Below are 52,342 nucleotides of genomic sequence, written 5' to 3'. Positions count from 1 at the left end.
TCGAGGAAATCGACGAAGACGACGACAAGAAGAAGTCGGCCTGAGCCGGCTGACGGCGGATAGGTGCAAAAGCCCGGCGCAAAGCCGGGCTTTTTTGCAACCTTCGTTGAAAAAGTACGGGCCCGTTCGAAAAAGTGACGGAAAAACCCGGAGCGAGCCCCGCTTAGTACTAGCATCCGGGAAACATCGCTCCTAAATCCAAGAACGTGCCGGCAAACGTCGCCAACAATGCTTGAAGACATTGAGCATCCGGACAGCGGGAAAAAATGAAAGCTGATTTCTACGAAACGCTGGGCGTGCAAAAAGGCGCCGACGAAAAGGAACTCAAGAGCGCTTTCCGTAAGCTCGCCATGCAGTTCCATCCCGACCGCAATCCCGGCGACCATGCCTGCGAGCACAAGTTCAAGGAAATCAACGAAGCCTACGAGACGCTGAAGGACCCGCAGAAGCGCGCCGCCTATGACCGTTTCGGCCACGCTGCCTTCGAGCAGGGCGGCATGAACGGCGCCGCGCACGGCTTTGGCGCCGGCGGCTTCGCCGACATCTTCGAGGATATCTTCGGCGACATGATGGGCGGCCGGCAGCGCCGTTCCTCCGGCGGCCGCGAGCGCGGCGCCGATCTGCGATACAACATGGAAATCACGCTGGAAGAAGCCTTCTCCGGCAAGACGGCGCAGATCCGCGTGCCGGCCTCGATCTCCTGCTCGGAATGTTCCGGCAGCGGCGCCAAGCCCGGCACGCAGCCGGTGACCTGCTCGATGTGCCATGGCCACGGCAAAGTGCGCGCCACGCAAGGCTTCTTCTCCATCGAGCGCACCTGCCCGCAATGCCAGGGCCGTGGCCAGACGATCAAGGACCCTTGCCCGAAATGCGCCGGCCAGGGCCGCGTCACCGAGGAGCGCTCGCTGTCGGTCAACATTCCGGCCGGCATCGAGGACGGTACCCGCATCCGGCTGGCCAATGAGGGCGAGGCCGGCCTGCGCGGCGGGCCTTCCGGCGACCTCTACATCTTCCTGGCGGTGAAGCCGCATGAATTCTTCCAGCGCGACGGCGCCGATCTCTATTGCAAGGTGCCGATCTCGATGACGACGGCCGCCCTTGGCGGCTCGTTCGAGGTCACCACGCTCGACGGCACCCAGACCAAGGTGAAGGTCACCGAAGGAACGCAGAACGGCCGCCAGTTCCGGCTGAAGGGCAAGGGCATGCCGGTGCTGCGCCAGCCCAATGTCGGGGACCTCTACATCCAGACCGCGGTCGAGACGCCGCAGAACCTTTCGCGTCGCCAGCGCGAGCTGCTGGAAGAGTTCGAGCAGCTGTCCTCGAAGGACAACTCGCCCCAGTCGAGCGGCTTTTTCGCCCGCATGAAGGACTTCTTCGAGTCGTTCGGCGAAGGCTGATGATCGTGTCCGTATTTGGCACCGGCATCGGGAGATGCGGGCGCTTCCCAAGCGTCATCAACACCTTATGCCAGAACGATGCCTTGCCTTGTCCCACCCAACTGCTAAGTAGCGGATCGGGGGCTGAGCATTGAGGAGAGCTCGCATGGCACGTAGTCCCGGATTGCGCAAAGCGCTGGCGGAAAAATTCGACGACGAGCTGAAGTTCTTCAAAGGCTGGATCGACAAACCGAAAACGGTCGGCTCGATCGTCCCCACGAGTTCAATCACCGCCCGCAAGATGGCCTCGATCGTCAATCCGAGATCGGGCCTGCCGGTCCTGGAGGTCGGGCCCGGCACCGGCGTCATCACCCGCGCCATCCTCGCCCTGGGCGTGAAGCCCGAAAACCTCTACGCGGTCGAATACTCGACCGACTTCGTGCGCCATCTGCGCGGGCTCTATCCGGGCGTCAACGTCATCGAGGGCGACGCCTTCAACCTCGACGCCACGCTCGGCGACAAGCGCGACACGGTGTTCGATTCGGTCGTCTCCGGCGTGCCATTGCTCAATTTCCCGGTCGCCCAGCGCATTGCCTATATCGAAAGCCTGCTCGACCGCATTCCGCATGGAAGGCCGATCGTGCAGCTGACCTACGGTCCGCTGTCGCCGATCCCGGCCGGGCGCGGCGACTACACGGTCGAGCATTTCGATTTCATCTTCCGCAACATTCCGCCGACGCAGCTTTGGATCTACCGGCGCCCGTCGCATTAGGGCGCGCCGATATTCAGGTGAGGCCGGCCTGCAAATGGCGGATTCCTGCGCTTCCGGTGCTCACGTACAAAAAGTACGCTCCGCTCCGGTTCTCGGACCCACCATTTTCGGCTCGGCCTGACCTGAATCTCGACGCACCCTGCAGGCGCATGTCGCCAAAATCGGCTTTGATTTCTGCCACCCGCTCGTTGATTTGAATGCCTCTTGGCGATACCTGTCCTGGAACAAGGGTGGCCGATGGCAGTAATCCCAAGAATCCTCGTCTTCGCCGGCTCGGTCCGGACCGGCGCTTTTAGCGGCCGGACCGCCGATGTGGCGCAAAAGGAGCTCGCCATGCAGGGCGCGGAGGTGACCCGCATCTCGCTCGGCGACTATCCGCTGCCGATCATGGACGAGGACCTCGAAAAGGAAGAAGGCATCCCCGAGAATGCCGCCAAGCTCGGCCGCCAGATCGCCGCGCATGACGGGCTGCTGATCGCGACGCCCGAATATAACGGCTCGATCCCGCCGCTGCTGAAGAACTCGATCGACTGGGTGAGCCGGATACGGCGCGACGGCAGCCATACGTTCCGGCCGCTCGCCGGCAAGCCGGCGGGGCTCTGCTCATCCTCGGAAGGCAAGTTTGCCGGCATACGCTGCATCAACCATCTGCGCGCGGTGCTGGTGCGCTGCCAGATGGAGGTGATCACGCCGGAATGCTCGGTCTCCGAGGCCCGTGAAGCTTTCGCCGAGGACGGACAATTCAGGGACGACAGACTACACCAATCGATGGAGCGCGTATGCCGTACACTGATCGAAACCTCGCGCATGCTGTCGACCCGGATCGAGGCGTGATGCATTTCGCGGAGGCCGACACGATGCGGGACAGGCTGATCGTCGGGCTCGACCTGCCGACGCTGAAGGACGCCGAGAGAGCGGTGCGCGAGCTCGAAGGCAGCATTTCCTTCTACAAGATCGGCTACCAGCTCGCCTTCGCCGGCGGACTGGACTTCGCCCGGGAATTGGCGAGCGGCGGCACGAAAGTGTTCCTCGACATGAAGCTGCTCGACATCGACAACACGGTGGCCAAGGGTGTCGAAAACATCGTCAAGATGGGTGTCTCGATGCTGACGCTCCATGCCTACCCCAAAGCCATGAAGGCAGCGGTCGCGGCGGCCAAGGGCAGCGATCTGTGCCTGCTCGGGGTGACGGTGCTGACCTCGATGGACGAGCAGGACATGATCGACGCCGGCTATGAATACGACCCACACACGCTGGTGCTCAGGCGCTCCGAGCAGGCGCTGCATGCCGGCATGGGCGGCATCGTCTGCTCGGCGGAGGAGGCGGAAGCGGTGCGCCGGATCGTCGGCCCCGACATGGCGGTGGTGACGCCGGGCATCCGGCCGTCGGGCAGCGACCATGGCGACCAGAAACGCGTGGTGTCGCCGGCGCAGGCGATCCGCAACGGCTCCAGCCACCTCGTCGTCGGCCGGCCCATCGTCTCCGCGCCGGACAGGCGGGCGGCGGCCGAGGCGATCCTCGCCGAAATGCAATCCGCGTAGCGCCGGCCCTCATTCGGACAACACAACCAGGAGAAAAAGAATGCCAAAGGGATATTGGATCGCCCGGGTCGATGTGCGTGATCCGGAGGGCTACAAGGACTATGTCGCGGCCGCCAAGCTCGCCTTCGACCGCTTCGGCGTGAAGTTTCTAGCGCGCGGCGGCGAGCACGAGAAGGTCGAAGGGCCTGGGCGCGCCCGCAACGTCATCATCGAGTTCGAGTCGCTTGCGGCGGCGCATGACTGCTACCACTCGCCGGAATACCAGCGGGCCGTCGCCATCCGCCAGAAAGTGGCCGATGGCGAGATCGTGCTGGTAGAAGGACTCTAAAGCGTTTCACCGTTTCACGGAAACGGCGAACCGCTCTATCTCTTTGTTTTGACGCAATTCCGGACGGAAAACCGCTCACACTTTTCCTGGAATTGCTCTAACGGAGCAACCTGTTGGCGGCCGTCTCGGCCATCGCGTCGGCAAGGCTCATGCCCCATTGCCTGCGGCAATAGTCGCGGAAATCGAAGCAGGGCAGACCAGGACAGACTTCGAACTCGATGAGGTGGACGGTATCGTCGGGCTCGACCCGGAAATCGACGGAAAAGACGTCCCGCAGGCCGAGGCCGTCGATCAGCCTTTGCGCGATGGCGCGGATTTTCCGGTCGGCGGCCGGCTGGCTTGCGCCGACCGGCTCGAGCTCCGGCTCGGCATAGGTTCCGGCATCCTTGGCGGCCTGACCGGTCTCGCCGTACAGCGCCATCGAGTCGGCCATGGTCTGGAAATCGCCGCCGGAATCGACAAAGAAGATACCGAGCGCCTCGACGCCGGTTTCGGGCCTCACTCCCAGGAAGCTCGCGCGCACGTTGCGGCCGGCAACATAGGGCTGCACGACGACGTCGTCGCGATAGTGGGCAAAGACACGCCGGCTAAGCTCCAGCGCATGGCCGAGATCGGCGATGCGCGAATCCGGCCAGATGCCGATCTTGGCGCCGAGCCGGTTCGGCTTGACGAACCAGCCGGCGGACGAGGCGGGCGGCTCGACCAGCCATTCGCCGTTGCGCGCTCGGCCCGCCTGCGGCGCCGGCAGGCCGAGCGCGCCGAGCACCGCGCCGGAGCGAAGCTTGTCCTGGCAGAGCGCGAACAGCGAATCGTCGGCGCCGATGGTGCGCAGGCCATTCAGCCGCGCCATTGCCGGTGCCGCGCCACCGCGGAAATAGGCAATGCCGTCGGTCAGCGTCCAGACCAGGGAGACGTTCGGGTTGGTCTCAGCGAAGGCGCTTGCAGCATCATCCAATTGGACCGGCGCGAAGGCGACGCCGCGTTTGTCGCAGGCGGCTGCCAACGCGTCGAATTCTGGGGCCAGGTCGGTCGACTGCGCCAGATAAGACGAGATTTCCAAAGCACGCTCCGGCGCATGGCCGCTGGCGACCAGCCGGTCGAAGCAGGCTTTTTCGGGCTCGTAGACGAGGATCAGCTTCGGATAGCGGCGCGGCATGGATGGCCCGGGATCAAAATCAGGCGCTACCATCGCATGACCGTTGCAATCGGCTTGCGGGAAACCGACCGGCGCGGGCGGTTGCGTGACAACGATCAGGCGATTAGCACGCGCGGATCGAAGCGGCCGTTGACCGGGATATCGAGCAGGAAGGTCATGCCGGCCTGCGGGTCGAGCTTGCGCTGCATCTCATCCTTGCCTTTCCAGGCAGAGGTCACCGCCATGCGGTCGGCCTTTTGGCCGATGAAGGCCGGACAGGACGCTTGCGTTGCCGGCATCGCAATCTCGCGCAGCAGCTTGCCGTCCGGAGCATAAGCCTTCACCGCGCTGCCGCCCCAGACGGCGTTCCACAGCACACCGTCGCGGTCGACGACCGAGCCGTCGACATAGCCTTTCGAAGAACGATGGTCGACGAAGACTTTCGGCTCGCCTGTCGGCAGGCCAGTAGCCGGATCGCAGGCGACGCGCATCAGAAAGCCGGTCGCGGTGTCGGTGTAATAGGCGGTCGCGCCGTCTTGCGAAAAACAGATCGAGTTCGAGACGGTGATGTCGGAAAACAGCCGGCGCAATTCGCCCTTGAAGAACCAGTAGATCGAGCCGGCACCCTTTTCCTCGCCTTTGCCCATCGTGCCGGTCCAGAAGGCGCCGCAGGGATGGACGCGGGAATCGTTGGAGCGGGTGAGCGGATTGTCGGCCTCGATCGGCGTGTGCAGCGTCAGCTTGCCGGTTTTCACGTCCCGGACCTGCAGGCCTATCTCGGTGGCGATGAGCTGGCGGTCGTCATCGATGACGGCGATGGCGCTGGCCATGACGCCGAGATCATGCACCTTCAACGCCCCGGCGAGCGGCTTTTCCAAGAGCTTGCCGTTGACGATGTCGAACCAGAACAGCGTGTCGGTGGCGGGATCGTAGCTCGGGCCTTCGCCGAGCTCGCAGATATGGTCGGAAAAAACCGAAACGCCGTTCATTGCTATCCTCCGAAGGCTTCATCCCAGGCGGCGACCGCTGCGCGGGCGCGGCACGCCACGTCGTCGACGCTCATCCCAGGCTTGAACAGGCTGGATCCCAGGCCGAAAACAGTGACGCCGACCGCCTTGTAGCCGGCAAAATCCTTGTCGGAAACGCCGCCGACGGCGCCGATCAGGGTGGTTGCCGGCAGCACCGCGCGGATTGCGGCAATGCCGCTCGCGCCCAGCACACTTGCAGGGAAGAATTTCAGCGCCGAGGCGCCGAGTTTTATGGCCTGAAAAGCCTCGGTCGGCGTGAACACGCCGGGCATGGTCACCATGCCGTGATGCATGGCGCGGCCCATGACCCCGGCATCGATGTTGGGGCTGACCAGCAGGCGCCCGCCGGCCTTGTGCAAGGCATCGACATCAGCGGCGGTCAGCACCGTGCCGGCGCCGATGAGCGCCGTTTGCGGCAGCGTCTTGACCAGATCGGCGATGGAGACGAACGGCTCCGGCGAATTGAGCGGCACCTCTATTGCCTCTATGCCGGCATCATGGATTGCTCGGCCGATCGCCACGGCCTCGGAGGGTTTCAAACCGCGCAGGATGGCGACGAGGCCACGCTTGAGTTTCGGGAAGACTGCGGTCTGTGTCACTGGGCGTCTCCAATCATGCCGTTCTCGCGAGCGGCCTCGACAAGGCCGGCGCGCACCGCTTCATCGGCGTCGACGGTGCGGAAGGCAAGGCCGGCGAGGTCGAGCGCCGCGCCGTAAAGCGTCGCCAGCGCGCCGGAGGCGACCAGCACCATCGGCGTTTCGCCGGCGCCATAGCGACGCCTTGCCGAGGCGATCTCGCCGCCGAGCAAAAGTCCGGACAGGCAGGCCGCCGCTTCATCCGGCTTCAAATCCTGCAGGAGCCCGGCCGCGCGGATGGCGAACAGTTTCGAGGTGACGTCGCCGCCCTCGCGCAGAGCTTGGCCGCACCATTGGCGGAAAAACGGGCTGTCGGCGGCGACCGGCGCCGGATGCTCGCCCAGCGAATGTTTTAGGATCGAATGCGCGGCGAGCACCGAAAACAGCTCGCCGGTCGGCCAGGTGCCGAAGCCCGCGACCGCGCCGTCCTCGACCGCGACCCATTTCGAATGCGTGCCGGGCATGCAGACGAGGTGGCGCCCCTTTGCCGGCAAACCGGCGCCGGCAAGTTGGGTTTCCTCGCCGCGCATCACATCGGGCGCATCGGCCAGGCGCTGGGCGAGACCAGGCACGATGCGGATGTCGCGGCTCGAGTGCTCGATGCGGGCGGCGCCGCGCAAAATGGCGCCGATCGGCGCCGGCACGGTGACATAAGGCGCCTCGATCCAGCCTTGCCGGGAGCCGGCCATGCCGCAGATGATCACCGGCAGCGTTTCCGGCGCGCCCATGGCGGCAAGATGGCCTTCCAGCACCTTGGCAAAACCTATTTCGCGGGCGGTGATCAGCCCGTCGTCGCCGCGCCGCTCGGCGAGCACCTTGCCCGCTCCGTCGAGCAGCCAGGCCCGGAGCCGCGTCGTGCCCCAGTCGAGCGCGGCAACCGCGGGTGCCGCGCTCACAGGAAACCTCCGTCGACGATCAGCATCTGGGCGGTGAGCATGCGCGAGGCATCCGATGCCAGGAACAGCACCGTGCCGACCATGTCGTCGGGCTGCATGACGTCCTTGATGCACTGCTTGGCGACATGGGCGGCGAGGCCGGCATCGGTGACCCAGAGCTCGCGCTGCCGTTCGGTGATGACCCAGCCGGGCGCCACCGCGTTGACGCGGATGCGGTCGGCGCCGAGCTTGCCGGCAAGGCCCTTGGTCAGGCCGAATATGCCCGCCTTGGCCGCGGTGTAGGCCGGCATGTCGGGGTGGTTGATCAGGTAGGAGGTCGAGGTGAAATTGATGATCGAGCCGCCGCCGGCGCGCTTCATGCCGGGCGCCACCGCCTGCGCGGTGAAGAAATGCGGCCGCAGGTTGATGGCGAGGTTGTTGTCCCAGAATTCAACCGTCACTTCTTCGACCGCGTGGCGGTCGTCGAGCGCGGCGTTGTTGACCAGCGTGGTGACATCGCCATGCTCTTCCGCCGCCTTTGCCACGGCGTCGCGCAGCGCCTCGATGTCGCGCAGGTCGGCCTCGAGATAGAGCGGGCGATGGCCAAGCTCCTTTTCCAGCCGGTCGGCCAAGGCCGTGCTCACCTTCTCGGCGATGTCGATGAAAGCGACCCTGGCGCCCTGGCGCATAAAGCCTTCGGTCAGCGCCGCGCCGATGCCGGAACCGCCGCCGGTGATCAGCACCGAGGCGCCGTCGAGGTCGGCGAACCGCGCCGATGGCATCATGATTTCCTTCTCCCTTTGGACGGCGCGCATCCTAGCCAGACAAAGCGCGGGGGCAAGGGAGAAACGTCGGATTTCCGGCCAAATGTCAGACAAATGACGGACGCATCGCCCACGGGGCTGCCGCCGGTCTTCAGAACAGGTGGAAAAGCCTGGTCAGATCGCCTTGGCGTGCAGCGCGCCGCGATAGGAATCGCGCAGATAGCCGAGCGTGGCGTCGGCGTCGGCCGGCCTGCCGAACAGGTAGCCCTGCCCGCCGGCGCAACCGAACTGAACGAGGCGGTCGGCCTGCGCCTCGTCCTCGATGCCTTCGGCGACGACATCCATGCCGAGCCCTTCGCACATGGCGAGGATGGCGCGGATGATGTGTTCCGACGGCCGGTCGTCGAGGATGGAGGAGACGAAGGCGCGGTCGATCTTGAGCTTGTCGAAATGGAATTCGCGCAGGCGGCCGAGCGACGACTGGCCGGTGCCGAAATCGTCGAGCGAGACGCGGATGCCGACGCGGCGCAGATCCTCGACGATCTTCTCGGCCGAGGCCGGATCGTTCATCAGGCCGGTCTCGGTGATCTCGATCTCCAGCCGGCGCGGATCGAAGCCGGTGCGGTCGAGGATGGCCAGGATGTGCAGGCCGGTGTTCTGGTCGACGAGCTGCGACGGCGACAGGTTGAAGGACAGGAACAGCTCCTTCGGCCAGCTGCGCGCCGCCTCGGCCGCCTTGCGCAGCACCAGCTGCGACAGCGGGCCGATGATGCCGCGCTCCTCGGCGATCGGAATGAAGACGGATGGGGGCACGACGCCGAGGTCGCGGTCGGTCCAGCGCGCCAGCGTCTCGAAGCCGATGGTGCGGCGGCTGTTCAAGTCGACGATGGGCTGGAAATGCGGCTCGACCTCACCGGCCGAGACGGCGCGGCGCAGCGCCTGCTCGATGCGGGTGACCCGCTTGGCCGCCTCTTCCATCTCGCGGGTGTAGACGACGACGCGGCCGCGGCCGGAACGCTTGGCGTGGTAGAGCGCGGTCTCTGCCTTGTTGACGAGGATCTCGGTGGTCTCGTCGCCGGAATAGAACAGCGAGCAGCCGACCGAGGCCGACAATCGCGCGGTGCGCTCGCCGACATCATAGGGCGCCGACAGGATCTCGATCAGCATGCGCGACTTCTCGGCCGCCTGCTCCTCCGAGAATACCATCGGGTAGAGATAGGCGAATTCGTCGGCGCCGATGCGGCAGACGGTGGAATAGCCGTCCATCGAGGCGCGCAGCCGCATCGCCACCTGGATCAGGATATCGTCGCCGGCCTTGTGGCCGAACAGGTCGTTGATCGGCTTGAAGCCGTCGAGGTCGAGGATGCCGACGGTGAAGGGCGCGGGATCGTCGGCGCGGTCGCTGATCAGGCGATCGACCTTGTCGAAGAAGCGACGATGGTTGCCGAGCCCGGTCAACGAATCCGTGAGAGCCAGATCCGTGTTTTCCTTGCCTGGCTGACCGGTGCCAAACGTCGTTTGCATCATGCCTCTGTTCTTATGTCGGTATTTTCGGCCAGACTGGCAGCAAAGCGTTTAGGAAAAGTATCGGGAAAACGATTTTCCCACGGCCGGAACCGCCGCTTGCATCACCGGCGCCGGTTCAGCTTCGATTGATATCTCAGATCTACTCCAAATATTCGTTTATGCGTAAGCTCTAATGGAAATATCGGACGACTTTTCCTGAGTTTGGCTTCTCTCTTGCGCAATTGCGCAAGAAAGCCGCGTCGCGCTCTTCTTCGCACTGCTTTTAGCCGGCTTGCCTGACGCGGTAGAGCTCGATCGGGCTGCCCTTGGTCTCGCTGACCGGCTCGAGCCAATCCGGCACACTGCCGCGCAACAGGCCGGCAAGGAAGCCCTGCGGCGCCTTCCGGGTCAGGATTTGGCTCTCGACATTGCCGGGGCAGATGGCGACGAGGCCGACGCGATGCGCCGCGACGATTGCGTGGGCGTCATCGGCCGAGCCGAGAAAGGCGTCGAGCGCCAGGAGATTGCCGTCGACGTTGCGGTGATAGGGCCCGGCAAAGACGCGATGGCCGCTATAGACGAGGACCGGCGGGCCGAGATTGGAGATCGTCAGCACGGTGGTGTCGGCCATGGCGCCGAGCGGCGCAAAGGTTGCCGCCTTCTCGCAAGTCTTATCCGCCGTGCCGCCGTCGGCGACAGGCGCGCCCTTTTCGAAGGCCACCGAGGCGGCCGCGGCGACGCCTGTCCAGACCGGGTTGATCGAGACCAGCCAGACGGCCGCCAGGCGCAGCGCCACGCCGAGCGACGAGCTGGTCTGGGCGCGGGCGCGCCATTTCGCGATCCACGCCGCGAGCGGGATGACCGCGAAGGCGATCGAGAAGGTGGTGCCGCGCACCTGCCAGGCGCCGACCACGAAGGCAACGGCAAGCAACGCCGCGACGAGGCCGTCCTGCCGCCGCCAGCCGCCGCGGCGGAAACGCAGCGCCATCAGGATCATCGCCACCAGTGGCGTCGCGTATCGCGCCGCCACGCGCGCCGGATCGCGCACCAGCAGCGTGAACAGCGACTGGGCCTCGTCGATATGATCGAGCCACAATTCCTTGAGGCGCGGGTCGAGATCGGCATAGGGCGCGGCGAGGCATTGCGGGAACAGTGCCACCACAACGACGCCGAGGACGGCGCCCAGCACGGCCAACGCCGCCAACCTGCGCTGCCAGCTGCCAGCGGCAGGCTCGATCGAAGCGATCGCCGCCAGCCCGACGCCGGCAATGGCGGCGACGGCGAACTGCGCGACCGAGAAGGCATCGCATTGCGCGGCGCCCCATGCGGAAGGCGGAATGGTGGCGACGAAGACAAGTGCCGAGACCCCGGCGAAGCCGAGGCCGAAATCGCGGGCGATCGCCCGCTCGCCCTTCGCATCGGCAACGAACAGCAGCGCCACGCAAACGCCGATGGTGGCGACATAAGGAACGGTTTCCATGCCGACGGCGAGCGTCAGCGCGGCGCAGAGGCCGGAAAACAGCGCGGCCCAGCGCCGTGCGGGCGCCTCGAGCAGCAAGGCGAGGCTCGCCATGGTGAGCATCAGCTGGACATTGTGGTGATCGAGCGCGCCGGGATCGTAGATGCCGATGAAATAATAGCCGGCGCCCCCGATCAGAATGGCGGGCAGCACAGCGCCGCCGCCGCCGAAGCTGCGCGCGGCACGGGCGGTGAAGAACAGGGTCGACCAAAGCAGCAGCGCCGGCCAAAGCACCTGCGCCACGTCCTCGCCAAGCGGCCTGCTGCCAGTGAGCGCCGAGGCGACAAGCACGATCGCGGCGATCGGCGCGTCGACCAGCCTCGACCAATGTATGACGAAGCCGCCTTCCAGCCCCATGCGGTACTGGTGCAGGTCGAACCAGCCCTGGCCGGCAAGCAGGTCGCGGACCTGGACGAGGCGCAGCATATTGTCGTTGTCGCCGCCGGGATCGGTCAGTTGGCCAAAACCGGTCCACGCGTCGAAGGCGAGCGCCAGCAAGGCGGCCAGCAGCGCCAGCATGAGATCGGACTTCCAGGTGGCGACGCCGTTCTCAGCTGTGCCCATTGCCGTAGCCTTCGAAGGGAGAGGATCGGCTTAAACCTAGCCTTAACGGCTTCAATAAATAGTAAAACGGCTCGACGGGGCCGGCATAAGAACGGCCGGAGGCTGGTCGGGCGTCCGGAGACACACATGCCGCATGCAGTCCGCCACGAGCCGGTCATCGCCGTGCTCCTGCCTTGCTACAATGAAGAACTGACGATCGGCGAGGTCGTGCGGCGCTTCCGCGAGACGCTGCCGTCGGCCGCGATCTATGTCTACGACAACAATTCCAAGGACCTCACGGCGCTGAAAGCCCGCGCCGGCGGCGCCATCGTCGTGCGCGAGCCGCGCCAGGGCAAGGGCAACGTGGTGCGGCGCATGTTCGCCGACATCGACGCCGACATCTATGTGATGGCCGACGGCGACGGCACCTATGCGCCGGAGGATGCACCGCTGCTGATCAACATCCTGCAGACCGAACGCTCGGACATGGTGGTCGGCACCAGGCGCGGCGTCACCGACGATGCCGGCCGCAACGGCCACGCCTTCGGCAACCGCGTCTTCAACCGGCTCTACAAAGGCCTGTTCGGGACCGATTTCACCGATATTTTCTCCGGCTATCGGGTCTTTTCCCGCCGCTTCGTCAAGAGCTTCCCGGCCGTGTCCGGCGGCTTCGAGATCGAGACCGAGATGTCGGTGCATGCCTCGCAGCTCAAGCTTCCGGTGAGCGAGATGGCGCTCGATTACGGCCGCCGACCGGAGGGCTCGTCGTCGAAGCTGTCGACCTTCCGCGACGGCGCCAGGATTCTGTGGATGTTCGCCATGCTGGTGAAGGAGACGCAGCCGCTGCGCTTCTTCGGCACGTTCGCGCTGTTCTTCCTGGCGGCGAGCATCGGCCTGATGATCCCGGTGCTGGTGGAATTCGCCGAGACGGGACTGGTGCCGCGCATGCCGACCTGGGTGCTGTCGATCGGCATGCTGCTTCTGTCCATGCTCGCCATGATGACCGGGTTCATCCTCGATTCGGTGTCGCGCGGCCGGGCCGAGCAGAAGCGCATCTTCTACCTGTCGATCTCGTCCGGCCGGGCAGAGCGCGTCGCGTCCGGGCAGGCCCAGCCGAAGAGCGAGCCTGGCAAGGCCCCAAGGGCGGCATAGGGGACCGCATAGTGAACCGGCTCGTGCGCTTCGCCCTTACCGGCGGCGTCGGCTTCGTCGCCGACGCGGCGGCACTGTGGCTGCTCATTTCCACCACGCCGCTCGGTGCGCTCTCGGCGCGGGTGCTGTCGATCGGCTTCGCGCTCTGCGTCACCTGGCAGATCAACCGCAATCTGACCTTCGCGCCGTCGAGCCGGGGCATGGCGCGGGAAGGCGCGCGCTATGGTGGCGTCGGCATCGCCACCAGCATCGTCAACTACCTGGTCTATTGCGCGCTGCTGTTCGCGCTGCCGGCCCTGCCGCCGCTCCTGGCGCTTGCCGCGGCCTCGATCGTCGCCATGGCGCTCTCCTTCCTCGGGTATTCGCGCCTGGTCTTCGACCGGTAAGCTCTGGCCGATTGGCAGAAGCCGCCGAGTTCCGTATATCGGCGCTTCCTGGAAATGCTCGACCGCCCTGGAGACCCGAGATGCCGCTGAAAATCGCCGTCCAGATGGACCATGTCTCCTCCGTGTCGATCGCCGGCGACACCAGCTTCGCGCTGTCGCTGGAGGCGCAGCGGCGCGGCCACAAGCTTTTCCACTACACGCCCGACCGGCTGTCGATGCGCGACGGCAAGGTGTTCGCGCGCCTCGAGGAGATGCAGGTCCGCGACGAGAAGGGCAACCATTACTCGCTTGGCGAGAAGGTGCGCACCGACCTCTCCGAGATGGATGTGGTGCTGCTCAGGCAGGACCCGCCCTTCGACATGAACTACATCACCACCACGCACATCCTCGAGCGCATCCATCCGAAGACGCTGGTGGTCAACGACCCGGCCTGGGTGCGCAACAGCCCGGAAAAGATCTTCGTCACCGAATTTCCGGACCTGATGCCGGAGACGCTGATCACCAAGGACCCGCTGGAAGTCGCGGCCTTCCGCAAGGAGTTCGGCGACATCATCGTCAAGCCGCTCTACGGCAATGGCGGCGCCGGCATTTTCCATCTGCACGAGGCGGACCGCAACCTCGCCTCGCTGCTCGAAATGTTCGGCCAGCTGTTCCGCGAGCCGTATATCGTGCAGCGTTATCTCAAGGACGTGCGCAAGGGCGACAAGCGCATCATCCTGATCGACGGCGAACCGGTGGGCGCCATCAACCGCGTGCCGGCCGAGCACGATTCCCGCTCCAACATGCATGTCGGCGGCCGCGCCGAAAAGACCGAACTGACCGAGCGCGAGCGCGAGATCTGCGCCCGCATCGGACCGGCACTGAGAGAACGCGGCTTCATCCTGGTCGGCATCGACGTGATCGGCGACTACATGACCGAGATCAACGTCACCTCGCCGACCGGCGTGCGCGAAGTGCGGCGTTTCGGCGGCGCGGATATTGCGAGCCTGTTCTGGGATTGCGTGGAAGGGAAGAGGAAATAGGCACCACACGACAATTGGCGTGTTGATGAGCGCGAGCGGTGGGTTACCAAATGAGAGCAGCCTTCCTTGCTATCGTTCTGGTTATCTTGCAGTGCCAGATTGTCGGTGCGTGCGTAATGCAACACTCGTTGAGCGCCGATCAACGCAACCGTGCTGACAGCATCTTCTTTGGACGAGTTGTCCGCATTCAATATGCACCGATAGAAGGGACGAACAGCAAGGTCGCTGATCGATCGGCTACCATTACTTTCAATATCCAACGAACGGTTCGCGGAAGGGCGATAGAAGGCATCGTCCAGGTCTATGGCTTCTCCAACACAGGCAAATACCGCGTTTCGATAGAAGATTTCGTCGCTCGCTACGGACGCGACGTCTATGTCGGCATTGTCTGGCCAGAGACGATCAAGTCTCATACGACCTGCCGCGATGAACAATGGACGACGGGGTCGGGGCGTAAGCTGACAATGCCCTATTGCAGGGTCGACCTGCCGATTGTCCCATTCGGTTACAAACCCGAAGACGCGCCACGCATGGACCGGCCGCGGGTCATCGAGGAACTTTGTGGCGACCAATTCATAAGCAAATCGCTCCCTCGCGATGTCCACTAGGCCAGAGACAGCCGGTCTGACGCGGACTGGACATTTACCAATCACGCCACGCAAGCGCTTGGCAGTTCGCGGTAGGAATGCGGTTCTAGCTGCTTTCGCCAGCGATATATCCCGCCGCTAAGCCGTCTTACGCTCAACCACGCTGGGCTTCATCACGATCGCCGCGCGGCGGCGGTCCAGGCTTTCGAGGAAGTCGATCGGCGCGTCGATGGCGATCTTGCCGGATTCGAGGATGCGGCGGTCGACCGTCGACAACGGCCGCTCCAGGAACAGGCATCCTTATCCAGCCTTACGGGCGCTCGCTGTTGACCCATTCGGTGGCGGCGGTGAAGGACAACCCGGCCCATCCCAACTTCGAGTAGAATTTCGAGAATGTGTGGCTGCACCGATAGGCAGGAGAGCCTACGGCGCACCGGTTCCCGGATGCGCCAGCTCACCCGACACGGATCATCCGTTCACTCGGGTACATCGGGTACCTTCCAACGCGGCGTCCCCGAAATTCGCCCATGCTTTGCGACCTCGAAATAGGTCGCGGCGAGATCCTCGTCACACATCGACGACAGGTATATCTGGATCGACCCGCCCAGCTCGGTGACAGGATAGCGCTCGCTGCATGCTCCGAGGCGCTTTTCGTACAGGCGTCGTTGCTTGCGGGTCAGTTGGTCGAAAAATCCCGCCTTGCATTTGTCGATGACCGCCTCCGACATCAATTCGTCGCCACTCGATCCCCAGGCGCAGGCCTGATGCAGCTTGTGCGCCGCCAGGCAACCGGGCGCGGCCTCGATGTCCTCCAATTGTATGGGCGCGGGTCCTTTCGTGCATCGGGCATCCTCGGCGGCAGATGGCGTGACAAGTGCAAACCCGATCAAGATTGCGCAGCCGGTCCGCATGCGAATTTCCCCGTGGCCTCTTAAGGTTCGATTTTGCGTCCGCCGCACCTTAGCCGAATGGCTGCCAACCGGAAAACCGTATTCAAGAGCACGCCGCCAAGGGCGGCACATCGGCCTCCAGAAGAAGCTTTAGCCGAGATCCATCGTCTTCGCCGATAGATGTTCCTGTAATGTTCTTGCGCGTCTCGAAAATCTATGGTTGTCTGGATTGTATGCGCTCGCGGCCCGATGGTGGATGACGAGCGCGCTGACGCCGGGGGTTCTGGACAAATGGTGGCGCGGGTTCGCACGGTGGCTTTCCAAGGCATCGAGGCCTTGCCGGTCGATGTCCAGGTGATGGTCGGGCCGGGCAAGGTCGGCATGCAGATCGTCGGCCTGCCGGACAAGGCGGTGGCCGAAAGCCGCGAGCGCGTGCAGGCGGCGCTGCACGCGTCGGGCCTGTCGATGCCGTCGAAGAAGGTGACGGTGAACCTCGCGCCGGCCGACCTCCCCAAGGAAGGCAGCCATTCGGCGCAGATTGCATCGTGAAATCAGCGCGGTATGCCGCTGCACCTCACGCCACTCACCTGATGCTCACCAGTCTCGGTGACCCAGATCACCCGGTCTTCGTAATCTCGGGCGTTGGGGAGCCGGCCCAAGTCAATTGCCAGGTTGCGCCTTTCTGAAAGTCTTGGACGAGGGCGGGCCAAAACGCCACGACGTTCGTTCCGTTTTCGCACCTGCAAGACGGATAAATAATCCCGTTCATGCCCTTGGCGCGAAGGTCGTTAGCGAGGGACTGCCCCTTCGGATAGGCCAATTCGGTGTTCGGATGTAGGCATTCCGGCCGAGGATCAACCTCTCGGAGATCAAAGAACTCGGCATTGAAAGTAGCAAGAAGCTCCACATAGTGAGTGGTGTTGTCGTAGTCTGCGCCGGCGTTTTCGAGCGCGCGGGTGAGGTGGAAAGCGACCTCATGAAGCGCTGTTTCAGCGGCAAAGGCTGAATACCAAGCTCCCCACTCCTTCGGGTTGAAGCGGTTGCCCTGCGGCCGCGTGTAGGCAAAAGCGGCGTTGATGTAGGTGTATCCGTACCCTTGCGCCAACCCAGCCGCACTCACCCCAGGAATCCCGACCTGCTGCGCAACCTGCCGCCCGCTTGTCACGCTCTCAAGATCCTCCAGAAGCGTTCTCGCTCCGAATGAAGCGGCGAGCGGTTCTAAGACAGGCGGCTTGTGGTGTGCAGATGAAATGAGCCGAACTGTACGCTGGCTTAGGGTGGTCAATTTTGGGCTCAAAGACCACCCCGAAGTGCGTCGACGTAACCTCTCGTCTCGAGCATAGCCGGGATCCCGCCCTTGATCATGAAATCGATTGGCGTGAGGCCATTGAACAATGGGTCCGCATTAGGGCGCCGGACCCACTCATCAGCAAGAGGATCCGAGAAGAGTAAGTGCAAACCCTTGTACACGCCGACAAGTGCGCTAACCCGGGTCAATGCATCTTGCGACAGGGTGCCCTTCCATTCCCTGGCCTTGATCCGGAACCATGTGCGGTCGGGTTCTCCGAGGAGGGAGCTCGCTTGGCGACTTGTGATCCGCCAAATATCAGAGAGACGGACAAAAGCCTCAAGCGCCGCCTCGGTAAGTCCGGCTCGGGTGGCCTCCAGGCTCAAGTCGGGAATGTGCCGGGGGCTCGCTGATGGAGCCGGCGTTGGTGTGGCAATGTGCACTGCGACCTCCCTGTCCCTAGTGCGACTCACTTAGAAATGCTGCCATTTGGCAGAAGTTGCAACCCTAAAGGTGACCATTTGGTTAAAATTGAGGCCCGGCCACCTGAGCAGCCGGGCCAATTGTCCTTGCGCAAGGACAAAACTTTCAGCCAGCGATCAGCCGCTGTGCAATGATGCCGGCGAGGATCGTCCCGATGAACATGACGTCGAGCACGCTCATGATTGCCCGCCCTCGATATGGCCGGGCTGATCATGTTCAGCGTCATCGGCCTCCCGCTCGTCATCGTCTTGCGGCTCGTCGTTGATGTCGCCGCCGTGTTCGTTTTCTTCCTCGCGATCGTCATGAGGGCTGCCGCGCCCGTCCTGCCATGGCACGGTGCTTACTGGCCCGCGCTCTCCCCAGCCAAGCCAGGGCTCGGCGTCGGCGCCGTCCTCGAGGTCGCAATCGGCTTCCATGAGGTCGAGCGCGGTGATCAGGGCCAACGACTGGTCAAGCAGGTCATTGACGCGCTTCTCGATCGCCTGCCGCCATGTGCGGGGATCTACGCCAGCCGGGATGCCGAAGGGCTTGAGGCTTCCCACGGGCGCGTTCATACCCGGTACCGCCGCTCAAGATAGGCCAACGCCGACTTCACGACGCGCTCGGCCGCAATGTCGATAAAGGCCCGCTGATCGATGGCGTAGCGGATTGCCTCTGCTACGCCCCGGAGGCTGGTTGCCGGCGGCGTCGCATAGCATAGCCTGTCAGAGGCAGGCCCATAGGTCGCCATCACGATGTCTTCCTCGACCTCGCTCGATACGAACTGCTCAACAGGGATGGCCGAGAACTCGGCAAGCTTGGCGTTGTATTCGGCGATGGTGTCGGCGAGCGGGTCGGTAGCCGAGCCTGCATCCTGTGAGAACCAGACTGGATCGGGGTGCATTGATGGCCCGATGTGAGCAACCCAATGGGGTGTGCCGCCGGCCGGCGTCATGAAGCCGTTCATCGCTTCCGACAGTTCGTTTGCGAGGCGAACGGCGCGTTCGTCGGACGTCTCGGCGGCTGTGGTCGCAAGAGCCCTTTCTGCGCCTGCTACGGCCGGTAGCGAGGCTATTGCGCCGACGAGCATGGCGCGGCGGGAAAAGCGTCCAGTGATGACCGCAGGCAAAGCTTCGCCGGCGGCCGGAACAGGGGTGTTCGGCATTGGTTGCTCCTGTAGCTATCTAAGTGTACAACGTACCAACAGATAGCGACGAAACGACTTTCCGTCAACTTGCATAGGTACAATGTACAAATGACGCCGGTTCAAATGCGGATGGCTAGGGCAGCTCTAGGCTGGGGAGTAAGGGATCTTGCCGAAAAGGCTGGAGTGACCGCGAACACGGTAACGCGCATCGAAAACGGATCAGACGCGAAGCAATCCACTGTCGCCGCGTTGCGCACAGCCCTCGAAGCGGCCGGCGTCGAGTTCATCCCCGAGAACGGCGGCGGCGCCGGTGTGAGGCTGAGGAAGGCGTGAGGCTGATACACGAAATCATCAACCACTCCCGAAAGCCTATGCAGACATCTTTTCGATCACGGCATCAAGCTGCGTGATATCCTCCAGCGCCGCTATTTCGAGGGGATCGGCGGTCTGCGCTGCGGTGCGTAGCTCTGGCACGCCATCAGGGCCTATCGGGGCGTGGCTCGCCACAAGGATGGCCCGGTATTGCTCGAGTAGGGCAAGCGCCTGATCGATGGTCTTCTGGTCCATGGGCTAACAAACTAGCACTTCGATAGCGCCGTCTAAAGCCAAAAACGTTCTAACGCCCCTTCGGCTTCGGCGCGTTCCGAGTGGGCAGTACCATAAAGTCTGCCGAACGCTCGCCACCCGCCCTGTCTGCATCGTCTCCCGTCACGGTGATGCCATGACGAAACAACTCCCGAGCGGCCTCAGATCGAGTCGACATTCTCTTCTCAAACCGCCAAGCATCCAGCGCCGCCAGTTCCTTGGCATTCAGCATGAACTGTAGACGGTAGGTTCGCTTGGGCGGCACGTCCACTATCTCATCAATCTGTAATACCGGCGTCCTGATGGACGATTGCGTCGAGGATGACCTCATAGACGCTGCCGGTGTCTTCCTCAATATCGGTGCTGCTGATGCCTATCGCCTTTGCGTCGGCGAACAGCTTTTGCGTCAACTCGGCAACCGAGATGATGTCGGCACCCACCGTCTCGGGAACGTTGGCGCCTATCCACTTGTACAAAAAGTCAGTACCGCGGGTGCTCATGTCCGACAAAGGTCGAAGGCAGGCATTAGGTTCCACAGAGCCCCGCCAGCGCGCGTTCTTCGCCGCTGTCCAACGCCACTCTAATTCTCCGCATGGCTGAAGACGACGCTGCCGCTGTCTTTGCGGACCTCAACGCAGATGACCCCGTCGTCACCCTTCCGCGTTTGGAACATGGCGATTGCGTGATCCTTGGCCGTTTTTTCGGCATCAAAGATCACCTTCTCGACGATGCCTTTTCGATCATACCAAATCACGGTGTAGGGCATTGCGCGCACGCCTTTCTCGCAGCCGGCAGGGCCTATTCATTCGGCCCCTTCGACAACGCCAGCATAGGGCGGTCGCGATCTTGGGCAAACCGGTCCTTGGAGAAGCCCGCTAGAGCGCATGTCCTGCCTTTCCGCAGTCCTACACCGCGCTGGCGTCCGGCGCGCTCTGGCGCTTCCCTGTGAGGGCAATGATGGCCAGCATTCGCTGCTCGGCGGCAATGCGGATTCCGTCAAGCGCTTCCTGCTGCTCGCGCTCTCGCTCGCGCTTGAACTTGTCGGGCAGCGGTTGCCAATCGGCCGGTTTGAGCCGCATGCACCATTTTTCGCCGCGGTAGCCCCAAAATGCGATCCCGACGAGCTCCGAACCGTCGAACCAGGCGCTTGAGTTCAGCTTGGGAAAGTGGAGACACCGGGCGGCCCACCAAACCTTGTCGATGTCGACCTCGCCGGTGCCGTCGCGCCAAGGTGTCCAGCCCTTGCCGGGCCGCTGGGTCAATTCATGGTCGAGCATGCCGCGGATGATGCATAAGCGGCGGCTTATTCGCAAGCTGTATCGTTTCGAAACGTCTTCGAGCTGGCACCCATCTTGCAGTGGATTCTGCTGCCGGTTAGCCCCGGTCCCGATCGCGTAACTCTGGTCGGGTTGTAGGCTCGTCGGGCTGGAGGTTTGTTGGGGGCCTCGCCCGGCGAGTTTATGGAAACCGGTGGAAGGTAACCAACCGTGATATACATGCAGCCTCGCTAATGTAACCTCCGCCCCAGCCGACTCTGCTCACCCCTGAGTCGGTTAGGCCCGGCGGTTCAACCAAACGCACCCCAACGCGGAACTGTCGGGCCGCTAAGGGCATGGCGTCCACTGCTTGCGCTGGTCGGGCGCCAGTCCGTGATTGGTGATTGGAGGTTGCGGTCATCGCGGTAGCGGCTCGGCATTCGCAGTCGCGGCTATCGGCAAGCCCGAGCCAGAATGCATGCTCCCCTACCAACGGAACAACGACGGCGCTCGGAAGGCCCAACAATTGTGGGCACTCAGTCTAAATTGAGAGGTTGCCGAGGCGCGTCTAGATTTCGACCAGCCACCGACTCGACCCTACCCCGGCCGATCGTGGTCAGGGCCGAGATAGGACACCACAACCCACGTCTCGGCCCGCAGCCAGCTTTGAATTAACTGTTCGGTGGAATTCACCGCCAGATTGGTTGCCAGCGTCGCGACGCTACGCGATTTTATGACTTGGGGCGATTGGTAGCTTGGGGAAGCACCACGATGACATTTATTGATTACTACGATCTGCTAGAAATCAGCCCGAGGGCGACACCAGAAACCATAGAGCGAATATTCCGCTACTTCGCAAAACGCTACCACCCGGACAATCGGGAGACTGGCGACGAACGGCGCTTTAGCGACCTCGTAGAGGCCCACAATACGCTCAGAGATCCTGCCGCCCGTGCGCAGTACGACATCCATTACGGAGAGTACTTGGGCCATCAACGTGAGACGGCGCAGGAAGCCAGCGACCCACGGGTCGTCGAAAAGGACACGATCGTCCAGGCCAGAGTGCTCGCACTGCTTTCTGCCAGGCGCCGGCAGGACGTCAACAATCCGGGCATCGGCGACGAAGAGCTCGAACGCCTGTCGGGCTGCCCTCGCGAGCACCTGGAATTTCACCTCTGGTATCTCAAGGCGAAGGGTTTCATCGGGAGGACCGAGAACGGGACGTTCGCCATCACCGTGCAAGGAATTGATCGGGCCTTTTCGGAACAGCCGGATGGTCGGCCGGTCGCTACACGTCTGCTGGAGAACGCGACCCGCTAACATTAACGGGCAAGGCGTAGCGGGCACAATGGGAGGTGGGGAAATCGTGACTAAGATCGACATAACGAGCCAGCAAGAATTTACCGGACCCGGCACCGCTGGAGTGCTTATGTTCCTGGCAGGTCCGGTTCTAAGCGCGATCGCATGGGGCGAGATGACGGGAGTTACCAATGGCTCCCTGACGGGTTATTGGCTCACAGTATGGCTTGGCGCGTTTGCCTGCCAGTGTGGAATCGTCTTCATGTTGGTTGGCCGCAAGTACGACCATCAAGTGACTGTCCATCCGGCTGATCAGGCCTTGTCTAAGCTCGGCGAGCGGCAGAGTGGAGTTGAACCACATGCCCTTCCAAGTCTCCTATGAGCCGTTGAACCCGGATCACGGGAGTTAAGCCGCGAACAGAAGATCGGCCCACGATGCTTGGGTCACAGTCCGCGGTTCCCGCGCAACAGGCGACCGAAGGTGGAGCGTTAACTCTAAAAAGTCCGACTGCTTTTGAGCCCTAATAGTTGCCCTGCAGGCCTAGGGTCCAGCTTGCGGGCTTCTACGGGACGGGAGCATCTTTTTCGTACTCCGGGGGGAACAAGAACTGCTGCGTTGGGGCGCGGAAATGTTTCGGGTTTTGCGTAATTTCTGGCACGATCAGCGAGGCGTGGCCCTCATCCTGCTCAGCATCATGTTGCCGGCCATTATCGGGTTTTCCGCGCTCACCATCGACATGAGCCGAGTGACCAATCTGCACAACGACATGCAGAAGGCTACCGATGCCTTGGCGCTTGCTGCAGCGGCCGAATTGAACGGCAGGTCGGATGCCTGGACCCGTGCCCAGAACGCGCTAGCAAATCTGGTTTCGAATGATACCACCTTCTCGGACGCCGGCATTGTCAGCCTCCCCGGCAGCGGAGCGACGACGGTCGATGCGACTTACACAGCTTGCCGATCGATGGGCCAGATTTCCTGGTGTTTCCTTTCCAGCATTCCTGCCAACGACTCCGACTTGATCACATCGGCCAACTACGCGGCCTCTGCTTCGGCCACACGGTTCATCATGGTTGAGGCTCATCCGGAGACATTCTCGGCAATCTTCCCTGTGTCCTTCCTTTCAGGAAATACGACTGACGACCGCATCCGTTTCGGTGCTGTTTCGGTGGCCGGCTTCACGTCCGGGGTCTGCAACTACACGCCTGTGTTCATGTGCAACCCGTATGAGATGGTGAACGGCACCAACAGCGCGGGCGGTGTAACCCTCGAACAGGCAGTCACGGATCCGGCGGCGCATCGACGCCTCATCGAACTACGGCTGGTGGGAAACAATGCCGCCTATGGCCCCGGCAATTTCGGCTTTCTGGCGCCGCCTGACAGCGTCGGCAATGGTGCCCAGGGGCTCGCCCAGACGATCGCAACGTCGAGGCCGCTAGGATGCTACTCGGCGGAAGGCGTCAGCACCAAGACCGGCCAGAACAACGGCCCTGTTCAGGACGCGTTCAATGTGCGCTTTGGCATTAACCCGAGCGGCAATGCATTCAACAGCGCCGAATATGGTCCGGCCGCGAACGTTCGAAAGGGCGGGTCCACTGGCGGCAATGGCAACAGCAACCAATGCCCGTCCTACAATCAGCTGACTTTCAACGCGACGGGCAACATGGGCCTGCCGCGGGACGGCACTACGCCGTATATGGGCGGACGCATGGGGGACGGAAACTGGAACCTGTCCGGCTATTGGAGCACAAACTTCCAGTCTGCGAGCTACCCGTCGTCATGGAACACGACGAAGCCGACGCGCTATCAAGTCTACAAATACGAGATCGCCAATAATCTCGTCGGCCATGCGTCCAACGGAGGCGAGAAAGGGACACCGCCAAATGCATGCCAGCCGCCCGTGACTTCTGTCGATCGCAGATTGCTCTATGGCGCGATCCTGAACTGCAGCGCGCTGGAGGCAGCCGGAGATGACCTCAACGGCAACAGTACCAATCTTCCTGTCGAGGCTTTTGCCAGCTTCTTCATGACCGAGCCTGTTTCAGGCGCGAACAATGGCGGATCCGTGTTTGTCGAACTCGTCGACATCGCGGGGCGCGGCGGGGCCGGAACGCTGGATAGCTTCCTGCGCGACGAGGCTCAGCTCTATCGCTGACCATGGCCCCAAGGAAAAGCCCGTCGCAGCTAATGAGCGTAAGCGACGGGCTTTGCTGAACTGGCTACACCCCGGAAGGATCGACCATCAGGCTACAACTCATGAGCGTGGCTCGGGTTGCGAACGGTTTTAGATATATTAGAACAAGCTTGACTAAATCGGACTGCACACGGAGCTTTATGCGTTCTTCGTGATCTGGAGAACCTGCCTGCCAGTGACGTCGCGGACGGTGCAGACGATATCGTGGCTCTTGGCCTCAGCCGCCGTCCTGTAGGCTAACGCGACGGCTCTTTGCCTGGCCAGCTTGAGGTCATGCAGACTGGTCCCCTGCGCATCCTGGTAAGTATCCCCGCCATAGGCGAGGTCGAAGAAAAATCGCGGCATGCCCCAGCCCCCATATAACCCGGCTCGCCGATCGAGGTGACACAGGATTTGCGAGCCGGGCCTAGCCGTCGACATTCCATCCGGAGGGAAGTGGTTTTCAACCGTCGGCGAGCACTCAAATGGTGTTCGATAACCTCCATTCCTGCAATGAGGACTGAGGTCCGATTGCGCTCCCTGCAATGGTCTATTTACTGGCCATTAGCCGTTCCAGATCAGCGACGTGCTTTTGCTGGATATGCTCCAAGGCCTGCAGCATCAATTGAGCGTCGTAGACAAAAGCGCCACCACTGTCTTCGAGCTTTTTGATGGTCACCTTCTGGCGAGCAATGCGCAACTCGCCTTCGCGGACCAGGCTCTCTGCTATTTCCAATTCGGTTTCATGCCGGGACATTTGGCATATATTAGCAGACTCTTGACTAAGCTCCATGTGGCTCCAGAGTCATTCTCATGGCGAAGGGCAGCATCAAAATCGGCGATACGGTTGCGATCACCGCAACGATCCGCAAGCGCGTCACTGAGGACAGGGTAGCCGTGCTGATCCCTTCCTACAGCCAACCGCACTCAATCGTGGACACCACACCGAACATCAGTAGCGGACAGAAGATCGAGCTTATCGGGGAAGTCACCAGAGTAGACGGTGACAGTGTGACGGTCGGCGGCAAGGACCTCGGGATTACGGTCAAGCTCTATGCCGTGCGTCTCGTCACAAGCCATGTGGCGCCGAAGCGGAAGACGTCACATTGAAAAAAGACCGTCCCCAATGACCGCACTCTCCGCGTGGTGACGCCATTCGCCGTGACAACACCCTATGATGCCGCTACCGTCCAATCCGTTATTAGCGAAGTGACGGAGATCATGTCATGGGGCTGGTGATCAGCAGACCCGCAGATGCCGGACGTGCCTTTGCCGATGCCTGGAATAGGCACGATATGGATGACTTCGCGTCGTTGTTCTGCGAGAACGCCAATTTCGTCAACGTCGTGGGCATGTGGTGGAAAAATCGCAGCGAGATCGAAGCGGCCCACCGCGCAACTCATGAAACCATGTTCCGTGACAGCCAATTAGAGGGTGTCGTCTCGTCAGTTGTCGAACTATCTCCGGGCGTTGCATCGGTGCACTATGTCTGGACTCTGACCGGCGCATCCGCTCCGGACGGCTCATCAGCCGGACCGCGGAAAGGTATCCTGCTTCTGATTGTAAAGGAGCAACAGTCCGGCTGGCTGATCAAGGTGGCTCAGAACACCGACATTGTTCCAGGCGCGATTGCTCCCTCCTCGAGGTGAGGAACTGACAGACTGGTGAACCTAGCGCCCGAGCGGCAGCTTAGACACTGATAACAGTTCAGCCTCATCCCTGATCCCTGCCAGATAATTTGCTAGCAGACGAGATGCCAGGGCTTCACGTCGCTCCGGGGATTGGTGTTCGTCCTTCAATTTGTCGAACACGCGACCGAGCAGCGCAACTTCCGAAGGGTTGAAGATCCCAGCTTCTCTGGCTCTTTGGTGTATCGGCATGAGGGTCCCTCCCTCGACGTTACCGAGCTAAATACTATTCGAAATCCTAGGCAAGAAAAGCCCGCCGACCGGAGCCGACGGCAGCAACAGCGAGCGGGACAGCAGCGGGCTCTGAGAGCCCCGCCAGCACGTTTGCGGGCTCGCTATGGCGCCTTGGCGCTGCGCCTGGCTGAAAGCCTCGCCACGGGCCTCGCAATAGGCGTAGGCTTTGCGATCGTCCACGCCGTCGCCGGCTTGTGAGTGAGCGCAAGCGCACGAAGGCGAGACGCTATCGTGCGCGGTGGCTTTTACGCGATTGGATCAAGCTGACAGTTTGGGTTTTGATGGCGATCGGGTTGCTGATCTCGCCATATCTCGAAAAGCGCATCCAGAACCGGGCTGCGCAAACTACACAGACGATCGGGAAAGCGCCGCCGTAGTCGTGCTGGCCCTACATCATCCCGCCGAAGCTTCGCGCATTGCTCTGGCTGGAGACGGTCCGCAGCACCTCGATAACGACTTGCGTGGCGCGGATCGACGTCTGGTTGCTATAGGATAGGAGCGTTTCCTGGACGACCTGAGTGCTGCGCGCGCTCGTAGGGCTCGAGTAGGAAAGCAGCGTTTCCTGGACGACTTGGGTTGATCGCTGCGTGGCCATTACGACACAACCTCATAGCCGATCTTGGTCGCGTTGACCGCGGCCGCATTTGCCCAGGCCGAGCCGGTGGCCGGATCATTGTCGAATTTGTCGGCGATCCATTTGTAGGTCGTGTCGAGCGAGACCGTGCCGCCGTCGCTGGTCGTCGAGCTCGATTTCAACTTGTTGCGGTAAGTGCGGGCGGTGACGTCATCCTTGCGCGCGCGGCTCTTGATCGCGACGGAGAAGATCGTGACCGGCGTCGAGGACAGCGAGCCATGGTTGAAGAGGTCGATGTGCCCCGCGGTGGCATCGGAGTTGTAATCCGTGTCATCGTTGACGGATGTCTCATCGACGCAGCTCGCGTTGGTGGAAGCGCTTGCCGTCCACTGAACACTGTCGTTCGATGTGACGAAGGCAGTCTCGACGCGGATGACGCCGAGCAGGTCGTTATAAGGTGAACTGCCCGTCGTGTCCGATACATAGAGGTCGTCCAGGTCCGTCATCTGCGAGGACACGCCACCATTGATCAGCGGGATGTTGATCGTGTCGGCCTGATTGTTGGCCGTGGCGCAGTTGTCGACGCCCGATCCCGACAGTTCCGTCGCGCCACCGAGCTTGATCGTGTAGGCGCCCGTCGAGTTGTGGAAGGTGATTTTCGCCTCGATGAAGTACCACGAATTTGCCGATAGCACGGTCGAGCCGGTGGCGAGCACCGTGGCGTTCGTTCCGCGCCAGAAAATCAGCTTGTTGGCCGTGTTGATCGAGAGGCCGCATTGCGTCGTGGCGGCGTCGACAAACCACAACAGGTCGGACGTCGTCGCCGTGCCCGTGCCGGTCTTGAAGCGAAAGCCGACGATGAGCGTCGAGAACGTCGACCCGTTGTTCCAGCGGACCGTTCTCGTGCTCGCCCCTGACTGAAGGCTCTTGCCGCCAAGTAGGCCGGTCCCCAATTGGAACCCTGCCGAGGTCGACGTCGCGAAGTTCGGCATAAGTTGTGGGTTGGGCGATGTTTCCCAATGATCGAAGCCATTGAAGTCCAGAAGCGCCATTCGATCAGATCCTTACTTTCAGGCCCAGCGTCACGCGCGTGAGCGTGGCGGCACTGTCGACGTTGAAGCGGAGGATGTCGCCGGCCGCCACGGCGGTCGTCCAGCCCGTAAGTGTGCTGTCCTGCGACTTGGTAGCCGAAGAGAGCGTCGGCTTGGCGGAAGCTACGATCGTGTCGGCGATGGTGGGCGGGAAATTGGCGTAGGTATCCTTCCAGATGTCGATGACGATGCTGCCGCTTTGATCGGCCAGCAGCGTCACGTCAAGGATGGTGCAGGCGAAAGGCATTGGTGGCAGATCGCCCTTGATGCCTGTCGTGATTGCGGCCCCGCCGCCGTCGATGAGAAAGAACAATTCTCGCGTTTGAAGCCCGGCGACGGAGACGCCACCATCTTTGATCAGCTTACCGGTGGTCGTGTTGAAGGCGGCGACGTTGCTATCAACGGCGCTGCCAGGACCGACGACGTCGCCGGTGCCGCCGCTGGTTACAATGCCCCAACTGCCTGCAGCGGAGTAATAATAATAGGCGTCCTCGTCAGCGGCATACGCTTGAGCGCCTGGAAGTGGAGGGATGAAGATCCACGCGCCGTTGAAGAAATTGGCGACGTACTTTGCCTTGCCCGTCCAGGCGCCCGTCGGCGACGCGCCAACAACATACTGGTCACCCTCCGCCGGCGAACCTGGCGGGCTGGTATCGCCGATTGAGACGCAACCGAACATCGCCGAGCCGGACTCGAGTTTCGCAAAAGCCTCGTTGACCGTGACTTCGCGGTTGTTCTGCGACTCCGCCATCTCCGTGATGGCCATCCGATTCGAGAGCGTCATGCGGCGTTCTCCCGTTCAGCCAGAGATGGGAACCACCACGGAGCCTCTCGCATCGAGGCGGCGATATCTGCGTCGGTGAAACCCATCGCGAGGCAGCGCTTCCGAAGGTCGAAAAGCTCGACGAGAATTTTCCCGTCGACCATTGGCAGGTCGGGTTTTTGGTTCGTCGACATCATGCTGCCTGCCGGACCGGAACGCGGCGCTCGTGGCGGCCAATATCAGGGATTGTGATCCTCTCGCCCACCTGGTCGGGCCAGCGATGCAGGCGGGTGATTGATGCGCCCTCCCTGCCAACGATTGTCATGTCGAGGACACCGCCGATCAGGTGTTGGCGATCAGTGTTCGGGTCCTCTGGATCGATCGGCACCGGGATGCGCCGGAAGAATTCGAAAATGGGCAAACCATATCGAGCAAACCATACCTCCAGCGGTTCGCCGTTTGGTGGCGGAACGCCAAAGTCATCCAGGCTGACGGCACGGCCATCGCTTCCAAAACCCCAATGCATGGGGCCAGGATCGACCAGAGCCAGCGGCTCGCGGTCCGTCCGTTTTTTGCCGAAGACCCGATGCATCGGCCCTGCCGCCTCCGAGACGCCGGCGACCAAGATTTCCAGGTCGCGATCGGTAGGGAGATGGGGCAGCAACTCCGACTCGAGGTCGGCGAGCATCCGGTCGAAGCCGACATCCTCGGCGGCCTCTATGATCATCGCGGAGACGAATTCGCCGAGGACGAAGTTACCGCGGGCTGCAACGGCCAACGGCACGCGATTTGAGGCCGCGACCTTTCGCTTGATCGCCAGTAGCTTGCCGTCGCGGTCATAGATCGAGCCGTCCGTCAGCACGATGCAAGAATCCGGCGAAAGAGCAGAGAGAATGCCCGACATTTACGCAGCCTCCATCATTTCAGTTGTGATCAGCGAAGCATCGCAAGGGAGACCCGCGAGCCGGCACTCCTTCTCGATGACATCGGAGAGGTTGACCGGCTGGCGGCCGGCACGTGGCAGGAACCAGAACGAACCCGAGATCACGCTATTGATCCCGAACGCCATGTCGATGCCGGGGTTCAGGGCGAGGTTCGAATAAAGCCCGCTGTTCACATAGCCGACGTCCTGCGGCTTGAAGGAATCGAGCAACTGAAGATCGGAGAGCCGATAGAACCACCACGTTGCGCCACCGCCGGTGCTCGTCGCGCCACTCTCAACCATGATCTGGTCGGTCGTGTTCTTCATGCGTCGCGAAAGCGAGCTATCGCGGTTGACCGTGAGCGCGTGGCCGGTGCTGGACCGCAGCAGGGTGGAAAGATCGGGCGTGTAGACGAAGACGTCGCCGTTCGCGGTGACGATGACGACACAGTCGGAGTCGTCATCATAGAAACAGGCCGAGATCAGCGCGGTGAGGCCGGGCGGGGTCACCGAATTTTCGACCAGCGTGACCGCGCCCATGTCGACGAGGACAACGGCCGTCCGGCTGCCGCGTACCATGTAGCCGAATTCCGGACCGACCGTGATGCCGCAGGTGAGATCGTATGTGAAGGACGATTCCCCGGCCCATGCCACAGAGTACGAGTTTCCGGCCGTGCCAGCGTTCAGCATGGTGAAAACGAACGTCAGGCCCATCTGGGCGCATTCCAGGATGTAGGTGATGCCGTTGACGGTGATGTCGTCGGCCGGGCTGCCGAAATAGGCCGATGACGAGTAATCAACCGGGCGCGCGATCTCCTGCAGAAAGGCACCGGTGGCGGCATCGAATATCTGGAACTTCGAGAGGTCAGACTTGACGATGTTGTTGCGCTCGTCGAGCAGCACCGAGCGGAAGGTATCGACGTCCGTCCAGTTGAAAGTGCGGTGTGTTCCGCCGGGGATATCCCAGATGCTATTGCGGGCTACGGCATAATTGCCGCGCGTATCGATCGGGCATTGTCCACCGATCTGCACCGCAGGAGAAAGCGCATTGCTGATGTAGCTCGCGATCGAGGATTGCGTGATCTCAGCCTCGATGTTCGGAATGCGGATACCGAACTCATCAAGCGGAAGGTTCTTGATGACGATGTAGACGATGCCGGGCCAAGCCGGGACTTGGCCGGCACCCTTGTCGGCCTCGATGTCGGGATCGGGCTTTTGCGTATCGGTTCCGAGATAGACCCGGATCGTCGCGCCCTTGGCGATGCCGATGCCCTTGGTGCCGTGATCGATGGCATCCTGAAGAGCTTCGGCCGAGACGTCATAGATCAGCTTGTCGTCGGCCCAGATGCGCGTGACGCCGCTGGCTGGTCCGTTCCAGGCCAAGGCGATGGCGAAGGTCGCGGTGTAGCTGTAAGTCGTCACCTCCGGGCCGAGCGCCTTGCCCTGCCTCTCGGTCTTCACATGCTCATCGACGTGGTTGCCCTTGAGCCAGATCGCGGCACCTGCGGTGCGGATCGAACCATGCCAGCGGGTGAGCTGCTCGCCATAGCGAGACGTCTGTGCCTTGAGGCTATCGGCGCGCGGACCCTTGATCTTCTGCGGGAAGAAATACGCAATCGCCAGGTTGATGCCCACTCCCACGGCAGTGGTCACGATGGAGCCTAGAAGGCCTCCACCGACGGCAGCGCCAGCAAGGGGAGCGATGAATGCCATTTTAGCGGCAATCCTCCAGCGGCACGTCGCGCGGCACAGGGCCGGCCTCGCCAGGCGCACGACCAGGGTCGAGCAGGCTGCCGTAGTGCCAAGGGCTGCGCCAATAGACGCTATCGAGGCCGGCTGTGCAGGCGGCGACATAGGCAAGGTCGAAGGTCGGTCGGACCTTCCTGTCCTCGGCCGCGATCTGGTGCATGGCCTTGAGCTTCGCAGCGGCTGTTAGCCTGGCCTCTGGGCTCCAGGTGACGTCGGCACAAGTCTCGACGAGAAGCGTGGGGTCGGTCAGATCCAGCACGGCATCGATCTCACGCCGCACGGTGGCAAGTCGTTCCTCGTCCTGATGGTCGTGCAAGCCAACGCCGCGATGCTCGCCGATCGTCGGAATACGATCTCGGTTTCTCATCCCCGGCCACCCTTCAACAGGGTGAGAGCTCGAGCGGAAATCCGGTCATGCTCGGAACCGTCACAGTCGGCCTTCTTGTGGCCACCGGTCATCAGGGCTTTGGCCGCGGCCAGACGTGCAGCCGCCGGCGCCGACCTATCAGCCGCAATTTCGCGAAGCACCTGCATCGGGTCGATCTGACCGACGTCGACGCCCTTCAGCGCTTTCGCCGTTGCCGCTGCCCTCGTTGGTCTGCCTCGCTTTGCCACCTGTTTTGATCCTCAATTCTGATTTTCTAGATGTTCATCGGCGCGCGCGTGCAAACTGTCCGTGACCCCGGAGCGGTTACTGCCCAATGCAACCGGAAATTTAATCAAAGTACCCCCCCCTGGTTGTATCGGCGACGGCCACCGAGCGTTGAACAGAGCAGCCGTCGCCTATGAGGTCGCGGGGATCCACGGTCATCGTGACCTCAATTCAGAAGCGCATCGGCCGGCGCAACCTGCCGAGCCTCTGAGAAGTGCTTGAAGAGGCATGCATGCAGCATGTCGACCTCGCGCTCTTTCGGCTCGCGACCAAGCGCAAGCGTCAGCTTGGGCAAGAAGTGCCGCATCTGCCGCTGTGTTTCGCGCTCGATCTCGTCGACATCGCCGGCGGGGAGCCATACCTCAACCATCTGCATCGGTGCCGCCCTCTTTCTTGAGCGCCAACCGCCTGACTGTTCCACGCTCGATTTCTGCAAGCCTGGCTTCGGCCTTCCGGTCGCCGAAGATCGCGCGCAGTACCCGTTCCCGCTGTGCTGCGAGGCGAGCTTTGAACTCGGCTTGTTCCGCTGCCGTCATTGTGCGTCGCGACCTTTCTTGACCATCAAGGACCAACCCTTGTCTCCCCCGATCTGGCCTATGCTTGGCTTGTCGGCGTGCCAAACCGATCCACCCCAGGTGCACATGTCGCCGGGCTGATATTCTCGATTGCGATCGTGGACACCGCGCCAAATGGGGCTCCTGGTTTGGTGGCGGATCTCCTTGAACAACTCGCCGTTACGGAAGAAGCGACGCAGCACGAACCTTCCCTCGTCCTCGGTCTCCTCCTGGACGTCGAAGTCGACTGAGGGCCTGTTCTCTAGCTCGAGGGTCTTTGCTTCGAGCTCGGCGATGCGCTGCATCAACGCGACCGTGTCAGCACCGTGGAGCTTGGCTGTTTCGACCAGCCGCCCCTGTAGTTCGTTCGAGCGGGCTTCGGTAGCGCTGGCAAATTCAGCCAACCGGCGTTGCTCTTCGATGGCACCAGCCTCGATCCGCTGGAGGTTGCCGCTGATATCTGACTTCAACGCATCGAGATCAGCTTTGTGAGAGGTGTCGGCTTCGTTGAAGCGCTCTTGCTCGTCGGCCAGGCGCTGTTCAATGGCGGTGAGGGTGGAAGCGGTCCGTTGATCAGCGTCGGCCATGCGGGCCTCGACATCTGTCGCCTTCGCCATTTGGCTTTCTATCGCCTTGATGCGGTCTTCCGCCTCCGTGAACCGTTCGGCCGTCCAGAAGATATCGGCGAGAACCTCGGCTCGAACGACGAGCAGATTCTCGAAGTACACCGGGTGCCTAGGCCCAACGCCAGCCTCGGCAGCGATCTTGTTCACCTTCGCAGCGTAGCACTGGTCGAATTCGCGCCGGCGCTTGCTGAGCAGTTTTTGGTCGCCGCGGAACCTAGCCCCGAATGGGTATTCAGGCTCACCAGGCACCGCGATTTCCAAAGGATCCCAGGTGTGCGTTTCGACTGCTGGCGGCTGCCTGGGCGCTTCGATCTCAATGCCCGTTTCGATCGCCACCTGTCGGGCGATTAGTTTTTCCGTTTCCGTGCCTACTGTCTTGAGAGCGGCATCCATGGCGTCACGCTCAGCGCCGACGACCTGCCATTTGCGCGCTGCATAACGCTTTTGCATCTTCGCCAGATCGCGAAGGCGGCCGGCGATGTCGCGTAGCTCGACGGCTTTGGTATCGATGGGCAAATCGACACTTGGCGGAGCCGCGGCTTCTGCTGGTTTCCGTCTGCGTTTCTTTGGGGTGTCGTCCGTCATACGACAAATTCAGCATTCGAAACGCGAGTCAGAAAGGGCCTTTACTCGCGTTAAACGCGAGTGCCATGCGGGTGCGATAGCTCTGCATAGCGGACACCGACACCTGCCATCTTCCTTGATCTTTGCGGCCGCAACCCTTGTGACGAGCCAGCCACCGAACGGTGTCGAGAGACAGCCCGAAACGCGAGGCAGCGGCGGCGGTATCGATCCAATCGGGCTCGCTTGGCGCGGGGCGATCGAGGTGAGCTTCAAGAAATGCTAGCCGCTCGAGCGCACCCTCTAGCTGGCTCCGAAGGTCGCCCAAGATCTCGGCTGCAGTCATCTGCCGGGGCTTAGCGTTGCGATCAGCGCCGCTCATGGGAGCCACCCCATAACGCCGGCTAGGATGATGCCGACGCTGGCTATCATGAAGACGAGGGAGAGCGCCAAGGTCATTGGCACCCTCTGGGTGGGGAGGTTTGCTTTTCAGCCTGCGAAAGGCCGCCGACCGCTGGGCCTAGTTCTGTCGTTAAACCTGTAGAAAAAAAGTTTCGGGCGCGGAAAAACCAGATTGGCCTTCTCGGAACATCAATGTGGTTTCGCGCGAATTTTGCAGCCGAGCGGTCGCGGCCTCCGAGGTCGGCAGAGAGTTCACCTCCCCCCGGTCCAGGATGTCGCACAGCCGGAACGAAAGGGCGGTCCGTCGGTTGGTTTATCGAAGGGACGGCAACCGAACAGGACGCCGAACAATGGTTGAACTTCTGAACTTGGAAATGGCAGTCGCCAGGCAACGTGCCAAGCGAGCCGAACTCTCCGTCAAGCAGGCAAAAACCATGCTGGACGAGGACCACGGCGTCGCCGTTAGCCTTGCCCTCTGCAGTCGCATACGAAACGGGCAAGCGCGTGCGAAAGCAGCCCGACGTCGGCTGATGAAGATCGCGCCGACCGCGCATTGAGGAGGCATTTGAAACACGCTGCCTTTCGGCCTGTTGCGCGATGTGTTGGAACCCGGCCGGCCAGAAGATGTTTTGTCCGGCTGAAACTCCACCGAGGAGGTTTGTCCGATGATCCCCAACCCGACTGAATTGATCGATTTTGGAAGATCGTTGTTGTACGGTCGACACGCCGCAAAGATCGCCGAACCGCCTGTTTCGAGAGCCTTTCAGAGAGGCGCCGTCGCCGCACGCATGGGGATGGAAAGGGATGACAACCCCTATCCGTTCGGGACGCATGGCTATATCGATTGGATCGACGGCTACGAGTCCTCGGTCGAAGTAGGTAACGGGATAGATTTCGACTGAGCAGGCTGGCGTTACCGGCCAGGCGTAGGAAGCCAGCATCTCACAACACCCCGATCACGCTGGCGAGGATGACCGCGAAGGCGAGGAAGGTGACGAGGCGCGCTGTCAATCCTCCCGACCTTCCGGCCAGCGGCGCCACCATTCCCGTTCAAGCACGCTTGCGACGAGATCGCCGGCCGGTGTGCGCGGCGCGTCATGCGCTGCCTGATGCTCGGCGAGGAAAGCCGCTTCTGGCATGCGCTCGGCAGCCTCGGCGAAGCAGCCGAGCGCGGTTTCGATCCATGTGGCGGCGGAGCGGTAGGCGTTCATGCTGCACGCTCATCATGGTGATAAGTGTTTCCGGTTGCGCATTCTGAGGGCGCGGAAACGCTTAAGCGTGCCGCTTCCTCCAAGGCTGCCTTCCGTTCGAGGAGACTGGCGATTTCGGCGCCGACCTGGCGCAGGTACTCGACGCTGAAGCTGCTGCTTGCACCGAATGCGCGGATCAGGCCGGCAGCCTTCTGCTTGTCAGCAACCTGAATTTTGATCCGGCCAAGTTCATCGGCGTCGAAGTAGCGCCGATATTCGTCGACATCTTCATGTGCCTTGTCGACGTGGTGTGACCAGTGCTTCATGAACTTATCGCGCGGATGCATCTGGAAGCCGGAGAGCCATCGCTTGGTGATCTGGCTTTCAATGCTGAGCCGGTTATACAGAAGATGCTCCGAGCCTTGGCGTTCCAGCCTCTCCACCCACCAATTTTCAGGAAGCGAAATTGTGCGGAGCCCGCGCGATACTGCGACCCGGTGCTTTTTCTCAATGCGATTGGCGCCGGCATAGACGCGGCCGCAAATGTCCGTCGTTGTCCAAGCGCCGTCGGGGTCTTCGATTAGAGCAACGATCACCTGTTGAATGCGACCAGGACCACGGCTCATAAGTGTTTCCCCGTGGAAATCGTGCCGTCGCTGAAACACTTATTCACGCGGCATCGCCTCCCGGCTGATGCGTGGCGTGCCAATCGTCCCAATTGAGGCGCTGCAGCTCGGCGTGCACGTCGAGCGCGAACTGGTCGATCTCTGCCTGCATCTCGGCGCCGACAACGCGTCTCCGGGTCAGGTCGGATTGCAAGATGCGAATCCGCTCCCGCCATAGCCCATCGGCTGCTGGACCTTGTGCATGCTGAAGCTCGCGCGCCGTCCGGCGGATAAGCGCCTGCAACGGGCTACCAGGGAACGCGATCACGTTGGTCATGCTGCAGCTCCGATAGCTTTATCGCCACTCCCAAGAGGCGCTGCCCCTTGGCACCCCGTTGGGGACTGGGTCCCCAAACCCCCGCGCCCGGCCTTGCCGGTCGATGGTCGCTTTGAGGAAATGACGGGCACCGGCGGAACCTGTGAGACAGGTGTGTCGCCACTTGGAAGGATATCTTCTACTCGCGACGGACTTGTCTCACGCAGCCTATACCACGTCGCCCGGCTCATGTTTTCAGCCTCCCACGGCTTCAGGCGAGACAGCGAATGCGAAGCCAGATAGGAGGCGCGATCCACCTTGCCAGCGGTCCGCCGCTTTTCCTCGATCCGTAACCTGTCGCGCTCGTTCTTCCGTTCCTTTGTCAACCGCTTCCTCTCCTCCAAGGTCAAGTCGCAGGCGCCAATGGTGTTCAGCTTCAGCCGCGTGCGCTCGGCCATCGTCACCATCAACAGGCCGGCCACGCCGTTCGCACTCATCATGTGGCGCCGTTTCGCCGCCGCGGCCGAGATACGGGTGACGAGATCAGCCGGTGCCCATGGCGCCCACCGCTTGCACCAAGCCCTCATGTCCTGGCCTGTACATGAAAACGCCGCGGCGCGGATGTAGACGTCGGCGTCGTCGGTTTCCGGCACCATTCCGCCATGCCTGGCTTTGATCAGCTTCTCGACCTCTCGGAGGCGCATCAGTGCCGGCGAGGCCTTCCATTCGACGCGACGCGCGCGCTTCCGGACCGGCTTCTCCTTCAAGATGACCTTGCCGAGCATCACCTGTTCGGAGCCATCCTTGTTGACCTGCCGGCGAGCCTTCATGCCGCGTTCGCGCCTCCGACATGCGATTGCCGGATGACCTCAACGGCTTGCGTCACAGTCAGGTGGAAGCGATCGCGCAATACCGGCACCAGCGCGCGCCGCACCCTCTCTTCCGGCCGCCGCTGATGCCACTCTTCGACGGCCTCGATCATTTCCGGCGTTGGGCGAAAGGCGCTTTCGGTCATGCGGCCGCCCTGCCAGCGGTCGACGTGACCGGCTTCGAAAGGCGGCTCTCTGCCCAGGCGTCCAAGGCTTCCGGCGTGTAGAGCGGGATCCTGCCCGCATATTGCATTTCCGGGCCGCCACCGATCGAAGCAAGCTTGTTGAGGGTGCTCTGAGCAACCGGGATCCCGTGCTTCCGCAGCATGTATTCTGGCACTTCTGATCGGCGCAGGCGGGGACGGTCATCACCAGTCATTGGTATCTCCGAAATGGCTACTATCACGCGTGCGAGTAATGGTATATTCGAGGCAGGAGTGGTTAAGTCAAGCGAATTGTATCGCACGCGTGCTATTACACATGGGGAAATGCAGACGTGGCCAAAAAAACGCTGGTCAGAAACCAGGATCAGTTCCTTGTCCGTCTGCCCGAGGGCATGCGCGACCGAATCAAAGCCAAGGCCGATCGCGCCGGCATGTCGATGAATGAGGCGGTGGTCTGGTGCCTTGAGCAATATTTCCCTGCCCCAGCAACTTTAGAAGACCGTGTGGACGCCCTGGCGAAGGCCGTCGCTGCGCTCAAGCGTGGCAGCGACTTAGAGGCGCAGATCGACGAGATTGTCGACGAAATCGACACTACGTTGCGCGAAGTGGCGGAGGGCAAAATCCCGGCGTCGAAGAGCTTCCGCCAGAAGGTCATCGACAAAGTGGAAGAATGGGATATGGACGAGCTAGAGGCGGCAAACGAGAGGCCGTTCGACGACGATACCTATCGGGTGCACAGCTACACTCCTCCGAGCGATGACCCCGCCATTCCGTTCGAGGACCCATTTGACGATAACCCGAAGCCCAAGGACTAAGCCCGCTTCGGCATTTCCAACAGCGTCGCCGTTCGGCCGGTCATCTGTCGATAGACCTCTCCACAGACCTTGTTCGCTGCCGAGACCAGCACCGAATCCAGCCGGTGGATGTATTTGCTTGTCGTAGTGCCGCCGGCATGCCCGAGCATTGCGGCGATCGTGCTCTCGGCAAAGCCAAGGTCGCCAGCCACAGAGGCGTAAGAATGGCGCATGGTGTGCGCGGTCACGTCCTCAAGCCCGGCGCGCCCCATGAAGCGCGACCAGGCGCCGGCGAGGCCCTTATAGTGGCCCACCTTGCGCAGCGCGGGCAACACATGGGGATTGCCGGCCACGCGAACGGCAGACTTCAGAACGTCGAATGCCTCACGCCCCACCGGGCGCACCGACGGGCCGCTCTTGCTATCGGTGAGCCGGAAGCATTGGCCGTCTTCGTCGACCTCTGACCATCGCAGGCCCTCGATCTCGCCAAGGCGGCATCCGGTGAGCGCCAGAAGCCATGCGCCTGTCACGGCCTGCGGCGTGTCGTATTCGGCTTCCGAGCCTGTCAGTGCCTTCCCCAAGGCCTTGTATTCGTCGGCGACCAAGCGTCGAGTCCGAACGCCGTCGGCGGGCAGCTTGACACCCTGGGCCGGGCTTGTGGTGATGATGCCCTCGTCGACCGCATAGGTCAGGATGCCGCCCAGGAAGCCGGTGGTGCGCGCCGCGGTGCCCACCCCGCCCTTGACCTCGATCCGGGCGCCGTTCTTGCCCTTGCGGTTCTTGACCGCGGTCTTGCCGGCGGCGACGTCTTTCAGAAACTTGGTGATGTCGGCCCGGGTGAGGTCGATAACGAGTTTCGAGCCCAAGAGGGGCTTAATGTGCCGCTCGACGCGCCCCCGGTCGATCTCGATCGTCGAGGCCTTTTTCGGCTTCTGCCGGCGCCGGCCGAGGATCAGGCCCTTCTCGGCCGCCTTCATGTACTGATCACAGAGCTGCGCAACCGTCAGGGAAGCCCTACGGGTCTTCCGCTCCTGCAGCGGATCCTCTTTCTTGAGCACCACTCCGCCCATGGTATCGATCGCCAGTTTTCGCGCCTGGTCGGTCGTGATCGTCCCATGCGTGCCGATGGTCATCCGGCGCCGAACACCGGCCGACGTCCGATAGTCGATGAAATAGGTCCGCTTGCCAGTCGGATGGATGAAGGCGCCGAACCCCTTCAGATGCGAGCACCAGATGGTGTACTGTTTCGCCCGAAGTTCTGCGCTTTCGACGGTGGTTTTGGTGAGTTTTGTCATTGGCGGCGACCTCTGGTGAGTGGCAACTCACAGTATGCTCACCACCGAAGGGGAAACAAGGGTTAAGAGTGGAAGCACTCAGAAAACAGCCGAAAGCTTGCGACGCCCGGAAAACATGGCTTCGCCTACTCCGGTAAACATCAGTCATAGCGGGAAAGCCTACCGTAACCGCCCAAGGAAGGCAGCCATTATGACCTGCCGATCGCGCTCGGCCTGATGGCGGCGCTCGGCGCCATCCCGGGCGATATGCTGAACGGCTATGTGGTGCTCGGTGAATTGTCGCTCGACGGCACCATCGCGGGCGTCGCCGGCGCGCTGCCGGCGGCGATCGGCGCCAATGCCGAAGGCAAGGGCCTGATCTGTCCCTTCGCCTGCGGACCGGAGGCGGCCTGGGCAGGAAAGGATTTCGACATACTGGCGCCGCGCAGCCTGATCGCGATCGCCAACCATTTTCGCGGCACACAGGTGCTGTCGCGACCCGAAGCCGGCATTCAGCTGGCGGCGCGCGACCTGCCGGATCTCGCCGACATCAAGGGCCAGGAAAGCGCCAAACGGGCGGTCGAAGTGGCGGCCGCCGGCGGGCACAATCTTTTGATGGTCGGGCCGCCGGGTTCGGGCAAGTCGATGCTGGCGCAGCGCCTGCCCTCGATCCTGCCGCCGCTGGCGCCGAAGGAACTGCTCGAAGTCTCGATGATCGCTTCGGTGGCGGGCGAGCTCGGCGAGGGCAAGCTGACCGATCGGCGGCCGTTCCGCGCGCCGCATCATTCCGCCTCGATGGCGGCGATGGTGGGCGGCGGACTGCGCGCGCGGCCGGGCGAAGTGTCGCTCGCCCATCATGGCGTGCTGTTCCTCGACGAGTTGCCGGAGTTCACGCCGCAGACGCTGGATGCGTTGCGCCAGCCGCTGGAAACGGGCGACTGCATGATCGCGCGCGCCAACCACCGCGTCACCTATCCGGCGCGCATCCAGCTGGTGGCGGCGATGAATCCGTGCCGCTGCGGCATGTCGGGAGAGCCGGGCTACCGCTGCCTGCGCGGCGACCGCTGCCGCACCGATTATCAGGCGCGGATTTCCGGTCCGCTGCTCGACCGCATCGACCTTCGGATCGAGGTGCCGGCGGTGTCGGCGAGCGACCTGATCCGGCCGGACAAGGCCGAGACGAGCGCGGCGGTGGCGCAGCGTGTGGCCCGGGCGCGGGCCATGCAGCGCGAGCGGCTGGAAAGGCTGGGCGCCGGCGCCACCACAAACGCGCATTGTCCGCCTTCGATCATCGAGGAGATCGCCAAGCCCGATACGGCCGGCCTGACGTTGCTCAAGGACGCCAGCGAAAAGCTCGGCTTTTCGGCGCGAGCCTATCATCGCGTGCTGAAAGTGGCGCGCACGCTGGCCGACCTCGACGCCAGCGAGACGGTTGGCCGCATCCATCTCGCCGAGGCGATTTCTTATCGCATGAGCGCGGAGCGGATGGCGCAGGCGGCATAGCCGGACGCAGGTCAATCGGCCGTGGGGATCAACTTCTGCAGCGTCGGCGTCAGGATCATGCCGAAGGTCAAAACATCGCCATAGGCCCGCGCGGAAAGCATCGCCCCGTGCACGGTCGCCATGAAGGCCTCGGCCTCGATGCGCGGCGCGGCGGAGATGGTCAACGTGCCTTGCGCGGCGCCGCGTTCGAAGACGCCGGTCAGCCAGCCCGACAGAAACTGAAAATAGGCCCGGACCCCGGCGGCAATTTCGGGCGGGAGGGCCGGAAGCTCGCTGGCGAGCAATGCGCAGACGCAGAACGGCCTGCTCGCATCCTCGATGCACTGGGCCCAGAAGCCGGCGTAGGTTCGAAGCAACTCGGGCGGCTCAGGCACATTGCGCTCGAGTTCGGCCATGCCGGTGACGGCATCCTCGAGGTAGCGCCTGACCAGCGTCTGCACCAGGTCGACCTTGCTGGGGAAATGATGATGGATGCTGGCTTTGCGGATACCGATCACCTCGGCGATATCCGCATAACTGAAGCCGTTATAGCCGCCGGCGACGATGAAGCTTCGCGCTGCGGCCAGGATGTCATCGGCGGTGTTCGAGGGCTTATCCATAGACATGCCTAACCTCCAGCGGAGGAAATCTCAACGCGCGGCCTGCGGCGACTTGCGAAGGACATCGCCGACCGTCAGCCACACGGCGGACACCAGGAAGTAAAAGGCGCCGAATGCGGCATAGGGCGCAACGTTGGCGATGCCGATGACCTCGGGGCCGCCGGCCATCTTGACGAAGAACAGGCCGGCCAGCGCCGATTGGGCGCCGCTCAGGATCATCGCCCATTGGGCGCCGTTTGTTTTCCAGCGACGCAACGCGGTCAGAAGCTGCAGGGCGCCGGAGACGACGGCCCAGACGCCATAGACCGAGAGCACGGCGTTCATGCTGTGGCCGAGCGCAACGGCGACCGCAACCGCGGTGACGATGCTGACGGCGAAATTGAGCAGCTGCGACTTGTTGCGGCCGAGCCCGCCGCTGCGCCGCGCGTCGAGATAATTCGCCAGCGCGTCCCACACGGGGTAGGCCACCAGCATGACGGCAGCGAGCGGTGAAACGGTCTTGGCGACGGTGAGCGCCGCCACGACCCAGACAGCCGATACGGCAAACCGCAGATAGTAATAGGTTTTGAGCCAGCCATTCGAAGGCTGGGCACGGTCTTGGCCGCTCATTTGCGCAGACATGATGAAGTTTCTCTCTGTTGGTTTCGCTGCCTACCTACTAGAAGGTAGACTACAAATCGTCAAGCCATTTGTGGGTGGCCTTAGACTTCGCTGCAAACGTCTTGACGACGCGCATTCGCGCCGGCGTTCGCGCGTGGTATGGTGGCGCATATCCGCGCGGGGCGAGGAATGATTTCAGTTTTGCCGGCGCGCAGCGCAGAAGATTTCGAGACCCTGGCAGGGCTCTGCCGCAAGCTCGCGCAATGGGATGTCGACGCTTCGGCGCCGCATGGCGTCTCGGCGGCGGATGTGAGGGCGCTCTTCCATCCTGAAACAAACGGCACTCAGCTGGCCGCGCAATTCGGCGCGCCGGACGCCATCGCCTTCATTGCGCGCTCCGGAGGCCTGCCGGCGGGCTGCCTCGGCTTCGACCCGTTCGGCGAAGACGCGATGGAGCTTCACAGGTTCTACGTCGATGCTTCCTTCCGGGGACAAGGCATAGGCCGAGCGCTGATGGGCGCCGTCCTGGCGGAGATCGACAAAGGCCCGGCTCGCGCCGTGCTGATCCACACGACCTTCTACATGGAAAACGCCATTGCCGTGTACGAGGCGTTCGGCTTCAAACCCTGCGCGCCGTTTCGCGACACGCCGGCGCATGTCAGGCATACGGACGTCTTCCTGTCGCGGCCAAGCCAGCGCGCTTGACAGGGGGGCGCCGACCAATGCTGGTCGATCGATACGTCCCAAGAAGCCGCTTTTCTTAGCCTTTCGCCTTCAGCTCCAGCCGCCGCCTGTGCAGCACCGGCTCGGTGTAGCCATTCGGCTGGCTCGTGCCCTCGAACACCAGGTCGCAGGCGGCCTGGAAGGCGATGGAGTGGTCGAAGTCGGGCGCCATCGACTTATAGAGCGGATCGCCGACATTCTGGCGGTCGACGATCGCCGCCATGCGCTGCAGCGAATCCCTAACCTGGATTTCCGAGCACACCTTGTGGCGCAGCCAGTTGGCGATGTGCTGCGAGGAGATGCGCAGCGTGGCGCGGTCCTCCATCAGCCCGACATCGTTGATATCCGGCACTTTCGAACAGCCGACGCCCTGGTCGATCCAGCGCACGACGTAGCCCAGGATGCCCTGCGCATTGTTGTCGAGCTCGCGCTGGATCTCGTCGGGCGTCCAGTTCGGCCGCACCGCGACCGGCACCGACAGGATGTCGTCGAGCCTGGCCTTCGGCCGGCTCTTCAGCGCCGCCTGCACGGCATGCACGTCGACCTTGTGATAGTGCGTGGCGTGCAGGGTCGCTGCCGTCGGCGAGGGCACCCAGGCGGTGTTGGCGCCGGCCTTGGGGTGCGCGATCTTCTGCTCCAGCATCGCCGCCATCAGGTCCGGCATCGCCCACATGCCCTTGCCGATCTGGGCATGGCCGGCGAGCCCGCATTCGAGCCCCGTATCGACATTCCAGGCCTCATAGGCGGAAATCCAGGCGGCCTGCTTCATGTCGCCCTTGCGGATCATCGGGCCGGCCTCCATCGAGGTGTGGATCTCGTCGCCGGTGCGGTCGAGGAAGCCGGTGTTGATGAACACGACCCGTTCCTTGGCGGCGCGGATCGCTTCCTTGAGGTTGACGGTGGTGCGCCGCTCCTCGTCCATGATGCCCATCTTGATGGTGTTCGTGGCCATGCCGAGCAGGGCCTCGACGCGGTCGAAGATCTCGACGGCGAAGGCAACCTCTTCCGGCCCATGCATCTTGGGCTTCACCACATACATCGAGCCGGCGCGGGAGTTGGCGCGGCGGCCGTTGTCGCCGACATCGTGCAGCGCGATCAGCGCGGTGATCGCCGCGTCCATGATGCCTTCCGGCACCTCATGGCCGTCGCGGTCGGTGATTGCCGGATTGGTCATCAGGTGGCCGACATTGCGCACCAGCATCAGCGAGCGTCCCGGCAGCAGGAGCTGGCCGCCATTCGGCGCCGTGTAGCGGCGGTCGGGATTGAGCGTGCGGGTAAAAGTCTTGCCGCCCTTGCTGATCTCCTCGGCCAGATCGCCCTTCATCAGGCCGAGCCAGTTGCGGTAGACGACGACCTTGTCCTCGGCGTCGACGGCCGCGACCGAATCCTCGCAGTCCTGGATGGTGGTCAGAGCCGATTCCAGGATGACGTCGGCGATGCCGGCAGGATCGGTCCTGCCGATCTGGTTGGCGCGATCGATGACGATCTCGATATGCAGGCCGTTCCTGACCAGAAGCACGGCTTCGGGATTCTCGGCATCGCCGCGATGGCCGGCGAATTGCTTTGGATCGGCGAGCGTGGTGGCGCCGGCGCCCTCGCCGAGCTTCAGCGCGCCGCTGGCGACCGAGACCCCGTTGACGCCAGCCCATTTGCCTGATGTCAGCGGCACCGACTGGTCGAGGAAATCCTTGGCCCAGGCGATGACCTTGGCGCCGCGCTTGGGGTTGAATCCCTTGCCCTTCTCCGCGCCGCCCGTCTCGGGAATGGCGTCGGTGCCGTAGAGCGCGTCGTAGAGGGAGCCCCAGCGCGCATTGGCGGCGTTCAGCGCATAGCGCGCGTTCATCACCGGCACGACCAGCTGCGGTCCGGCGACGACGGCAATCTCGGGATCGACATGGTCGGTGGAGACGCTGAAGGCCGGACCTTCCGGCACCAGATAGCCGATCTCCTTCAGGAAAGTCTTGTAGCCTTCCATGTCGATCGGCGCGCCGTTGGCGCGATACCAGCCGTCTAGCTTCTCCTGCATGGCGTCGCGCCTGGCGAGCAGCGCCCGGTTCTTCGGCGCGAGGTCATGGACGATTTCCGAAAAGCCGGTCCAGAATTGTTCGGCGTCGATGCCGGTGCCGACTGCGGCCTCCTCGGCCACGAAGTCATGGAGCTCCCGGGCAATCCGCAACCCGGCGATCTCGATGCGGTCGGTCATCAGCACGTCTCCAGATACAGGCTTTGCCGGGCCTTTGGCATGTTTGGGGTTGCGGGGTCAATTCGGCTTAGGGTGTAGCATGCCTTCTCCCCGTTCACGGGGAGAAGGTGGCGGCAGCCGGATGAGGGGCGGCGCGGCGCTGACAATTACCATGCGTTGGTCTGCCGATTGAAGTCGAGGAGAACAGCAACATAAGCTGGCGCCGCCCCTCATCCGCCCTTCGGGCACCTTCTCCCGTAAAACAGGGAGAAGGAAAAGCCGCACTCACACCGCAATCCGCGGCCTTCCCGACGCCACCGCAACCACATGCGCTTCGATGAACATGCGCTGGCCTTCGACGGTCGAGACCTTGAACTCGGTGGCGACGGCGATCTCGGCGCTGTCGGTGCCGGCGTCCTTCGCACGCTGGGCGGCGATCGCGCGCACGTCGGCTTGCGCCGCCGCGATCGCCTTCGCTTCGTCGGTGAAGTCGCGCATCGTCTGGCCCGACGCCAGACGAAAGAGGCCTTCCTGCGGCTGGCTGATGCGGGCCTCGGCCGAGACGCGCACCTGGCCGACCACGGCGCCGAGCGCGTTGGCGACGTCGGTGTCTTCCGGCACGATGCAGCCATTGCCGATCAACGGCGGCAGGCCGGCGTAATGCAGCGGCGCCGAGGCGCCGAGGCCGATCACCGGACGGTCGAGCGCGACGGTGAAGCGGGCGATGCCGGGATGCGCATCGACGGCGCGCTGCACCAGCGCATGCGCGACGGTGGCGGCGCCATCCAGCCCGTCCTCGGCGAAGGCGGTTTCGAGGATGTATTCGGCCGACCAGCGGGTCAGCGTGACGAGCACGCGCTCGGCGAGGATTTCCGGCGTCGCCGCGATCGCCTGGCCGCGGCCGTCGCGGCGGCGGGAAAACAGCTCGGCGCCGAGGCGGGCGGTGGCGGCATCCCAATTGGCCTGCTTGCCCAGCACATGGGCGGCGTCGGACGGGGTGAAACCGCAGATGTGGACGAGGCCGCGGGCGACCAGCCGGTTGAGCGTGGCGTTCTGGGCGTTGGAGGCAAGCAGCCTGTCGAGCGCCAACGGGGTGGCGCCGATCGTCTCGTAGAGTTTGGCTTCCGGCGCGGTGAGGCCGGCGGCGAGCCGGTCCGGCACGCCGGTGCGCACGGCGAAGCGCCCATCCATGCGGCCGGGGTTGGGCGCGCGCAACTGGCGTTCCAGCTCCGACGTGACGGCCTCGCCATGCACCATGCCGGCCAGCGCCAGCGGCACCAGGCGGCGCGGCCCGAGCAGGATCTTCGGGTCGAGCGCGCCGTCCTCCAGCGCCACTTCGGAATCGCCGCCCAGGCCGAAGGTGCGCATGGCGACCGCCTCGACCATGGTGCGGAAGCCGCCGACCGTGGCGCCTTCGGGATCGAGCCGCGGCCGGCCGCTGTCGAGCACAGCGACGTCGGTGGTGGTGCCGCCGATGTCCGACACCATCGCGTCGTCCAGCCCGGTCATGTGGCGGGCGCCGACCAGGCTGGCGGCGGGGCCGGAGAGGATCGTCTCGATCGGCCGCTGGCGGGCGAAGGCCGCCGACACCAGCGCGCCGTCGCCGCGCACCACCATCAGCGGGGCCGCGATGCCGCGTTCGGCGAGGAAACCTTCGGTCGCCGCGACCAGCCGGTCGATCATCGAGATCAGCCTTGCGTTGAGCAAGGTGGTGAGCGCGCGGCGTGGGCCGCCGAGCTTGGCCGACAATTCATGGCTGGCGGTGACCGGCAGGCCGGTTTTCTCGCGGATCAGGTCGCGGGCAGCGAGTTCATGCGCCGGATTGCGGGTGGCGAAATAGGCGCAGACGGCAAAGCCCGACACCGAGCCGCCGAGTTCGGGCAGCGCCGCCTGGAGACCGGAGAGGTCGAGCTTGGCCGCATTGCCATGCACGTCGTGGCCGCCGGGGCAGAACACCACGGGATCGGTGCCGAGCGCGGTCTTCAGCCCGTCGCGGGCAAGATCGGCCTCGGAAAAGCCGATCATGACCAGCGCCACGCGCCCGCCCTGCCCCTCGACCAGCGCGTTGGTGGCCAAGGTGGTCGACATCGAGACGAGTTTTATGGCCGCTGGGTCGGTCTTGGACTTTTCCAGCACGGCATCGACCGCGCCGGAAATGCCGACGGCGAGGTCGTGGCGCGTGGTGAGCGACTTGGCCTTGGCCAGCACCTTGCCTTTGGGGCCGCCCTCCTCCGACCACAGCACCGCATCGGTGTAGGTGCCGCCGGTGTCGATGCCGAGGAAGAGAGGGTGAGGCTTGGCGGTCATTTTTGAAGGTGATCCGGGCAAGAAGGGTTGGTGCCTGCCCTTAGCCGATACGGGCTGGCGGATAAAGGAGGGAGGGATGGGCCAAGGCCGGAGAGCTGATCTCCCCCCTTGTGGGGAGATGGCCGGCAGGCCAGAGGGGGGCGCTGTCCCGCCAGCCTCTCAGCCTTCAGATCAGCGTTGGGGGCGCCCGTTCGACAAAAAAGACAAGCGTAGAGTTCCTTCGCGCCCCCCTCTGCCCTCCCGGGCATCTCCCCCACAAGGGGGGAGATTAGCAGCTCCGCCGTCGGCGCTTCCTACTTCGCCGTGACAGTGCCTTTCATCGAGCTATGGATGGCGCAATGAAAGGGGTGCGCGCCGGCGGCCGTGATCTTGACCTTGGCGCTCTTGCCCGTGGCGAGATGGCCGGTGTCGAAGGAGCCGTCGAGGGCGGTGGCGGTGTGCGTCATCGGATCGGCATTGGTGAAGGTGATGGTGTCGCCGACAGCGACACTGACCTTCGATGGGTTGAATTTCATGCCCTTGATCTGGACCGCGTGATTGGCGGCGTAGGCGGGCATGGCCAGTGCAAGCAGGGCAAGAACGAGCATGGTGCGCATGATGGATATCCTCCTGGGCGCTAAACCTCATGCTTAACTAACGCCGGCGCGGCGCTCGTCATCCCACGAACCCCACCCTTTTATGCGACCCGTCACAAAACGGCTTGTTCGCCGAATGCCCGCAGCGGCACAGAAACACCTTCGTGGTGCGGGCGATCGTATGTCCCGTACCGGTGACGATCTCGGCATTGCCTTCGACCTTGAGCGGGCCGTTGACGGTGGGCGTGACCTTCAGCGGACCATCACGGGCTTCCAGCACCTGCGCTTCCTTCAGCGGCGGCTCGCCGGTGGCGGAAAAACCGGCCTTGATGTGGCTGTTGTCGCAGAACGGCTTGTTCTGCGACAGGCCGCAGCGGCAGAGCGTGGCGCGGAAGAAGGTTTCCTCGCCGAGCACGGTCTCGGCATGCACCGCCAGCGGGCCGTTTTCGCGCAGGCGCACCGTGTTGACCACCGGCGGCTTCTCCTGCGGACCGCCATCCTTGCGATGATAGGTGATGGCGCCGGACGGGCAGTTCTCAGCCAGCGCCACGACCTGCTCAGGCGACGCCGCCTCCGGGTGGATCCACTGGCCCGGCGCGTTGGGCACGAAGACATGTGGATTGCCGAGCACGCAATTGCGCGAATGGATGCAGCGCTTGCCGTTGAAACCGACGTCGATCTTCTCGCCTTCGACCGTGCCTGCCATTTGGGTGGGGGTCTCCTGTTGCTGGGAGACGAAGCTAGGGCGGCGGTGAGAGGGGCGTCAAGAATGAACTCCCCTTCTCCCCCTGTGGGAGAAGGTGGCTCGGCGCGCAGCGCCGAGACGGATGAGGGGTGCTCCAGCTTGGCAAGAAGGTTTATGCCCTACTACCGCCAAGGCTGCAGACTCACGTCCCGCACAAAAGCGATGATGGTATCGCACACCGCATCGAGTTCTCTCAGAACATCGTCGTTCCAGAAACGCAGCACGCGAAAGCCACTTGCCTTCAGTTCGGCGTCGCGTTCTTGGTCACGGCGCGATTCCGCATGCTGGCTGCCGTCGATTTCCACGATCAGTCTGGCCTCAGCGCAGACGAAATCCGCGACGAACCTGCCGATCGGCACTTGCCGCCTGAACTTGATCTTGTCCAGACGGCGGCCGCGCAGCTCTTGCCACAGCCGGTCTTCCGCCTCTGTCGGCTCACTGCGCATCGACCGGGCGAAATTCCGCTTGGCCGGGGTTACGGGCTGGTGCGGCATGGTGGAAGATTAGCCCAGTGCTGGTGACTTGAACAACCGGCGTCGCACTCCGCTGGAACACCCCTCATCCGTCTCGGCGCTATCGCGCCGATCCACCTTCTCCCACAAGGGGAGAAGGAGAAGAGGCGCTACTCCTGCAGATCGATCTCCTCGGTCTGGCCGCCGCTGCAGGTGTAGCAGCAGTCTTCGCAGGTTTCCTTGTTGTTGGGGCCGACGCCCCAATAGGTTTCCTCGTCGCCGTCCACCCAGGCGCCGTAGCAGATCTTTTCGCCCTCGTTGCAGGAGATCGGCAATTGCTTGGTCTCGCCGTCGTCGAGGTAGAAATCCTTGCCTTCGCCCGGCCAGACATAGTCGCGGTCCTGGCTGTAGAGCTCGACGCGCATGGCGTTGGGATGGCTGTTCTTGATCTGGAAGGTGACGTCGCCGGCATGGGCGGCGGGCGCGAGGAGGACGGCAAACGAAAGCGCGGCGGCCACGCGGCGCGCGAAGAGAATGGACATGGTAACCCCCGAGGTCGAATCGGCCCCCACGGCCGATGACGGGATGATGGCATGGCGCGGGACGATGCCAAGGGGTGGGGAGGAAAATAGCTGACTGAATTTGGGGGAATGGTGAAGCCTTCCCTTCTCCCCTTGTGGGAGAAGGTGGCTCGGCGCGAAGCGCCGAGACGGATGAGGGGTGCTCCAGCTTGGCAGGGGCGTGTGCCGCAAACGGTGCATCGAGCCCAATCGCCGGCGCCTCATTCCTTCCAACACCCCTCATCCGGCCGCTTCGCGGCCACCTTCTCCCACAAGGGGAGAAGGGAAAGACCGCGCTACTCCGCCAGATCCACCGTTTCGGTGGAATGCTCGGTGCAGATGAAGCAGCAGGTGTCGCAGGGCTGGTCGTTGTCGGGGCCGACGCCGGCCGAGACCTGGTCGTCGCCGACGACCCAGGCGCCCCAGCAGATGCGTTCGCCATTGTCGCAGGAGATCGGCACGGATTTCCGCGCCTTCGGGCGGATGAGGTAGACCTTGCCGTCGCCCGGCCAGACCTTTCCGCTGTCGCGGCTGAACAGCTCCAGCGCCACGCCGTCCGAGCGCTTGTTGCGCACGAACACCGACATGTCGGCGGCGAAGGCCGGCGAGGTGAGGAGAAGGGCGGCGAGCAGAGCGCGAATCATGGTGATGTCCCCGGGGGAGTAGAGCACGGGTGGGCGCGAGGCGCGACCTCCCCTTCCCCCCTTGTGGGGGAAGGTGGCTCGGCGCGCAGCGCCGAGACGGATGAGGGGTGCTCCAGCTTGGCCACGGCGTTCGCCACAAACGTGTGCATCGCCGACGCCTCACTCCGCTGGAACACCCCTCATCCGGCCGCTTCGCGGCCACCTTCTCCCACAGGGGGGAGAAGGGGAAAGTCAGCGCCGCACCACCACATGCGGCGCGAATGTCTTCACCGCATCGACCAGGTCCTGTCCCCGCGCGTCGAGCGAGGAGATTTCCATGTGCACGGTGGTCCTGCCGAAGGGCATCAGGCCGAAGGCGTTGGCGGCTGCGTATCTGATCTCGTCGGGCGGCTCCTCGGTGAGCTCGAAATTGAGCATCGCCGCGCCCTTGCCGCCGGCGGCGAGGCGCACGCTTTTCACCTTGCGCCACGGCACCAGCACGTCGCCGGCGCGGCGATCGCGGAAGCCTTGGCTGTCCAGGATCACCTTGACCGAGGTGTCGAAGGCGCCGCGCGCGATGAAAGCACCGAGCCCCAGGCAGGCGGCGCCGAGCAGCGCGATCCACAGCACATGCCCGCTGTTCGCCCCCGCAGCCACGCCCTGCAGCGCGCCGAAGCCGAAAATGCCGCCGATCAGGAACGGCCCAACGGCGGGCAAGATCTTTCCCGACGGGCTGTTGCGGAGTTCCAGCGGCGCGGCCATCGGACGAGATTGAGCCCGGAAACGGTTGGAGTCGAGAGGGCTACGCGCTGCCGCCTTGCGCGCCTTCGAGCGGCTTTTCGGCAGCGGGCCGTTCGCGACAGAAATAGAGCAGCGCCAGCATGATCGCGACCAGCAGGACGGTGAAGTAGAGCGACACCCTTATATAGACCTCGGCCTTTTCCACCGGGAAGGATTGGCCCTGGCTGGCGGCGCGCGCCACCATGGTGGCGACCATCGCATCGCGGGAGAAGATGACGTTGATCGCGGTCAACGGGAGTATCGAGACGAACAGCAGGACGTTGTAGAATTTCGCCCTCGGCTCGAAGCGCAGCAGCATCGCGCCGCACCAGCTGTAGCAGGCGCTGAAGATCGCCACCGCCGCGAGCTTCAGCGGCGTGTCCTCGACCATGAACAGGAACGGCGTGGCATCGCCGGGCTCGGTCAAGCGCAGCAGGTACCAGATGCCGGACGCGAAGCCGAGCGTGCCGAGCAAAAGATTGGCCCATTGGCGCCGGCCGGGCTGCTCGGTCCGCGCATAGCCAAGCAGCCATTCGCCGATCGAGGCGTTTGCCCCCCGCATGGCGGCCAGCAGCACCAACGAGAGGGTTTGCCGCGCCGCCCAGGATGCCGGCTGTCCGAGCACGGTCTCGGCAATTCCCGGGAACAGCCGGTCGACGAGTACGACGGCTGCATTCACCCAAACGAAGTCGAGGCAAAGACTGACGAACGACAATTTGCGCAAGCTGACCCCCAAGCCGCGAACGATCGCGCCTATCCTTACCGCTCCGGCTTCATCAGCGTCCAGATCCAGCCTATGAAGGTGAGCACCAGGAACGGATAGCCGAGCGCCGGCAGCGGCGCGGAGGTGGGCAGGAGCGGAGCGCCCCACAGGATCATCGCCGCCGAGACGGTGAAGAGCACAGCCGAGACGAAAGCGGTGAGCCGCATCCAGAGCGCGAAGGTGTTTGGCGCGCTGACCATGACCAGCCCCGCCGCCCAGAGCGCAATGCCGCCGGCATAGGAAGGCACGCTCGCCTGCAGTCCCGCTGCATTGCCGGCCAGAAGCAGGCTTTCGCCGGCGAGGAAAGTGAGGAAGCCGGCCGCGACGAGGTCATTGCCCAGCCGCTGATATTTCATGGTGAGGAGTGCCGCCGCGACGACGATGCCGACGCCGTCGATGGTCCACAGCGTCTCGCGCAGCGCGTCGCTGGCAACGAAAGTGCCCGCCATGCCCAAAGCGCCGCCGATGGCGAGGCCGATCGCGGCGACGGTGTCCGAGGTGGAGCGCATGTGATGGGTCCCCAAGCCTGAGGAGAGGATACAACGAGGTGAGGGGATGGTGAAGGTGGGAAGGGGCTTGCTCGTGAGCTCGTGTAGAGGAGCAGCCCCATCCGGACGATCAACTCAAAGGCCCGC

Annotated in this window: 71 protein-coding genes and 2 pseudogenes (2 of these 73 cut by a window edge); 23 read left to right on the top strand and 50 right to left on the bottom strand. The window is 63.2% G+C overall.

Annotated elements, in window-relative coordinates; translation table 11 throughout:
* From dnaK to DPM33_RS15300, 6 genes are all read left to right on the top strand, one after another.
* Positions 1–44 carry the end of a molecular chaperone DnaK gene (gene dnaK, locus DPM33_RS15325; RefSeq protein WP_112098273.1) on the top strand. Its footprint begins 1,873 nt before the window's first position, so the window shows 44 of its 1,917 coding nt (coding positions 1,874–1,917); its start codon lies beyond the left edge, outside the window; it ends in the stop codon at positions 42–44.
* Positions 45–266: 222 nt separating this feature from the next.
* The gene (gene dnaJ / locus DPM33_RS15320; RefSeq protein WP_112098272.1) at positions 267–1,397 is read left to right on the top strand and encodes a molecular chaperone DnaJ; all 1,131 of its coding nucleotides are present in this window, start codon (positions 267–269) and stop codon (positions 1,395–1,397) included.
* Positions 1,398–1,542: 145 nt separating this feature from the next.
* Positions 1,543–2,148, top strand: coding sequence for a phospholipid N-methyltransferase PmtA (pmtA, locus tag DPM33_RS15315; RefSeq protein WP_112098271.1), 606 nt, complete (start codon positions 1,543–1,545; stop codon positions 2,146–2,148).
* A gap of 237 nt (positions 2,149–2,385) precedes the next feature.
* The gene (locus tag DPM33_RS15310) at positions 2,386–2,982 is read left to right on the top strand and encodes an NADPH-dependent FMN reductase (RefSeq protein ID WP_112098270.1); all 597 of its coding nucleotides are present in this window, start codon (positions 2,386–2,388) and stop codon (positions 2,980–2,982) included.
* The gene (gene pyrF / locus DPM33_RS15305) at positions 2,982–3,689 is read left to right on the top strand and encodes an orotidine-5'-phosphate decarboxylase (protein ID WP_112098269.1); all 708 of its coding nucleotides are present in this window, start codon (positions 2,982–2,984) and stop codon (positions 3,687–3,689) included. The genes DPM33_RS15310 and pyrF overlap by 1 nt, the downstream gene beginning before the upstream one ends.
* A 40-nt stretch (positions 3,690–3,729) precedes the next feature.
* Positions 3,730–4,017 carry a DUF1330 domain-containing protein gene (locus tag DPM33_RS15300; protein WP_112098268.1) on the top strand — a complete coding sequence of 96 codons (288 nt, stop codon included), beginning with the start codon at positions 3,730–3,732 and terminating at the stop codon, positions 4,015–4,017.
* 97 nt (positions 4,018–4,114) lie between these two features.
* Here the strand turns inward: DPM33_RS15300 and DPM33_RS15295 are convergent, their stop codons facing one another.
* The 7 genes from DPM33_RS15295 to DPM33_RS15265 all read right to left on the bottom strand — a co-directional run bounded on the left by DPM33_RS15295 (position 4,115) and on the right by DPM33_RS15265 (position 12,043).
* A complete protein-coding gene (locus tag DPM33_RS15295; RefSeq protein WP_112098267.1) occupies positions 4,115–5,173 on the bottom strand; it encodes a D-alanine--D-alanine ligase family protein in 1,059 nt (352 codons plus the stop codon).
* A gap of 95 nt (positions 5,174–5,268) precedes the next feature.
* On the bottom strand, positions 5,269–6,141 hold the full coding sequence (locus DPM33_RS15290; protein WP_167449081.1) for an SMP-30/gluconolactonase/LRE family protein: 873 nt from the start codon (positions 6,139–6,141) through the stop codon (positions 5,269–5,271).
* Between the two features lie 2 nt (positions 6,142–6,143).
* A complete protein-coding gene (locus tag DPM33_RS15285; RefSeq protein ID WP_112098265.1) occupies positions 6,144–6,779 on the bottom strand; it encodes a 2-dehydro-3-deoxy-6-phosphogalactonate aldolase in 636 nt (211 codons plus the stop codon).
* Positions 6,776–7,711: a 2-dehydro-3-deoxygalactonokinase gene (locus DPM33_RS15280; protein WP_112098264.1), complete on the bottom strand. Its 936-nt coding sequence runs from the start codon at positions 7,709–7,711 to the stop codon at positions 6,776–6,778. The genes DPM33_RS15285 and DPM33_RS15280 overlap by 4 nt, the downstream gene beginning before the upstream one ends.
* On the bottom strand, positions 7,708–8,475 hold the full coding sequence (locus DPM33_RS15275; protein WP_112098263.1) for an SDR family NAD(P)-dependent oxidoreductase: 768 nt from the start codon (positions 8,473–8,475) through the stop codon (positions 7,708–7,710). The genes DPM33_RS15280 and DPM33_RS15275 overlap by 4 nt, the downstream gene beginning before the upstream one ends.
* 153 nt (positions 8,476–8,628) lie before the next feature.
* Positions 8,629–9,978 carry a putative bifunctional diguanylate cyclase/phosphodiesterase gene (locus DPM33_RS15270; protein ID WP_112098369.1) on the bottom strand — a complete coding sequence of 450 codons (1,350 nt, stop codon included), beginning with the start codon at positions 9,976–9,978 and terminating at the stop codon, positions 8,629–8,631.
* A 265-nt stretch (positions 9,979–10,243) separates the two neighbouring features.
* Positions 10,244–12,043, bottom strand: a complete 1,800-nt coding sequence (locus DPM33_RS15265; protein WP_112098262.1) for a GtrA family protein — start codon at positions 12,041–12,043, stop codon at positions 10,244–10,246.
* Between the two features lie 126 nt (positions 12,044–12,169).
* Here DPM33_RS15265 and DPM33_RS15260 point away from each other — a divergent pair, with 126 nt between their 5' ends.
* From DPM33_RS15260 to DPM33_RS15245, 4 genes are all read left to right on the top strand, one after another.
* Positions 12,170–13,174, top strand: coding sequence for a glycosyltransferase (locus DPM33_RS15260; RefSeq protein ID WP_112098261.1), 1,005 nt, complete (start codon positions 12,170–12,172; stop codon positions 13,172–13,174).
* A gap of 11 nt (positions 13,175–13,185) precedes the next feature.
* Positions 13,186–13,560 carry a GtrA family protein gene (locus DPM33_RS15255; RefSeq protein ID WP_112098260.1) on the top strand — a complete coding sequence of 125 codons (375 nt, stop codon included), beginning with the start codon at positions 13,186–13,188 and terminating at the stop codon, positions 13,558–13,560.
* Positions 13,561–13,640: 80 nt separating this feature from the next.
* Positions 13,641–14,582 (top strand): glutathione synthase, encoded by a 942-nt coding sequence (gshB, locus tag DPM33_RS15250; RefSeq protein WP_112098259.1) that lies wholly within the window; start codon positions 13,641–13,643, stop codon positions 14,580–14,582.
* 128 nt (positions 14,583–14,710) lie between these two features.
* Entirely contained in the window at positions 14,711–15,190 is a 480-nt protein-coding gene (locus tag DPM33_RS15245; RefSeq protein WP_167449080.1) for a hypothetical protein, read from the top strand.
* Between the two features lie 117 nt (positions 15,191–15,307).
* Here DPM33_RS15245 and DPM33_RS36250 read toward each other — a convergent pair whose 3' ends face one another.
* Complete coding sequence (locus DPM33_RS36250) at positions 15,308–15,445, bottom strand: hypothetical protein (protein WP_167449079.1); 138 nt, start codon at positions 15,443–15,445, stop codon at positions 15,308–15,310.
* Positions 15,446–15,645: 200 nt separating this feature from the next.
* Positions 15,646–16,080 carry a hypothetical protein gene (locus DPM33_RS15240; RefSeq protein WP_146770262.1) on the bottom strand — a complete coding sequence of 145 codons (435 nt, stop codon included), beginning with the start codon at positions 16,078–16,080 and terminating at the stop codon, positions 15,646–15,648.
* A gap of 270 nt (positions 16,081–16,350) precedes the next feature.
* On the opposite strand from DPM33_RS15240, the pseudogene DPM33_RS15235 reads away from it, so the two are divergent.
* A pseudogene (locus tag DPM33_RS15235) lies at positions 16,351–16,587 on the top strand (magnesium chelatase domain-containing protein); the annotation flags it as partial.
* 88 nt (positions 16,588–16,675) lie between these two features.
* Here DPM33_RS15235 and DPM33_RS15230 read toward each other — a convergent pair.
* The 4 genes from DPM33_RS15230 to DPM33_RS15215 all read right to left on the bottom strand — a co-directional run bounded on the left by DPM33_RS15230 (position 16,676) and on the right by DPM33_RS15215 (position 18,974).
* Entirely contained in the window at positions 16,676–17,344 is a 669-nt protein-coding gene (locus DPM33_RS15230; protein WP_245442157.1) for an RES family NAD+ phosphorylase, read from the bottom strand.
* An 8-nt stretch (positions 17,345–17,352) separates the two neighbouring features.
* Entirely contained in the window at positions 17,353–17,790 is a 438-nt protein-coding gene (locus DPM33_RS37605; RefSeq protein WP_167449078.1) for an antitoxin Xre-like helix-turn-helix domain-containing protein, read from the bottom strand.
* Positions 17,791–18,006: 216 nt separating this feature from the next.
* The gene (locus DPM33_RS15220) at positions 18,007–18,384 is read right to left on the bottom strand and encodes a hypothetical protein (RefSeq protein WP_112098255.1); all 378 of its coding nucleotides are present in this window, start codon (positions 18,382–18,384) and stop codon (positions 18,007–18,009) included.
* Positions 18,381–18,974, bottom strand: a complete 594-nt coding sequence (locus tag DPM33_RS15215) for a hypothetical protein (protein WP_112098254.1) — start codon at positions 18,972–18,974, stop codon at positions 18,381–18,383. The genes DPM33_RS15220 and DPM33_RS15215 overlap by 4 nt, the downstream gene beginning before the upstream one ends.
* Positions 18,975–19,064: 90 nt before the next feature.
* On the opposite strand from DPM33_RS15215, the gene DPM33_RS15210 reads away from it, so the two are divergent.
* Positions 19,065–19,289, top strand: coding sequence for a helix-turn-helix domain-containing protein (locus DPM33_RS15210; protein ID WP_425373511.1), 225 nt, complete (start codon positions 19,065–19,067; stop codon positions 19,287–19,289).
* A gap of 36 nt (positions 19,290–19,325) precedes the next feature.
* Here DPM33_RS15210 and DPM33_RS15205 read toward each other — a convergent pair whose 3' ends face one another.
* The 4 genes from DPM33_RS15205 to DPM33_RS15185 all read right to left on the bottom strand — a co-directional run bounded on the left by DPM33_RS15205 (position 19,326) and on the right by DPM33_RS15185 (position 20,818).
* Complete coding sequence (locus tag DPM33_RS15205) at positions 19,326–19,523, bottom strand: hypothetical protein (RefSeq protein ID WP_112098252.1); 198 nt, start codon at positions 19,521–19,523, stop codon at positions 19,326–19,328.
* Positions 19,524–19,819: 296 nt separating this feature from the next.
* Positions 19,820–20,041: a DUF768 domain-containing protein gene (locus tag DPM33_RS15195; RefSeq protein ID WP_112098250.1), complete on the bottom strand. Its 222-nt coding sequence runs from the start codon at positions 20,039–20,041 to the stop codon at positions 19,820–19,822.
* 80 nt (positions 20,042–20,121) lie between these two features.
* Complete coding sequence (locus DPM33_RS15190; protein ID WP_112098249.1) at positions 20,122–20,307, bottom strand: hypothetical protein; 186 nt, start codon at positions 20,305–20,307, stop codon at positions 20,122–20,124.
* Between the two features lie 139 nt (positions 20,308–20,446).
* The gene (locus tag DPM33_RS15185) at positions 20,447–20,818 is read right to left on the bottom strand and encodes a hypothetical protein (protein WP_112098248.1); all 372 of its coding nucleotides are present in this window, start codon (positions 20,816–20,818) and stop codon (positions 20,447–20,449) included.
* A gap of 750 nt (positions 20,819–21,568) precedes the next feature.
* On the opposite strand from DPM33_RS15185, the gene DPM33_RS15180 reads away from it, so the two are divergent.
* The 3 genes from DPM33_RS15180 to DPM33_RS15170 all read left to right on the top strand — a co-directional run bounded on the left by DPM33_RS15180 (position 21,569) and on the right by DPM33_RS15170 (position 24,249).
* Positions 21,569–22,117 (top strand): J domain-containing protein, encoded by a 549-nt coding sequence (locus DPM33_RS15180; RefSeq protein ID WP_112098247.1) that lies wholly within the window; start codon positions 21,569–21,571, stop codon positions 22,115–22,117.
* Between the two features lie 46 nt (positions 22,118–22,163).
* Complete coding sequence (locus tag DPM33_RS15175; RefSeq protein ID WP_146770261.1) at positions 22,164–22,478, top strand: hypothetical protein; 315 nt, start codon at positions 22,164–22,166, stop codon at positions 22,476–22,478.
* Between the two features lie 289 nt (positions 22,479–22,767).
* Complete coding sequence (locus DPM33_RS15170) at positions 22,768–24,249, top strand: pilus assembly protein TadG-related protein (protein WP_245442156.1); 1,482 nt, start codon at positions 22,768–22,770, stop codon at positions 24,247–24,249.
* Positions 24,250–24,426: 177 nt separating this feature from the next.
* On the opposite strand, the gene DPM33_RS15165 is transcribed toward DPM33_RS15170, so the two are convergent.
* Positions 24,427–24,633 (bottom strand): DUF6894 family protein, encoded by a 207-nt coding sequence (locus DPM33_RS15165; RefSeq protein WP_146770260.1) that lies wholly within the window; start codon positions 24,631–24,633, stop codon positions 24,427–24,429.
* 184 nt (positions 24,634–24,817) lie between these two features.
* Positions 24,818–25,024, bottom strand: coding sequence for a hypothetical protein (locus DPM33_RS15160; RefSeq protein ID WP_167449077.1), 207 nt, complete (start codon positions 25,022–25,024; stop codon positions 24,818–24,820).
* A 56-nt stretch (positions 25,025–25,080) separates the two neighbouring features.
* Here DPM33_RS15160 and DPM33_RS15155 point away from each other — a divergent pair, with 56 nt between their 5' ends.
* Positions 25,081–25,377 (top strand): hypothetical protein, encoded by a 297-nt coding sequence (locus tag DPM33_RS15155; RefSeq protein ID WP_112098242.1) that lies wholly within the window; start codon positions 25,081–25,083, stop codon positions 25,375–25,377.
* Positions 25,378–25,493: 116 nt separating this feature from the next.
* Positions 25,494–25,916 (top strand): SgcJ/EcaC family oxidoreductase, encoded by a 423-nt coding sequence (locus DPM33_RS15150; RefSeq protein WP_112098241.1) that lies wholly within the window; start codon positions 25,494–25,496, stop codon positions 25,914–25,916.
* Between the two features lie 661 nt (positions 25,917–26,577).
* Here the strand turns inward: DPM33_RS15150 and DPM33_RS36245 are convergent.
* The 7 genes from DPM33_RS36245 to DPM33_RS15110 all read right to left on the bottom strand — a co-directional run bounded on the left by DPM33_RS36245 (position 26,578) and on the right by DPM33_RS15110 (position 31,655).
* Positions 26,578–26,784 (bottom strand): hypothetical protein, encoded by a 207-nt coding sequence (locus tag DPM33_RS36245; protein WP_112098239.1) that lies wholly within the window; start codon positions 26,782–26,784, stop codon positions 26,578–26,580.
* Positions 26,784–27,815: a hypothetical protein gene (locus DPM33_RS15135; protein ID WP_112098238.1), complete on the bottom strand. Its 1,032-nt coding sequence runs from the start codon at positions 27,813–27,815 to the stop codon at positions 26,784–26,786. Before DPM33_RS15135 ends, DPM33_RS36245 begins: the two co-directional genes overlap by 1 nt.
* A 4-nt stretch (positions 27,816–27,819) precedes the next feature.
* Positions 27,820–28,638: a DUF2793 domain-containing protein gene (locus DPM33_RS15130; protein WP_112098237.1), complete on the bottom strand. Its 819-nt coding sequence runs from the start codon at positions 28,636–28,638 to the stop codon at positions 27,820–27,822.
* Positions 28,635–28,814, bottom strand: a complete 180-nt coding sequence (locus DPM33_RS15125) for a hypothetical protein (RefSeq protein WP_112098236.1) — start codon at positions 28,812–28,814, stop codon at positions 28,635–28,637. The genes DPM33_RS15130 and DPM33_RS15125 overlap by 4 nt, the downstream gene beginning before the upstream one ends.
* Positions 28,811–29,521 (bottom strand): hypothetical protein, encoded by a 711-nt coding sequence (locus DPM33_RS15120; protein WP_112098235.1) that lies wholly within the window; start codon positions 29,519–29,521, stop codon positions 28,811–28,813. The genes DPM33_RS15125 and DPM33_RS15120 overlap by 4 nt, the downstream gene beginning before the upstream one ends.
* Complete coding sequence (locus tag DPM33_RS15115) at positions 29,522–31,192, bottom strand: hypothetical protein (RefSeq protein WP_146770258.1); 1,671 nt, start codon at positions 31,190–31,192, stop codon at positions 29,522–29,524. It abuts the gene before it with no gap.
* Between the two features lie 61 nt (positions 31,193–31,253).
* A complete protein-coding gene (locus tag DPM33_RS15110; protein WP_112098233.1) occupies positions 31,254–31,655 on the bottom strand; it encodes a hypothetical protein in 402 nt (133 codons plus the stop codon).
* Between the two features lie 47 nt (positions 31,656–31,702).
* On the opposite strand from DPM33_RS15110, the gene DPM33_RS35825 reads away from it, so the two are divergent.
* The gene (locus DPM33_RS35825; RefSeq protein WP_146770257.1) at positions 31,703–31,912 is read left to right on the top strand and encodes a hypothetical protein; all 210 of its coding nucleotides are present in this window, start codon (positions 31,703–31,705) and stop codon (positions 31,910–31,912) included.
* A 194-nt stretch (positions 31,913–32,106) separates the two neighbouring features.
* On the opposite strand, the gene DPM33_RS15100 is transcribed toward DPM33_RS35825, so the two are convergent.
* The 4 genes from DPM33_RS15100 to DPM33_RS36235 are packed head-to-tail and all read right to left on the bottom strand — an operon-like array spanning position 32,107 to position 34,063.
* Positions 32,107–32,316 carry a hypothetical protein gene (locus tag DPM33_RS15100; protein WP_112098231.1) on the bottom strand — a complete coding sequence of 70 codons (210 nt, stop codon included), beginning with the start codon at positions 32,314–32,316 and terminating at the stop codon, positions 32,107–32,109.
* A complete protein-coding gene (locus DPM33_RS36240) occupies positions 32,303–32,476 on the bottom strand; it encodes a hypothetical protein (RefSeq protein WP_167449076.1) in 174 nt (57 codons plus the stop codon). The genes DPM33_RS15100 and DPM33_RS36240 overlap by 14 nt, the downstream gene beginning before the upstream one ends.
* Entirely contained in the window at positions 32,473–33,705 is a 1,233-nt protein-coding gene (locus tag DPM33_RS15095) for a hypothetical protein (protein WP_146770256.1), read from the bottom strand. Before DPM33_RS15095 ends, DPM33_RS36240 begins: the two co-directional genes overlap by 4 nt.
* 28 nt (positions 33,706–33,733) lie before the next feature.
* On the bottom strand, positions 33,734–34,063 hold the full coding sequence (locus DPM33_RS36235) for a hypothetical protein (RefSeq protein ID WP_167449075.1): 330 nt from the start codon (positions 34,061–34,063) through the stop codon (positions 33,734–33,736).
* Positions 34,064–34,433: 370 nt separating this feature from the next.
* Between DPM33_RS36235 and DPM33_RS15085 the strand changes: the two genes are divergently transcribed.
* Together DPM33_RS15085 and DPM33_RS15080 are read left to right on the top strand one after the other, a co-directional pair.
* Positions 34,434–34,640, top strand: coding sequence for a hypothetical protein (locus DPM33_RS15085; RefSeq protein ID WP_112098228.1), 207 nt, complete (start codon positions 34,434–34,436; stop codon positions 34,638–34,640).
* 108 nt (positions 34,641–34,748) lie between these two features.
* Complete coding sequence (locus DPM33_RS15080) at positions 34,749–34,985, top strand: hypothetical protein (RefSeq protein ID WP_112098227.1); 237 nt, start codon at positions 34,749–34,751, stop codon at positions 34,983–34,985.
* 105 nt (positions 34,986–35,090) lie between these two features.
* On the opposite strand, the gene DPM33_RS15075 is transcribed toward DPM33_RS15080, so the two are convergent.
* From DPM33_RS15075 to DPM33_RS15050, 6 genes are read right to left on the bottom strand one after another with little or no spacing between them, the layout of a single operon-like run.
* On the bottom strand, positions 35,091–35,294 hold the full coding sequence (locus tag DPM33_RS15075) for a hypothetical protein (RefSeq protein WP_112098226.1): 204 nt from the start codon (positions 35,292–35,294) through the stop codon (positions 35,091–35,093).
* Complete coding sequence (locus DPM33_RS15070; protein ID WP_146770255.1) at positions 35,291–35,899, bottom strand: hypothetical protein; 609 nt, start codon at positions 35,897–35,899, stop codon at positions 35,291–35,293. Before DPM33_RS15070 ends, DPM33_RS15075 begins: the two co-directional genes overlap by 4 nt.
* Positions 35,900–35,942: 43 nt before the next feature.
* Positions 35,943–36,215, bottom strand: a complete 273-nt coding sequence (locus DPM33_RS15065) for a DUF6074 family protein (RefSeq protein WP_112098224.1) — start codon at positions 36,213–36,215, stop codon at positions 35,943–35,945.
* Positions 36,212–37,024 carry a hypothetical protein gene (locus DPM33_RS15060; RefSeq protein WP_112098223.1) on the bottom strand — a complete coding sequence of 271 codons (813 nt, stop codon included), beginning with the start codon at positions 37,022–37,024 and terminating at the stop codon, positions 36,212–36,214. The genes DPM33_RS15065 and DPM33_RS15060 overlap by 4 nt, the downstream gene beginning before the upstream one ends.
* Complete coding sequence (locus DPM33_RS15055; RefSeq protein ID WP_112098222.1) at positions 37,021–37,209, bottom strand: hypothetical protein; 189 nt, start codon at positions 37,207–37,209, stop codon at positions 37,021–37,023. Before DPM33_RS15055 ends, DPM33_RS15060 begins: the two co-directional genes overlap by 4 nt.
* Positions 37,206–37,442: a hypothetical protein gene (locus tag DPM33_RS15050; RefSeq protein ID WP_112098221.1), complete on the bottom strand. Its 237-nt coding sequence runs from the start codon at positions 37,440–37,442 to the stop codon at positions 37,206–37,208. Before DPM33_RS15050 ends, DPM33_RS15055 begins: the two co-directional genes overlap by 4 nt.
* A gap of 117 nt (positions 37,443–37,559) precedes the next feature.
* On the opposite strand from DPM33_RS15050, the gene DPM33_RS15045 reads away from it, so the two are divergent.
* On the top strand, positions 37,560–38,042 hold the full coding sequence (locus DPM33_RS15045) for an Arc family DNA-binding protein (protein WP_112098220.1): 483 nt from the start codon (positions 37,560–37,562) through the stop codon (positions 38,040–38,042).
* Here DPM33_RS15045 and DPM33_RS15040 read toward each other — a convergent pair.
* Positions 38,039–39,316, bottom strand: a complete 1,278-nt coding sequence (locus DPM33_RS15040) for a tyrosine-type recombinase/integrase (RefSeq protein ID WP_112098219.1) — start codon at positions 39,314–39,316, stop codon at positions 38,039–38,041. The two genes, DPM33_RS15045 and DPM33_RS15040, sit on opposite strands and share 4 nt — an antisense overlap.
* Positions 39,317–39,487: 171 nt before the next feature.
* Between DPM33_RS15040 and DPM33_RS15035 the strand changes: the two are divergent.
* A pseudogene (locus DPM33_RS15035) lies at positions 39,488–40,798 on the top strand (YifB family Mg chelatase-like AAA ATPase); the annotation flags it as partial.
* A gap of 11 nt (positions 40,799–40,809) precedes the next feature.
* On the opposite strand, the gene DPM33_RS15030 reads toward DPM33_RS15035, so the two are convergent.
* Together DPM33_RS15030 and DPM33_RS15025 are read right to left on the bottom strand one after the other, a co-directional pair.
* Positions 40,810–41,397 (bottom strand): TetR/AcrR family transcriptional regulator, encoded by a 588-nt coding sequence (locus tag DPM33_RS15030; protein WP_112098217.1) that lies wholly within the window; start codon positions 41,395–41,397, stop codon positions 40,810–40,812.
* A gap of 30 nt (positions 41,398–41,427) precedes the next feature.
* On the bottom strand, positions 41,428–42,006 hold the full coding sequence (locus DPM33_RS15025; protein ID WP_112098216.1) for a DUF308 domain-containing protein: 579 nt from the start codon (positions 42,004–42,006) through the stop codon (positions 41,428–41,430).
* 180 nt (positions 42,007–42,186) lie between these two features.
* On the opposite strand from DPM33_RS15025, the gene DPM33_RS15020 reads away from it, so the two are divergent.
* On the top strand, positions 42,187–42,702 hold the full coding sequence (locus DPM33_RS15020; protein ID WP_112098215.1) for a GNAT family N-acetyltransferase: 516 nt from the start codon (positions 42,187–42,189) through the stop codon (positions 42,700–42,702).
* A 55-nt stretch (positions 42,703–42,757) separates the two neighbouring features.
* Here the strand turns inward: DPM33_RS15020 and DPM33_RS15015 are convergent, their stop codons facing one another.
* From DPM33_RS15015 to DPM33_RS14960, 11 genes are all read right to left on the bottom strand, one after another.
* Positions 42,758–44,923 (bottom strand): malate synthase G, encoded by a 2,166-nt coding sequence (locus DPM33_RS15015; protein ID WP_112098214.1) that lies wholly within the window; start codon positions 44,921–44,923, stop codon positions 42,758–42,760.
* Between the two features lie 264 nt (positions 44,924–45,187).
* Positions 45,188–47,209 carry a hydantoinase/oxoprolinase family protein gene (locus DPM33_RS15010; RefSeq protein WP_112098213.1) on the bottom strand — a complete coding sequence of 674 codons (2,022 nt, stop codon included), beginning with the start codon at positions 47,207–47,209 and terminating at the stop codon, positions 45,188–45,190.
* A gap of 293 nt (positions 47,210–47,502) precedes the next feature.
* Positions 47,503–47,805 (bottom strand): cupredoxin domain-containing protein, encoded by a 303-nt coding sequence (locus DPM33_RS15000; protein WP_112098212.1) that lies wholly within the window; start codon positions 47,803–47,805, stop codon positions 47,503–47,505.
* 58 nt (positions 47,806–47,863) lie between these two features.
* On the bottom strand, positions 47,864–48,490 hold the full coding sequence (locus tag DPM33_RS14995) for a CDGSH iron-sulfur domain-containing protein (RefSeq protein WP_112098211.1): 627 nt from the start codon (positions 48,488–48,490) through the stop codon (positions 47,864–47,866).
* A 161-nt stretch (positions 48,491–48,651) separates the two neighbouring features.
* Positions 48,652–49,023, bottom strand: coding sequence for an endonuclease domain-containing protein (locus tag DPM33_RS14990; RefSeq protein WP_112098210.1), 372 nt, complete (start codon positions 49,021–49,023; stop codon positions 48,652–48,654).
* Positions 49,024–49,151: 128 nt separating this feature from the next.
* Entirely contained in the window at positions 49,152–49,523 is a 372-nt protein-coding gene (locus DPM33_RS14985; protein WP_112098209.1) for a hypothetical protein, read from the bottom strand.
* Positions 49,524–49,837: 314 nt separating this feature from the next.
* Entirely contained in the window at positions 49,838–50,185 is a 348-nt protein-coding gene (locus DPM33_RS14980; RefSeq protein ID WP_245442155.1) for a hypothetical protein, read from the bottom strand.
* A gap of 231 nt (positions 50,186–50,416) precedes the next feature.
* The gene (locus tag DPM33_RS14975; protein ID WP_112098208.1) at positions 50,417–50,926 is read right to left on the bottom strand and encodes a hypothetical protein; all 510 of its coding nucleotides are present in this window, start codon (positions 50,924–50,926) and stop codon (positions 50,417–50,419) included.
* A gap of 40 nt (positions 50,927–50,966) precedes the next feature.
* The gene (locus tag DPM33_RS14970) at positions 50,967–51,668 is read right to left on the bottom strand and encodes a hypothetical protein (protein WP_146770253.1); all 702 of its coding nucleotides are present in this window, start codon (positions 51,666–51,668) and stop codon (positions 50,967–50,969) included.
* 35 nt (positions 51,669–51,703) lie between these two features.
* Positions 51,704–52,216, bottom strand: coding sequence for a hypothetical protein (locus DPM33_RS36230; protein WP_167449074.1), 513 nt, complete (start codon positions 52,214–52,216; stop codon positions 51,704–51,706).
* A 114-nt stretch (positions 52,217–52,330) separates the two neighbouring features.
* Positions 52,331–52,342 carry the 3' end of an RNA-directed DNA polymerase gene (locus DPM33_RS14960; protein WP_146770252.1) on the bottom strand. It continues 1,659 nt past the right edge of the window, so only the last 12 of its 1,671 coding nucleotides appear in the window; the start codon falls outside the window, past its right edge; the stop codon is at positions 52,331–52,333.

It is taken from the genome of Mesorhizobium hawassense (assembly GCF_003289945.1).
GTDB lineage: Bacteria > Pseudomonadota > Alphaproteobacteria > Rhizobiales > Rhizobiaceae > Mesorhizobium > Mesorhizobium hawassense.
The sequence above is the reverse complement of the archived record's forward strand: the minus strand, read 5'-3'. Positions and strand labels throughout refer to the sequence as shown.

Coding starts and splice junctions, on each gene's coding strand:
- DPM33_RS15050 (WP_112098221.1), bottom strand. CDS start 37,442: ATGACTGGTGATGACCGTCCCCGCCTGCGCCGATCAGAAGTGCCAGAA.
- DPM33_RS36230 (WP_167449074.1), bottom strand. CDS start 52,216: ATGCGCTCCACCTCGGACACCGTCGCCGCGATCGGCCTCGCCATCGGC.
- DPM33_RS15220 (WP_112098255.1), bottom strand. CDS start 18,384: ATGAACGCGCCCGTGGGAAGCCTCAAGCCCTTCGGCATCCCGGCTGGC.
- DPM33_RS36245 (WP_112098239.1), bottom strand. CDS start 26,784: ATGGCCACGCAGCGATCAACCCAAGTCGTCCAGGAAACGCTGCTTTCC.
- DPM33_RS15215 (WP_112098254.1), bottom strand. CDS start 18,974: ATGCCGAACACCCCTGTTCCGGCCGCCGGCGAAGCTTTGCCTGCGGTC.
- DPM33_RS15125 (WP_112098236.1), bottom strand. CDS start 28,814: ATGATGTCGACGAACCAAAAACCCGACCTGCCAATGGTCGACGGGAAA.
- DPM33_RS15110 (WP_112098233.1), bottom strand. CDS start 31,655: ATGAGAAACCGAGATCGTATTCCGACGATCGGCGAGCATCGCGGCGTT.
- DPM33_RS15155 (WP_112098242.1), top strand. CDS start 25,081: ATGGCGAAGGGCAGCATCAAAATCGGCGATACGGTTGCGATCACCGCA.
- DPM33_RS15030 (WP_112098217.1), bottom strand. CDS start 41,397: ATGGATAAGCCCTCGAACACCGCCGATGACATCCTGGCCGCAGCGCGA.
- DPM33_RS15265 (WP_112098262.1), bottom strand. CDS start 12,043: ATGGGCACAGCTGAGAACGGCGTCGCCACCTGGAAGTCCGATCTCATG.
- DPM33_RS15270 (WP_112098369.1), bottom strand. CDS start 9,978: ATGCAAACGACGTTTGGCACCGGTCAGCCAGGCAAGGAAAACACGGAT.
- DPM33_RS15000 (WP_112098212.1), bottom strand. CDS start 47,805: ATGCGCACCATGCTCGTTCTTGCCCTGCTTGCACTGGCCATGCCCGCC.
- DPM33_RS15210 (WP_425373511.1), top strand. CDS start 19,065: ATGACGCCGGTTCAAATGCGGATGGCTAGGGCAGCTCTAGGCTGGGGA.
- pmtA (WP_112098271.1), top strand. CDS start 1,543: ATGGCACGTAGTCCCGGATTGCGCAAAGCGCTGGCGGAAAAATTCGAC.
- DPM33_RS15060 (WP_112098223.1), bottom strand. CDS start 37,024: ATGAAGGCTCGCCGGCAGGTCAACAAGGATGGCTCCGAACAGGTGATG.
- DPM33_RS36235 (WP_167449075.1), bottom strand. CDS start 34,063: ATGAGCGGCGCTGATCGCAACGCTAAGCCCCGGCAGATGACTGCAGCC.
- DPM33_RS15185 (WP_112098248.1), bottom strand. CDS start 20,818: ATGCTCGACCATGAATTGACCCAGCGGCCCGGCAAGGGCTGGACACCT.
- DPM33_RS15290 (WP_167449081.1), bottom strand. CDS start 6,141: ATGAACGGCGTTTCGGTTTTTTCCGACCATATCTGCGAGCTCGGCGAA.
- DPM33_RS15295 (WP_112098267.1), bottom strand. CDS start 5,173: ATGCCGCGCCGCTATCCGAAGCTGATCCTCGTCTACGAGCCCGAAAAA.
- DPM33_RS14990 (WP_112098210.1), bottom strand. CDS start 49,023: ATGCCGCACCAGCCCGTAACCCCGGCCAAGCGGAATTTCGCCCGGTCG.
- DPM33_RS15085 (WP_112098228.1), top strand. CDS start 34,434: ATGGTTGAACTTCTGAACTTGGAAATGGCAGTCGCCAGGCAACGTGCC.
- DPM33_RS15055 (WP_112098222.1), bottom strand. CDS start 37,209: ATGACCGAAAGCGCCTTTCGCCCAACGCCGGAAATGATCGAGGCCGTC.
- DPM33_RS15260 (WP_112098261.1), top strand. CDS start 12,170: ATGCCGCATGCAGTCCGCCACGAGCCGGTCATCGCCGTGCTCCTGCCT.
- pyrF (WP_112098269.1), top strand. CDS start 2,982: ATGCATTTCGCGGAGGCCGACACGATGCGGGACAGGCTGATCGTCGGG.
- DPM33_RS35825 (WP_146770257.1), top strand. CDS start 31,703: ATGCTCGGAACCGTCACAGTCGGCCTTCTTGTGGCCACCGGTCATCAG.
- DPM33_RS15040 (WP_112098219.1), bottom strand. CDS start 39,316: ATGACAAAACTCACCAAAACCACCGTCGAAAGCGCAGAACTTCGGGCG.
- DPM33_RS15130 (WP_112098237.1), bottom strand. CDS start 28,638: ATGACGCTCTCGAATCGGATGGCCATCACGGAGATGGCGGAGTCGCAG.
- DPM33_RS15160 (WP_167449077.1), bottom strand. CDS start 25,024: ATGTCCCGGCATGAAACCGAATTGGAAATAGCAGAGAGCCTGGTCCGC.
- gshB (WP_112098259.1), top strand. CDS start 13,641: ATGCCGCTGAAAATCGCCGTCCAGATGGACCATGTCTCCTCCGTGTCG.
- DPM33_RS15100 (WP_112098231.1), bottom strand. CDS start 32,316: ATGCAGATGGTTGAGGTATGGCTCCCCGCCGGCGATGTCGACGAGATC.
- DPM33_RS15120 (WP_112098235.1), bottom strand. CDS start 29,521: ATGTCGGGCATTCTCTCTGCTCTTTCGCCGGATTCTTGCATCGTGCTG.
- DPM33_RS15190 (WP_112098249.1), bottom strand. CDS start 20,307: ATGCCCTACACCGTGATTTGGTATGATCGAAAAGGCATCGTCGAGAAG.
- DPM33_RS15015 (WP_112098214.1), bottom strand. CDS start 44,923: ATGACCGACCGCATCGAGATCGCCGGGTTGCGGATTGCCCGGGAGCTC.
- DPM33_RS15025 (WP_112098216.1), bottom strand. CDS start 42,006: ATGAGCGGCCAAGACCGTGCCCAGCCTTCGAATGGCTGGCTCAAAACC.
- DPM33_RS15065 (WP_112098224.1), bottom strand. CDS start 36,215: ATGACCAACGTGATCGCGTTCCCTGGTAGCCCGTTGCAGGCGCTTATC.
- DPM33_RS14985 (WP_112098209.1), bottom strand. CDS start 49,523: ATGTCCATTCTCTTCGCGCGCCGCGTGGCCGCCGCGCTTTCGTTTGCC.
- DPM33_RS15150 (WP_112098241.1), top strand. CDS start 25,494: ATGGGGCTGGTGATCAGCAGACCCGCAGATGCCGGACGTGCCTTTGCC.
- DPM33_RS14995 (WP_112098211.1), bottom strand. CDS start 48,490: ATGGCAGGCACGGTCGAAGGCGAGAAGATCGACGTCGGTTTCAACGGC.
- DPM33_RS15275 (WP_112098263.1), bottom strand. CDS start 8,475: ATGATGCCATCGGCGCGGTTCGCCGACCTCGACGGCGCCTCGGTGCTG.
- DPM33_RS15095 (WP_146770256.1), bottom strand. CDS start 33,705: ATGACGGACGACACCCCAAAGAAACGCAGACGGAAACCAGCAGAAGCC.
- DPM33_RS15010 (WP_112098213.1), bottom strand. CDS start 47,209: ATGACCGCCAAGCCTCACCCTCTCTTCCTCGGCATCGACACCGGCGGC.
- DPM33_RS15195 (WP_112098250.1), bottom strand. CDS start 20,041: ATGAGCACCCGCGGTACTGACTTTTTGTACAAGTGGATAGGCGCCAAC.
- DPM33_RS14980 (WP_245442155.1), bottom strand. CDS start 50,185: ATGATTCGCGCTCTGCTCGCCGCCCTTCTCCTCACCTCGCCGGCCTTC.
- DPM33_RS15020 (WP_112098215.1), top strand. CDS start 42,187: ATGATTTCAGTTTTGCCGGCGCGCAGCGCAGAAGATTTCGAGACCCTG.
- DPM33_RS15180 (WP_112098247.1), top strand. CDS start 21,569: ATGACATTTATTGATTACTACGATCTGCTAGAAATCAGCCCGAGGGCG.
- DPM33_RS15080 (WP_112098227.1), top strand. CDS start 34,749: ATGATCCCCAACCCGACTGAATTGATCGATTTTGGAAGATCGTTGTTG.
- DPM33_RS15165 (WP_146770260.1), bottom strand. CDS start 24,633: ATGCCGCGATTTTTCTTCGACCTCGCCTATGGCGGGGATACTTACCAG.
- DPM33_RS15205 (WP_112098252.1), bottom strand. CDS start 19,523: ATGGACCAGAAGACCATCGATCAGGCGCTTGCCCTACTCGAGCAATAC.
- DPM33_RS36240 (WP_167449076.1), bottom strand. CDS start 32,476: ATGACGGCAGCGGAACAAGCCGAGTTCAAAGCTCGCCTCGCAGCACAG.
- DPM33_RS15075 (WP_112098226.1), bottom strand. CDS start 35,294: ATGAACGCCTACCGCTCCGCCGCCACATGGATCGAAACCGCGCTCGGC.
- DPM33_RS15310 (WP_112098270.1), top strand. CDS start 2,386: ATGGCAGTAATCCCAAGAATCCTCGTCTTCGCCGGCTCGGTCCGGACC.
- dnaJ (WP_112098272.1), top strand. CDS start 267: ATGAAAGCTGATTTCTACGAAACGCTGGGCGTGCAAAAAGGCGCCGAC.
- DPM33_RS15070 (WP_146770255.1), bottom strand. CDS start 35,899: ATGAGCCGTGGTCCTGGTCGCATTCAACAGGTGATCGTTGCTCTAATC.
- DPM33_RS15300 (WP_112098268.1), top strand. CDS start 3,730: ATGCCAAAGGGATATTGGATCGCCCGGGTCGATGTGCGTGATCCGGAG.
- DPM33_RS14975 (WP_112098208.1), bottom strand. CDS start 50,926: ATGGCCGCGCCGCTGGAACTCCGCAACAGCCCGTCGGGAAAGATCTTG.
- DPM33_RS15240 (WP_146770262.1), bottom strand. CDS start 16,080: ATGCGGACCGGCTGCGCAATCTTGATCGGGTTTGCACTTGTCACGCCA.
- DPM33_RS15135 (WP_112098238.1), bottom strand. CDS start 27,815: ATGGCGCTTCTGGACTTCAATGGCTTCGATCATTGGGAAACATCGCCC.